Source organism: Agromyces sp. NPDC127015 (assembly GCF_042725165.1).
Taxonomy (GTDB): domain Bacteria; phylum Actinomycetota; class Actinomycetes; order Actinomycetales; family Microbacteriaceae; genus Agromyces; species Agromyces chromiiresistens.
In genome coordinates this window covers 1-57671 of sequence record NZ_JBHXDI010000006.1, presented here as the reverse complement: position 1 = coordinate 57671, position 57671 = coordinate 1, and the positions used below count along the sequence as shown (strand labels likewise).

The 57671-nt window shown below is 71.3% G+C and carries 46 protein-coding genes and 1 tRNA gene (1 of these 47 running past the window's edge); 10 read left to right on the top strand and 37 right to left on the bottom strand.

Translation table 11 applies throughout. The features are described from left to right. A protein-coding gene (gene smc, locus ACFWGP_RS17675) for a chromosome segregation protein SMC (protein WP_376931484.1) crosses the window boundary here: on the bottom strand, positions 1–2036 show its 5' portion. Its footprint begins 1483 nt before the window's first position; only the first 2036 of its 3519 coding nucleotides appear in the window; it begins with the start codon at positions 2034–2036; its stop codon lies off the left edge, out of view. Positions 2037–2218: 182 nt separating this feature from the next. Here smc and ACFWGP_RS17670 point away from each other — a divergent pair, with 182 nt between their 5' ends. Beyond that, positions 2219–3286 carry a GNAT family N-acetyltransferase gene (locus tag ACFWGP_RS17670; RefSeq protein ID WP_376931483.1) on the top strand — a complete coding sequence of 356 codons (1068 nt, stop codon included), beginning with the start codon at positions 2219–2221 and terminating at the stop codon, positions 3284–3286. A 31-nt stretch (positions 3287–3317) separates the two neighbouring features. Here the strand turns inward: ACFWGP_RS17670 and mutM are convergent, their stop codons facing one another. The 10 genes from mutM to ACFWGP_RS17620 form a co-directional block, all read right to left on the bottom strand. Further along, positions 3318–4253 carry a bifunctional DNA-formamidopyrimidine glycosylase/DNA-(apurinic or apyrimidinic site) lyase gene (gene mutM / locus ACFWGP_RS17665; RefSeq protein ID WP_376931482.1) on the bottom strand — a complete coding sequence of 312 codons (936 nt, stop codon included), beginning with the start codon at positions 4251–4253 and terminating at the stop codon, positions 3318–3320. Position 4254: 1 nt separating this feature from the next. Beyond that, complete coding sequence (gene rnc / locus ACFWGP_RS17660; RefSeq protein ID WP_376931531.1) at positions 4255–4920, bottom strand: ribonuclease III; 666 nt, start codon at positions 4918–4920, stop codon at positions 4255–4257. Positions 4921–4996: 76 nt separating this feature from the next. Then, positions 4997–5200, bottom strand: a complete 204-nt coding sequence (gene rpmF / locus ACFWGP_RS17655; RefSeq protein WP_106564619.1) for a 50S ribosomal protein L32 — start codon at positions 5198–5200, stop codon at positions 4997–4999. A 2-nt stretch (positions 5201–5202) separates the two neighbouring features. Continuing rightward, positions 5203–5772: a DUF177 domain-containing protein gene (locus ACFWGP_RS17650; protein ID WP_231430725.1), complete on the bottom strand. Its 570-nt coding sequence runs from the start codon at positions 5770–5772 to the stop codon at positions 5203–5205. An 11-nt stretch (positions 5773–5783) separates the two neighbouring features. Then, positions 5784–8114, bottom strand: a complete 2331-nt coding sequence (locus ACFWGP_RS17645) for a transglutaminaseTgpA domain-containing protein (RefSeq protein ID WP_376931481.1) — start codon at positions 8112–8114, stop codon at positions 5784–5786. After that, the gene (locus ACFWGP_RS17640; protein WP_231430723.1) at positions 8101–9465 is read right to left on the bottom strand and encodes a DUF58 domain-containing protein; all 1365 of its coding nucleotides are present in this window, start codon (positions 9463–9465) and stop codon (positions 8101–8103) included. Before ACFWGP_RS17640 ends, ACFWGP_RS17645 begins: the two co-directional genes overlap by 14 nt. 1 nt (position 9466) lies before the next feature. After that, positions 9467–10441 (bottom strand): MoxR family ATPase, encoded by a 975-nt coding sequence (locus ACFWGP_RS17635; protein ID WP_231432311.1) that lies wholly within the window; start codon positions 10439–10441, stop codon positions 9467–9469. A gap of 47 nt (positions 10442–10488) precedes the next feature. Beyond that, entirely contained in the window at positions 10489–10980 is a 492-nt protein-coding gene (gene coaD, locus ACFWGP_RS17630) for a pantetheine-phosphate adenylyltransferase (protein ID WP_231430722.1), read from the bottom strand. A gap of 51 nt (positions 10981–11031) precedes the next feature. Further along, positions 11032–13251, bottom strand: coding sequence for an ATP-dependent DNA helicase RecG (locus ACFWGP_RS17625; RefSeq protein WP_231430721.1), 2220 nt, complete (start codon positions 13249–13251; stop codon positions 11032–11034). Next, the gene (locus tag ACFWGP_RS17620; protein WP_231430720.1) at positions 13248–14078 is read right to left on the bottom strand and encodes a tetratricopeptide repeat protein; all 831 of its coding nucleotides are present in this window, start codon (positions 14076–14078) and stop codon (positions 13248–13250) included. Before ACFWGP_RS17620 ends, ACFWGP_RS17625 begins: the two co-directional genes overlap by 4 nt. A 102-nt stretch (positions 14079–14180) precedes the next feature. Here ACFWGP_RS17620 and rsmD point away from each other — a divergent pair, with 102 nt between their 5' ends. Further along, a complete protein-coding gene (gene rsmD / locus ACFWGP_RS17615; protein WP_376931480.1) occupies positions 14181–14771 on the top strand; it encodes a 16S rRNA (guanine(966)-N(2))-methyltransferase RsmD in 591 nt (196 codons plus the stop codon). On the opposite strand, the gene thiL is transcribed toward rsmD, so the two are convergent. After that, on the bottom strand, positions 14741–15748 hold the full coding sequence (gene thiL / locus ACFWGP_RS17610; RefSeq protein ID WP_231430718.1) for a thiamine-phosphate kinase: 1008 nt from the start codon (positions 15746–15748) through the stop codon (positions 14741–14743). The two genes, rsmD and thiL, sit on opposite strands and share 31 nt — an antisense overlap. Positions 15749–15948: 200 nt before the next feature. On the opposite strand from thiL, the gene ACFWGP_RS17605 reads away from it, so the two are divergent. Both ACFWGP_RS17605 and ACFWGP_RS17600 read left to right on the top strand, forming a co-directional pair. Then, on the top strand, positions 15949–17625 hold the full coding sequence (locus ACFWGP_RS17605; RefSeq protein ID WP_376931479.1) for a substrate-binding domain-containing protein: 1677 nt from the start codon (positions 15949–15951) through the stop codon (positions 17623–17625). Positions 17626–17802: 177 nt separating this feature from the next. Next, complete coding sequence (locus ACFWGP_RS17600; protein ID WP_376931478.1) at positions 17803–18330, top strand: DUF3515 domain-containing protein; 528 nt, start codon at positions 17803–17805, stop codon at positions 18328–18330. 28 nt (positions 18331–18358) lie between these two features. Here ACFWGP_RS17600 and ACFWGP_RS17595 read toward each other — a convergent pair whose 3' ends face one another. From ACFWGP_RS17595 to ACFWGP_RS17520, 16 genes are all read right to left on the bottom strand, one after another. Next, entirely contained in the window at positions 18359–19447 is a 1089-nt protein-coding gene (locus tag ACFWGP_RS17595) for a D-alanine--D-alanine ligase family protein (protein WP_231430715.1), read from the bottom strand. Next, positions 19347–20480: an NAD(P)H-dependent glycerol-3-phosphate dehydrogenase gene (locus ACFWGP_RS17590; RefSeq protein WP_231430714.1), complete on the bottom strand. Its 1134-nt coding sequence runs from the start codon at positions 20478–20480 to the stop codon at positions 19347–19349. The genes ACFWGP_RS17595 and ACFWGP_RS17590 overlap by 101 nt, the downstream gene beginning before the upstream one ends. After that, positions 20470–21246: a lysophospholipid acyltransferase family protein gene (locus tag ACFWGP_RS17585; RefSeq protein ID WP_376931477.1), complete on the bottom strand. Its 777-nt coding sequence runs from the start codon at positions 21244–21246 to the stop codon at positions 20470–20472. Before ACFWGP_RS17585 ends, ACFWGP_RS17590 begins: the two co-directional genes overlap by 11 nt. Before the next feature lie 7 nt (positions 21247–21253). Then, complete coding sequence (murA, locus tag ACFWGP_RS17580) at positions 21254–22624, bottom strand: UDP-N-acetylglucosamine 1-carboxyvinyltransferase (RefSeq protein ID WP_231430712.1); 1371 nt, start codon at positions 22622–22624, stop codon at positions 21254–21256. Continuing rightward, a complete protein-coding gene (gene leuD, locus ACFWGP_RS17575; protein WP_376931476.1) occupies positions 22621–23241 on the bottom strand; it encodes a 3-isopropylmalate dehydratase small subunit in 621 nt (206 codons plus the stop codon). Before leuD ends, murA begins: the two co-directional genes overlap by 4 nt. After that, positions 23241–24689 carry a 3-isopropylmalate dehydratase large subunit gene (leuC, locus tag ACFWGP_RS17570; RefSeq protein ID WP_376931475.1) on the bottom strand — a complete coding sequence of 483 codons (1449 nt, stop codon included), beginning with the start codon at positions 24687–24689 and terminating at the stop codon, positions 23241–23243. The genes leuD and leuC overlap by 1 nt, the downstream gene beginning before the upstream one ends. A gap of 199 nt (positions 24690–24888) precedes the next feature. Beyond that, a complete protein-coding gene (locus ACFWGP_RS17565; RefSeq protein ID WP_231430709.1) occupies positions 24889–25452 on the bottom strand; it encodes an FHA domain-containing protein in 564 nt (187 codons plus the stop codon). A 9-nt stretch (positions 25453–25461) separates the two neighbouring features. Continuing rightward, entirely contained in the window at positions 25462–27768 is a 2307-nt protein-coding gene (locus tag ACFWGP_RS17560; RefSeq protein WP_376931474.1) for a transglutaminase domain-containing protein, read from the bottom strand. Next, a complete protein-coding gene (locus ACFWGP_RS17555; protein ID WP_231430707.1) occupies positions 27765–29075 on the bottom strand; it encodes a DUF58 domain-containing protein in 1311 nt (436 codons plus the stop codon). The genes ACFWGP_RS17560 and ACFWGP_RS17555 overlap by 4 nt, the downstream gene beginning before the upstream one ends. Next, positions 29072–30040 carry a MoxR family ATPase gene (locus tag ACFWGP_RS17550; RefSeq protein ID WP_231430706.1) on the bottom strand — a complete coding sequence of 323 codons (969 nt, stop codon included), beginning with the start codon at positions 30038–30040 and terminating at the stop codon, positions 29072–29074. The genes ACFWGP_RS17555 and ACFWGP_RS17550 overlap by 4 nt, the downstream gene beginning before the upstream one ends. A 46-nt stretch (positions 30041–30086) precedes the next feature. Next, positions 30087–35441: an Ig-like domain-containing protein gene (locus ACFWGP_RS17545; protein ID WP_376931473.1), complete on the bottom strand. Its 5355-nt coding sequence runs from the start codon at positions 35439–35441 to the stop codon at positions 30087–30089. Between the two features lie 168 nt (positions 35442–35609). Continuing rightward, a complete protein-coding gene (locus ACFWGP_RS17540; RefSeq protein WP_231430704.1) occupies positions 35610–36329 on the bottom strand; it encodes a hypothetical protein in 720 nt (239 codons plus the stop codon). Then, complete coding sequence (locus ACFWGP_RS17535) at positions 36326–37987, bottom strand: serine/threonine-protein kinase (protein WP_376931472.1); 1662 nt, start codon at positions 37985–37987, stop codon at positions 36326–36328. The genes ACFWGP_RS17540 and ACFWGP_RS17535 overlap by 4 nt, the downstream gene beginning before the upstream one ends. After that, positions 37987–39210 (bottom strand): FHA domain-containing protein, encoded by a 1224-nt coding sequence (locus ACFWGP_RS17530; RefSeq protein WP_231430702.1) that lies wholly within the window; start codon positions 39208–39210, stop codon positions 37987–37989. Before ACFWGP_RS17530 ends, ACFWGP_RS17535 begins: the two co-directional genes overlap by 1 nt. Then, positions 39203–40078, bottom strand: coding sequence for a PP2C family serine/threonine-protein phosphatase (locus ACFWGP_RS17525; protein WP_231430701.1), 876 nt, complete (start codon positions 40076–40078; stop codon positions 39203–39205). The genes ACFWGP_RS17530 and ACFWGP_RS17525 overlap by 8 nt, the downstream gene beginning before the upstream one ends. A gap of 135 nt (positions 40079–40213) precedes the next feature. Continuing rightward, entirely contained in the window at positions 40214–41251 is a 1038-nt protein-coding gene (locus tag ACFWGP_RS17520; RefSeq protein WP_231430700.1) for a TerC family protein, read from the bottom strand. 210 nt (positions 41252–41461) lie between these two features. On the opposite strand from ACFWGP_RS17520, the gene ACFWGP_RS17515 reads away from it, so the two are divergent. Beyond that, a complete protein-coding gene (locus ACFWGP_RS17515) occupies positions 41462–42172 on the top strand; it encodes a TIGR00645 family protein (protein WP_231430699.1) in 711 nt (236 codons plus the stop codon). 141 nt (positions 42173–42313) lie between these two features. Here ACFWGP_RS17515 and ACFWGP_RS17510 read toward each other — a convergent pair. Then, positions 42314–42389: transfer RNA gene (locus ACFWGP_RS17510), tRNA-Glu, on the bottom strand. Between the two features lie 217 nt (positions 42390–42606). Here ACFWGP_RS17510 and ACFWGP_RS17505 point away from each other — a divergent pair. Next, positions 42607–43245 carry an MBL fold metallo-hydrolase gene (locus ACFWGP_RS17505; protein WP_275506822.1) on the top strand — a complete coding sequence of 213 codons (639 nt, stop codon included), beginning with the start codon at positions 42607–42609 and terminating at the stop codon, positions 43243–43245. Between the two features lie 3 nt (positions 43246–43248). On the opposite strand, the gene ACFWGP_RS17500 is transcribed toward ACFWGP_RS17505, so the two are convergent. The 7 genes from ACFWGP_RS17500 to ACFWGP_RS17470 form a co-directional block, all read right to left on the bottom strand. Next, positions 43249–45555, bottom strand: coding sequence for a transglycosylase domain-containing protein (locus ACFWGP_RS17500; RefSeq protein ID WP_275506821.1), 2307 nt, complete (start codon positions 45553–45555; stop codon positions 43249–43251). A gap of 141 nt (positions 45556–45696) precedes the next feature. After that, a complete protein-coding gene (locus ACFWGP_RS17495; protein ID WP_275506820.1) occupies positions 45697–46527 on the bottom strand; it encodes an ATP-binding cassette domain-containing protein in 831 nt (276 codons plus the stop codon). Beyond that, a complete protein-coding gene (locus ACFWGP_RS17490; RefSeq protein WP_275506819.1) occupies positions 46524–47375 on the bottom strand; it encodes an ABC transporter ATP-binding protein in 852 nt (283 codons plus the stop codon). Before ACFWGP_RS17490 ends, ACFWGP_RS17495 begins: the two co-directional genes overlap by 4 nt. After that, positions 47372–48262: an ABC transporter permease gene (locus ACFWGP_RS17485; protein ID WP_231430694.1), complete on the bottom strand. Its 891-nt coding sequence runs from the start codon at positions 48260–48262 to the stop codon at positions 47372–47374. Before ACFWGP_RS17485 ends, ACFWGP_RS17490 begins: the two co-directional genes overlap by 4 nt. After that, positions 48259–49209, bottom strand: coding sequence for an ABC transporter permease (locus ACFWGP_RS17480; RefSeq protein ID WP_376931471.1), 951 nt, complete (start codon positions 49207–49209; stop codon positions 48259–48261). Before ACFWGP_RS17480 ends, ACFWGP_RS17485 begins: the two co-directional genes overlap by 4 nt. A gap of 2 nt (positions 49210–49211) precedes the next feature. Then, complete coding sequence (locus ACFWGP_RS17475) at positions 49212–50840, bottom strand: ABC transporter substrate-binding protein (RefSeq protein ID WP_376931470.1); 1629 nt, start codon at positions 50838–50840, stop codon at positions 49212–49214. 98 nt (positions 50841–50938) lie between these two features. After that, entirely contained in the window at positions 50939–52036 is a 1098-nt protein-coding gene (locus ACFWGP_RS17470) for an amidohydrolase family protein (RefSeq protein ID WP_376931469.1), read from the bottom strand. A gap of 114 nt (positions 52037–52150) precedes the next feature. Here ACFWGP_RS17470 and ACFWGP_RS17465 point away from each other — a divergent pair, with 114 nt between their 5' ends. After that, a complete protein-coding gene (locus tag ACFWGP_RS17465; protein WP_231430690.1) occupies positions 52151–52828 on the top strand; it encodes a FadR/GntR family transcriptional regulator in 678 nt (225 codons plus the stop codon). Beyond that, entirely contained in the window at positions 52821–53588 is a 768-nt protein-coding gene (locus tag ACFWGP_RS17460) for an ankyrin repeat domain-containing protein (RefSeq protein ID WP_376931468.1), read from the top strand. The genes ACFWGP_RS17465 and ACFWGP_RS17460 overlap by 8 nt, the downstream gene beginning before the upstream one ends. Positions 53589–53703: 115 nt before the next feature. Here ACFWGP_RS17460 and ACFWGP_RS17455 read toward each other — a convergent pair whose 3' ends face one another. Beyond that, the gene (locus tag ACFWGP_RS17455) at positions 53704–54636 is read right to left on the bottom strand and encodes a cytochrome b/b6 domain-containing protein (protein ID WP_376931467.1); all 933 of its coding nucleotides are present in this window, start codon (positions 54634–54636) and stop codon (positions 53704–53706) included. A 169-nt stretch (positions 54637–54805) separates the two neighbouring features. On the opposite strand from ACFWGP_RS17455, the gene glsA reads away from it, so the two are divergent. After that, the gene (gene glsA, locus ACFWGP_RS17450) at positions 54806–55843 is read left to right on the top strand and encodes a glutaminase A (protein WP_231430687.1); all 1038 of its coding nucleotides are present in this window, start codon (positions 54806–54808) and stop codon (positions 55841–55843) included. Continuing rightward, complete coding sequence (locus ACFWGP_RS17445) at positions 55840–57516, top strand: MFS transporter (RefSeq protein ID WP_275506813.1); 1677 nt, start codon at positions 55840–55842, stop codon at positions 57514–57516. Before glsA ends, ACFWGP_RS17445 begins: the two co-directional genes overlap by 4 nt. Positions 57517–57671: the final 155 nt, after the last annotated feature.

Genomic DNA, 57671 nt, shown 5'->3' with positions numbered 1-57671 from the left:
TGCTCGGCGAGTTCGGTGCGGCTGCGCTCGATCTCGCCGCGCACCTCCTCGAGGCGGGCGGCGGCGCGGTCGCGCTCGGCGATGAGTTCGATGCGGCTCTGCTTGCGCCCGGAGCCGCCGCGCACGACGTATCGGCCGATGACGGTGCCCTCGCGCGTGATCACGGTCGCGGGCCGGTCGAGCCCCCCGAGCGCGGGTTCGGCGGCGCGAGCCGAGTCGCGGTCGTCGGCGATGAACACCTCGGCGAGGAGGCCGCGCACGCCGGCGGGCGCGGTGACGACCGACGCGGCCGGCGTGAGCCCGGCGAGGGCCGGCGTCGCCGCGGCCTCGACCCCGGGCTCGGCGACGGCGAGCGCCACCCGGCCGAGTTCGCCCGCCTCGGCGCGGTCGAGCGCCCGGTACGCGGCATCACGGTCGTCGACGAGCACGGCGTCGGCGAGCGACCCGAGCGCGGCGGCGATCGCTGCCTCGAAGCCGGGCTCGACCTGCATCGACTCGGCGAGGAGTCCGCGCACGCCGTCGACGCCCGCGGCGACGAGCGCGGCCGAGCCGTCCTTCTGGTCGAGGGCGAGCGAGAGCGCCTGGGTGCGGGCGCTGAGCGCCCCCTGCTCGCGCTCGCGGCCGTGCAGCTCCTCGCGGATGCGCTCGATCTCGGCCTCCGCCTCGAAGACCGCGGCCTGGGCCAGCTCGTAGGCCTCGTCGAGGTCGGTCTCGGCCGACTCCTCGACACTCGCAGCAGCCTCGGCCTCGGCGAGCGCGGTGGCCGCCGCCGCACGTCGGCCGGCCGACGCCTCGAGCGCATTCGCGTGCCGCAGCACCTCGCCGCGCACGGCGGCGAGTTTCGAGGCGGCCGAGTCGGCCTGCCCCGACAGCTTCGAGAGTTCGAGGTCGTAGGCCGACACCTCGGCCGACTGCCGGGCGATCTCCTGGTCGACGGCGTCGAGCTCGGCGCGGGTGCGCATGGTCGTCTCGTGCGCCTCGTCGAGGGCGGATGCCGCGGCGCCGATGCCGTCGCGCAGGCCCTCGAGCTCGGCGACGGCGGCGTCGATCATCTCGCGGGTCACGCTCGGCGAGGCATCCGCCTCTTCCGAGGCGCCCTCGAGGAGCGCGATGCGCTGACGGGCGAGCGAATCGAGCGAGCGGAGCCTCGCCTGGGCCTGCTCGAGGGCGAAGCTCGTCGAACGGGCACGGTCGACGGAGTCGCCGCCCTGCGCCTGCTCGAGCGCCGTCACCTTCGCCTGATGCTGCTCGAGCCGTTCCTGCAGCACGAGTCGCTCGGCGTGCCGCTCGTGCTCGCTCTTGCCGTGCTCCTCGAGTGCGCGTCGCAGCCCGACGACCTCATCGGCGAGCAGGCGCGCCTTCGCGTCGCGCACGACCGCGGCGATCGTGGCCGCCTCGCGGGCGACCTCGGCCTGCCGGCCGAGCGGCTTCAGCTGCCGACGGATCTCGCCCGCGAGATCGGAGAGGCGAGTGAGGTTCGTCTGCATCGCGTCGAGCTTGCGGAGGGTCTTCTCCTTGCGACGACGGTGCTTGAGGATGCCGGCGGCCTCCTCGATGAAGCCGCGGCGGTCCTCGGGAGTGGCGCGCAGCACCTGGTCGAGCTGTCCCTGGCCGACGATGACGTGCATCTCGCGACCGAGGCCCGAGTCGCTGAGGAGCTCCTGCACATCGAGCAACCGGCACTGGTCGCCGTTGATGGCGTACTCGCTCGTGCCGTTGCGGAACAGGGTGCGCGAGATCGTCACCTCGGTGTACTCGATCGGCAGCGCACCGTCGGTGTTGTCGATCGTGAGGCTCACTTCGGCGCGTCCGAGCGGTCCACGGGTCGAGGTGCCGGCGAAGATGACGTCCTCCATCTTGCCGCCGCGGAGGGTCTTCGCGCCCTGCTCGCCCATGACCCAGGCGAGCGCGTCGACGACGTTCGACTTTCCCGATCCGTTCGGGCCGACGATGCAGGTGACGCCGGGTTCGAAGGCGAAGGTCGTCGGCTGTGCGAAGGACTTGAAGCCCTTGAGCGTCAGACTCTTCAGGTACACGCTCCACCCTCTCCTCGCCGCACGAACGCTGCCGACTACGGTATCCGAGGTTCGGGGCCGATCCGCGCACGCGCGCCGCGCTTCGGTGATCGGCCCTTGCCGCCGCCGGGCGGGGTCGATAGTCTGGGCGGCTGCCCGGTCGGCGGCCCGATGCGTCGGAACCCGCACGAGAGGAGCAGCCGATGCCGGTCGAGATCCGCGAGGTGGCCCTCCCCGCGACGCTCGGCGCACCAGAGGCCATCGAGTTCGAACGCGTCGTCGAGTTCATGACCGCCATCGAGGTCGAACGCTGGGGCGACGACCGGTTCGCATTCACCGCCCCGGAGCTCCTCGCCATGTACCGCGACGAGTACCTGCCGCGACGGCTCTTCGCCGCGTGGGACGGCGAGCGTTGCGTGGGTCGCGTGGTGACGTTCTGGGAGGCCGACCCGGCCGCGACGGTGGGCAATCTCATCGTCGAGGTGCACCCGGCGTACCGACGGGCCGGCATCGGTTCGCAGCTGATCGAACGCGCGGAGGCCGTGATCCGCGGGCTTGGACGCCAGGCGTTCGCCGGCTTCGACGACTTCCCGATCGCCGTGACCCAGCGAGCCGGCGAGCGGTTGCGAGCCCCCCAGGGCGATGCCTCGATCCCGGCCGACCTGCCGAGCGTGCGGTTCGCGACCCGGCACGGGTACACGCTGCGACAGCTCGAGCGGCAGAGCGGACTCACGGTCGCGGGGCGTCTCGAGGAGTTCCGCGCCGCGTCCGAGGAGCGCGAGGCCGAGGCATCCGGCTATCGGCTCGTCGGCTGGGTCGACCGAACGCCCGACGAACTCGTCGAGAGCTATGCGGCCGCCCGCGCGCGCATGGCGCTGGACGTGCCTGCGGGCGGCCTGACGATCGACGAGGAGGAGTGGGACGCGGCCCGCGTTCGCGCCCACGAGGATCGCTCGCTCGACGGCGGGCGCTCCCTGCTCGTGCAGGCGGCGGTCGCCCCCGACGGCACCGTCGCCGGGTACACCGAGCTGCTGCTGCCGCCCGGGAAGACGGTCGCCTATCAATCGGACACGCTGGTCGTCGCGGCGCACCGCGGTCACGGGCTGGGCATGCGCGTGAAACTCGCGAACCTCGTGCTGCTCGGCGAGTTCGCCCCCGAACGCACCGATGTCTACACGTGGAACGCCGACGAGAACGAGCACATGCTCGCGATCAACATCGCGCTGGGCTTCGGACTCCGCGGGATCTCCGCCGAGTGGCAGCGCGGCTGAGCGGGGCAGGGGCGGTCAGCCGCGCCGGACGTCATCGCCGCCGCTGGCACCGCGGGCACCGGTGCGACGACCGGTTCATGAACGGCTCGCGCACGATCGGCGTGCCGCAGCGCGAGCACGGTTCGCCCGCGCGCCCGTAAGCGTTGAGCGAGTGCGCGAAGTAGCCCGATGCGCCGTTGACGTTCACGTACTGCGCGTCGAAGCTCGTGCCGCCCTCGACGAGGGCGCGCCCGAACACGTCGCGCACGGCGGCGAGCAGCTCGGTCGTGCGGCGCCGGCTGAGCGACGAGGCGAGCTGCTCGGGGTGCAGTCGCACCGCCCAGAGCGACTCGTCGGCGTAGATGTTGCCGATGCCGCTGACGACACCCTGGTCGAGGAGCACGCGTTTGATGCCGCTGCCGCGACGTGCGAGCCGTGCGGCGAACAGGTCGTCGGAGAACGCCGGGTCGAGCGGGTCGCGGGCGATGTGCGACACCTGGCTCGGGATCGAGCGCGCCCACTCCCCCGTGACCGACGCCGAGAACCCGGCGATCTCGCCGTCGTCGGTCGGCCCCATACGGTCGACGGCGAGCGAGCCGAAGATGCGCTGGTCGACGAAGTCGATTCGGAGTTCGCCGTGCTCGGGGTGCTCGACGTTCAGTCGTACGCGGGCGTGCCGGTCGTCGCCAGGGTGATCGGGCGTGCGCAGCAGCATCTGCCCGCTCATGCCGAGGTGGCCGACGATCGCGCGGGCACCCGCCCGGTCGCTCGCGACGGTCCCGTCGTCGAGCGGCAGCCACAGGAACTTGCCGCGACGCACGGCCGCGCTCACCCGTGCACCCGCCAGCAGGCGCTCGAAGTCGCCGACGGCCGGATCGTGGCGCTTCAGCGAACGCCGGTCGAGCACCTCTACGGCGGTGATGACGGCGCCGGTCACCGCGGGCGCGAGCCCTGCGCGGACGACCTCGACCTCGGGAAGCTCGGGCAATTCAGTTCGCGCCGTTGAGCAGGGTCCACGCCTCGAGCGCCGCGGCCATCTCGGCCTGCTTCTTGCTCGATCCCTCGCCCGACGCCTGCACGAGCTCGCCGACCGTCACGGTCGCGACGAAGTGCTTGTTGTGGTCGGGGCCGGATTCGGCCACCGAGTACGCGGGTGCAGGGGCGCTGCGCCGCGCCGCGATCTCCTGCAGGCTCGTCTTCGGGTCCATCGCCGCGCCGAATCGCTCGGGGTCCTGCATGAGCGGCGTGATGAGGCGCAGCACGAGACCGGTCGCGATGTCGCCGCCGGCGTCGAGGTAGACGGCGCCGATGATCGCCTCGACCGTGTCGGCGAGGATCGACGGCTTGTCGGCTCCCCCGGTGAGGGTCTCGCCGCGGCCGAGCCGGATGTACCGACCGACGCCGATCGCACGACCGACCTCGGCCAGTGCGACACTCGACACCAGGCTGGCGCGGCGCTTCGCGAGCTCGCCCTCGTCGAGGTCGGGATGGTCGCGGAAGAGCTTGACCGTGACGGCCTGCCCGAGGATCGAGTCACCGAGGAACTCGAGGCGCTCGTTCGTCGGGATGCCGCCGTTCTCGTACGCGAACGACCGGTGCGTGAGCGCGAGTTGGAGCAGGGCGGGATCGATCTCGATCTGCAGCGTCTGCTGCAGTTCGTCGAGCGTGCGATTCTCGCTACCCGTGCGCTCCGTTCGCGTCACGACCGGTCGTCGGTGCGTCTCGGGCCGACTAGACGTCGGCGACCTTGCGGCCCTTGTACTCGAGGAAGAGCGGGGTGCCCGCCGAGTCCTCGACGACCTTCGCGCGGTGCGGAAGGCTGTAGGTGACCTTGCCGTTCTCGACGGTCTTGACGAGCGTGGGGACCTCGGCCTTCCACTGCGAACGGCGCGCGTGGGTGTTGGCGCGTGACTGCTTCCGCTTGGGAACCGCCATGACTATCTCTCTTCTCTCTGCTGATCGGCGCCGGATGACGCATCCGGACCGTTGTCTTCGGAAGCCTGGAACCCCGCGAGCGCGGCCCAGCGAGGATCGCTGTGCTCAGGGGTGACGAGTTCCGGATGATCGGCCAGTCGGAGCCCGGTCTCTGGGTCGAGACCCGGGCAATCCGGTCGGCACACCGGCTGGAACGGCAGTGCCAGCACCACCGCATCTCGGATGAGTGGTTCAAGATCCACGTGGTCGTCTTGAACCTCATACTCGATTGCTTCCCCGCCATGATACCCGAAGAGTTCTTGGAACTCGACTCGGACGGGCAGCGCGATGTCGGTCAGGCAGCGACCGCACTCGCCCTCGGCGGTCGCGTCGACCTCGGCGGTGACGAGGATGCCCTCGTGCACCGACTCCAGCCGGACGTCGAGCTCGACCTCCGAACCGGCGGCGACGGCGACGAGCCCCTCGCCGAACTGCTCGGGCGCGGGCACGGTGATGAACGCTTCGCGCATCTCGCCGGGACGGTTGACGAGGTCGCGCACGTTCACGCTGAAAGGGGACTGCTTGATGGCCACGATCGACGATTCTACGCGCCGGTGGCAGTGCGTTCGCCGAACGCCGGGCGGACCCGGTCGACGAGCGAACGCGGCACGAGCACCGCGCGGTAACGTCCCGCGAGCGGTTCGCCGACCGCGAGCGCGGCACGCGCCGTCGACAGCGCCCCTGCCAGACGTGCGACGGATGCCTCGTCGGCGTGCCGCCCGGGACCGTATCGCTCGAGTTCGACGGCGTCGCGCAGCACGAGGAGCGCCGCGGCCGCCGCGGGCTCACGGAAGCCCTCGCGCTCGGCGAGCGCCACTGCGGCGCCGCGCGGGGTGGCGGTCGCATCGAGTCGCACCCCCAGGTCGCGTGCGCTCGCGACGAGCTCGTCCCACGCGGCATCCGCGGGTCGTTCGCCGCGCCGGATCCGGCGCAACCGGCCTGAGCGCTGAGCGGCGCGCAGCACGGCCGGTGCGATGAGGACCACGACCGCGAGGAGCACGACGATGCCGCCGCGCCACCACCACCCGTCGACGCCGACCGAACCGCCGGCCGACGCACCGAGGCCGCGGTCGGGATCGAGCTCGGGTCGCCCGCTCGGCGCGCCGCTCGACGCACCCGGCGTCGGGGTGGGGGTCTCCGCCGCTTCGCCTGCACCGGGGCGCGAGTAGTCCGGCACGCTGCCCCGGCCGGGCGTGGGTTCGAACGGCACCCAGCCGACGCCCTCGAAGTACAGCTCGGGCCAGGCGTGCAGGTCGTGCGAGTCGACCTCGATGCGCTGCACACCGCCCACCCGCTCCTGGGTCGCGGTGCCCTGCGTGTAGCCGACCGAGATGCGCGACGGGATCCCCGCCTCGCGGGCGAGCACCGCCATCGTCGAGGCGAAGTGCACGCAGTACCCCGACTTGTTCTCCAGGAACTTCGCGATCACCTCGAATCCGCCGCCGTCGTAGCCCTCTTCGACCGGCGCCTCGGTCGAGTACTCGAACCGGTCGGAGCGCAGGTACGACTGGATCGCGACGGCGGCGTCGTACGGGGTCGCCTCGGCGGCCGTCACCGTGTCGGCGGTCTCGGAGATGATCGACGGCACATCGTCGGGCAGTGCGAGGTACGGGGCGAGGTCGTCGCCCCCGGTGGGGCGGGCCGAGCGCAACTGCGCGGGCGTGGGCTGCCGGTCGAGCCAGGTCGCCCGGTACCGCTGACCGCCGGTGTCCGTGTCGACGCTGCGCACGGTGAGCGCGCCCGGATCCCAGAACCAGGAGCCGCTCAGCCCCTCGACGCTGCGCGTCGGGTACGGCAGCGGGAGCCAGGTGGTGCGCACCTCGTCGACGACGATGTCGATCGGGTGCTCCTTCGCCTCCACCTCGCCGTCGAGGCCATCGGGCAACGGCAGCGCGTCCACCGTGTTGTCGGCATCGACGGGCGACTCGGTGACGCCCCACGCGGCGCCCTCGAACCGGTCGAGCGTGAGCAGGGTGAAGTAGGGGCGGTCGTTGTCGCGGGCGAAGTAGTGGAAGGCGGGTCGCGGCTCGGGCCTGCGCAGGTCGCGCCCGAGATCGATGAACGGGGTCACCCCGCGACCGAAGATCGCGCCCTGGGATCCGGTGCCGAGCAGCAGGCTCGTCGAGATGCTCGGCGTGGAGGCGGCGAGGACGGTCGCGACGAGGATGCCGACGGTCGTCAGGCCGAGCGTCGTGGCGAGGCCCGAGGCGGCGGGCACGCGCGCCGGCGGCACCACCGTCGCGGCTCGCTCGTCGTCGTCGCCGCCCGCGAGGTTCGCGCGCCGACGGACCCGCACGTCGACGCGGAGCAGCAGCAGGTAGGCCGCCGCCGAGAAGACGAGTGCCCACACCTCGGCGCCGGACTCGATGATGAAGCCGGGGATGAGGATGGGCACCAGTGCGGGCGCCGCGGCGAGCGCCGGCATGCGCACGGTCTGCACGAGCACGTCGACGCAGATGGCGAGCACCCCGACGCCGAGCGCGAGGACGAACGACAGGGCGGGCACGGCGATCGCCGGCACCGCCTGCTGCTGGATCGTGCGCTGCGCGCCGTCGAAGAGGTCGCCGAACAGCGGGAAGGTGTCGGCGGTCGGCACGATGAGCGCGAAGCTCGTCCCCCCGCCGAAGACGAGGGTGAGCAGCAGCAGCAGGATCACGAGTTCGCCGAGCGGTACGAGCGAGCCGGGCACGCGGAGGGCGCGCAGCCCGGAACCGCCGAACATCGTGCCGGCCGCGATGAAGGCGCCGAGCCACCACCAGCCGCTGCCGGAGATGAGGGGGCCGAGCGCCATCGAGGCGACCGCGACGAGCAGGAACGATGCTGCCGTCAGCGCGAGGCGCTGCGCGCGGCTCAGCGGGCGGTCATCGGGATGCATCGCGCTCGCCCCCGTCTCCCGGCGCCCCGACGTCGGCACGCAGTGCGATGCCCGCCCACGCGTCGCCGATCGAGGCGGGCCGACGCACTCGGACGACGCGCCAGTCGGCCTCCTCGAGCGCCTCGACGACGCGATGCGACACCGTCTCCGCGACGAAGGCGATCGCGGGCTCGATCGTCTGCCGGAGCCCCACGAGCCCCGCGGCGTCGCGCTCGTCGGGCTCGACGAGCACCGCGAACCCCGGCATCCTGGCCTCCCGGGCGCGCGCTTCGCCGCGGTCTCCCCCACCTCGCGGCGCACGGTCGGCTGCGTCGTCGCGATTCGCGACCTCGAGGCGCGCGAGGTCTTCGAGCAGCAGCCGGTCGCCGCCGGGCATGTGGTACGGGCCGCTCGAGTTCGCCGTCGCGATCGACCCGCGCGCCGGGTCGGCGACCGGATCGCAGCGCACTCGGAATCCCCGCTCGAGCAGGTGGACGCCGATCGAGGCCACGACCTCGACGCCGAGTTCGAAGCCGGCGTGCCCGTGCTCTGCGTTCCCGTGGGCGAACGCGCCGGTGCGCGGCCGGCCGGCGAGGGTGGTGTCGACCAGGATGCGGACCTCGGGATCCCCCCGCTGCTCCTCCTCGCGCACCATGAGCTCGCCGCGACGGGCGGTCGCCGCCCAGTTGACGCGGCGCATCGGATCGCCGTAGCGGTACTCCCGTGCGATGAGCTCGTCGGAGTTCGGGTGCGTGCGCCGCTGCAGGCCGTGCAGCACCCCGTCGACACTGGCGGCCGAACCGAGCGCCCGTTCGAGCGGCGTCACCCGGGGGGTGACGACGACCTCGTGGCGTGCTCCGGCGTCGCGATCGATGCGCGCGAGGGCGAACGGGTCGAAGACGCCGACGCGGAGCGGGCCGATGCCGTACACGCCACGCCGCGGGAGGCGGAGCCGGTACTCCAGGTGCACCGTGTCGTCGCCCGACGGCAGCACGCCCTCGTACGGACCGATCGCGGGCAGCACCGCCTCGGGCGGCGCATCGAGCCCCTCGGGAACGCGATCGCGCCAGTGGGCGCCGTCGAAGGTGCGCCGTGCACGGTTCCGCACCGTGATCGCCACGCTCGCGCCCGACCCGGCGCTGACCACGGGCGGGGTGAACGTGCGCGTGACGCCGAGCTTCGGCGCGCGCAGCGCCACGAAGAGGGCCGCGACGCCGGGCATTGCGATGCCGACGAACGCGAGCAGCATGATGTCGCGCAGGTCGAACCACAGCGAGACCGCGAGCAGCACGACGCCGACGAAGAGCAGCGCACCGCCACGCCGGGTCAGCCGCGGCCAGGCGGCGAAGCGAGGAGGGCGCAGGCGCTGCATCTCAGTTCCTTCGTGCGCTGCCGACCGGAACCGGCGTCTCCCCCACGATGCGTCGGACGATGGCGTCGATGAGCGGACCCGCGTCGCGGTCGTGCGCGCCGAGGGCGCGACTCGTCGGCACCAGCCGGTGCGCGAGCACCGGAACGGCGAGCGCGTCGATGTCGTCGGGCAGCACGAAGTCGCGGCCGTGCATCGCGGCATGCGCCTTCGCCGCCCGCACGAGCTGCAGCGTTGCGCGCGGGCTGGCACCCAGCCGGAGCTGACGATCGTCACGGGTCGCACGGGCGAGATCGACCGCGTACTCCTTGACCGGCTGCGACGTGAAGACGTGCTGCACCGCCTCGATCATCGATCGCAGCTCCTCGAGCGAGACGACGGCGGAGAGGTCGTCGAGCGGGCTCTTCGTCTCGCGCGTCGAGAGCATCGCGAGCTCGTCGGCCGATGCCGGGTAGCCCATCGAGATGCGGGCCATGAAGCGGTCGCGCTGGGCCTCGGGCAGCGGATACGTGCCCTCCATCTCGACCGGGTTCTGCGTGGCGACGACGGTGAACGGCGCATCGAGCCGATACGTCGTGCCGTCGGCCGTGACCTGGCGCTCCTCCATGCACTCGAGCAGCGCCGACTGCGTCTTCGGGCTCGCGCGGTTGATCTCGTCGCCGATGACGAGGTTCGCGAACACCGGCCCCCGCTTGAACTCGAACCGACGGCTCGACTGGTCGAACACCGAGACCCCGGTCACGTCGCTCGGCAGCAGGTCGGGAGTGAACTGGATGCGGCTGACGGTCGCGTCGACCGAGCGGGCGAGCGCCTTGGCGAGCATGGTCTTGCCGACGCCGGGCACGTCTTCGATGAGGAGGTGCCCTTCGGCCAGCAGCACGGTGAGCGACGCGGTCACGGCGTCGCGCTTGCCGGCGATCACGGTCTCGACGTTCGCGACGATCCCGGCGGCGAGTGCGCCCACCTCGTCGATGCCCATGATCGAGGAGCCGGCCCCGGGCCCGCCCGTCACCGCGACCGCCTCGCTCATGGCGTCATCGCCGTCTCGAGGTAGTCGGCGACGACCGTCGGCACGTAGGGCGCGACATCGCCCCCGAGCGCCGCCACCTGCCTGACGAGCGAGCTCGACACGTGCGCATTCGCCGGGTCGGGCAGCAGGAACACGGTCTCGACGCCGGCGAGGTGCCGGTTCACGATCGCCATCGGCGTCTCGTAGGCCACGTCGACCTGCGAGCGGATGCCCTTCACGAGCACGGTCGCGCCGACGTCGGTGCAGTAGTCGACGAGCAGCCCCATGCTCCACGAGGCGACGACGATGCGCCCCTGGATGCCCGCGTCGGCGATCGACTGCTCGATGAGCGAGACGCGCTGGGCGATGGGCAGCAGCGCCGACTTGTCGGGGTTGTGCACCACGACCACGTGCAGCTCGTCGTAGAGGCCCGCCGCCCGGGCGATCACGTCGAGGTGGCCGCGCGTGACGGGGTCGAACGATCCTGGGACGACGGCGATCCGCTGCATACGCAACAGCGTAGTGTCTCTGCGGAGCCCCGCGGCGTCGGGCCGAGAGTCTCAGCCCTTGCTCAGGTACCCGCTCGCCTCGTCGTCGAGCCGGCGCCGCACGGCGGCCGCGAGCGCCCGATGGTCGGCGAGCCCGGGGTCGGACCCGAGCAGCAGCTCGGCCTCGGCGCGGGCGTCGGCGATGACGTCGCCGTCGCGCACGACGCGGAGGAGCTTCAGCGACGAGCGACCGCCCGACTGCGTGGCGCCCAGCACGTCGCCCTCGCGTCGCAGCTCGAGGTCGACGCGGGCGAGTTCGAAGCCGTCGAGCGTCGCGGCGACCGCCTCGACGCGCTGCAGGGCGAGCGAGCCGGGCACCGCCTGCGTGACGAGCAGGCAGAGCCCCGGGACCGCCCCGCGGCCGACCCGGCCGCGGAGCTGGTGGAGCTGGGAGACGCCGAAGCGGTCGGCGTCGACGACGACCATGACACTCGCGTTCGGCACGTCGACGCCGACCTCGATGACGGTGGTCGAGACGAGCACGTCGAGCTCGCCCGCCGCGAAGGCGCGCATCGTGCGGTCTTTCTCGTCGGCGCTCATCCGCCCGTGCAGCGGGGCGACCCGCAGGTCGGCGAAGCGCGGGTTCGCCTCGAGCTCCGCGAGGACCGAGGCGACGGATGCGACCGGTCCGGCGGTCTCGCCCTCGCCGTCCGCCTCGACGGGCTCGCCGTCGTCTTCGGCGACGCGAGCCTCGATGGCCGGGCACACGACGAATCCCTGGCGCCCGAGGGCGACCTCCTCGGCGAGCCGCTCCCATACCCGCGGCCGCCAGGCGGGACGGATCGCGAGCGGCACCACCTGCGATTCGATGCCGGCGCGGCCCGCGGGCAGCTCGGCGATCGTCGAGACGTCGAGGTCGCCGAACACCGTCATCGCCACCGTGCGCGGGATCGGCGTCGCGGTGAGCACGAGCACGTGCGGCGGTTCGGCGCCCTTGAGGCGCAGCGCCTCGCGCTGCTCGACGCCGAAGCGGTGCTGCTCGTCGACGACGACGAGCCCGAGGTCGGCGAACGACACCCGATCGCCGATGAGCGCGTGCGTGCCGACGACGAGTCGCGACTGGCCGGCGGCGGCCCGCAGCAGCGCCCGCTTGCGTTCGGCGGCCGGCAGCTGCCCGGTGATCAGGGTCGGGATCAGCTCCGCGGCGAGCTCGGGGCCCAGCATCTTCACGATCGAACGCAGATGCTGCGCGGCGAGCACCTCCGTCGGCGCGAGCAGTGCCGACTGCCCGCCCGAATCGGCGACGGCGAGCATCGCCCGCAACGCGACGAGCGTCTTGCCCGAGCCGACCTCGCCCTGCACGAGTCGGTTCATCGGCACGGGTTCGCCGAGGTCGCGCGCGATCTCGTCGCCGACCTGCACCTGGTCGCCCGTGAGCGCGAACGGCAGCGCAGCGTCGAATCGCTCGAGCAGTCCGCCGGCGGTCGGGCGCCGGGCCAGGGCCCGCGTCGTGCGGAGCGCGGCACGCCGTTCGAGGAGCGCCGTCTGCAGCACGAAGGCCTCGGTGAACCGGAGCGTGCGCCGGGCGGCCTTCCACTCCGACTCGTGCTCGGGCCGGTGCACGCGTTCGAGCGCCTCGCGGTGCGCGAGGAGCCCCCGCCCCTCGCGCACCGACGACGGGAGGGGATCGTCGACGGCGCCCAGCCCGTCGAGCAGCACGCCGATCGCCTTGGCGAGCTGCCAGCTCGCGAGCGTCGAGGTCGCGGGATAGATCGGGATTGGCGACTCGGCCCAGCGCTTCGCGGCCGCGTCGCCGACGTCGACGGGTGCGAGGTCGTCGAAGAGCTCGTAGTCGGGATGCGCGAGCTGCCGGTTGCCCTTGTAGTCGCCCACCTTGCCCGCGAAGATGCCCCGCCGGCCCGGACGCAGGTCGTTCTCGCGCCAGCGCTGGTTGAAGAAGGTGAGCGTCAGCACCCCGGTGCCGTCGGAGATCTTCGCCTCGACGATCGAGCCGCGACGCTGGCGCATCTCGCGCACGCGCACCTCGAGCACCTCGGCGACGATCGTCACGTTCTCGTCGAGCGGGAGCGAGGCGAGCGCCGTGAGCTCACCGCGGAGCGCGTAGCGCCGCGGGTAGTGGGCGAGCATCTCGCCGACCGTCGTGTAGCCGAAGGCGCGCTCGACCGCCTGTGCCGTGCGACCGCCGAGGGCGCCCGACAGCTTCGAGTCGAGGGTGAGGCTGCCGGGCACGGCCGGAGCCCCGCCCTCGGTCTCAGCAGGTCGCGCCGTCATGCCTCGATCGTAGGCTCCGCCTCCGTCAGCGCCGCGAGCTCGGCCTTGACGTAGGGATCGTCGGGCCGCTCCGCCGCGAGCGCGCGCTGCAGCTCGAGCGCCTCGTCGTGCCGGCCGAGGCTGCGCAGGCAGCGACCGACCGACCAGCGCGCGACATGGCGCTGCTCGGGGGTGCCGTACGCGTCGGCGGCCTCGACGGCCTGCTCGAAGTGCATGAGCGCACCGGTCAGCCGACCCGAGTCGTGCAGGGTCCAGCCGAGGTTGTTGTGGAGCGCGACGCCCCAGCGCAGCACCCGCGGGTCGCGCGAGCCGTCGAGCACGTCGAAGCCCTCCGTCGCCCACTCCTCCTCGTGACCGGCGTCGTTCAGGGCGAGCATGTGCAGCGCGTCGAGCACGAGGAACGGCGATCCGGCGACGGCGGCCTCGCGGACGCCGCGGGTCAGGTCGGGCACGGCGTCGGCAGGGCGATGATGGGATGCCGCGAGCCGGCCCCGCTCGATCGCCACCCTCGCTCGCAGCTCGGCCGCGTACGCCTCGGGTTCACCGGCCACGGGGCCGAGGGCGGCGACCTCGTCGAGCAGGGCGAGCGCCTCGTCGCCGCGGCCGAGAATGCCGAGCGCTCGGGCGAGCTGCGTGGTCATGACCGCGCGGGTGTGCGCCGGGCTCCCCTCGTCGGCCGCGGCCGCGCGGAAGCGCTCGGCACTCGCCTCGGGATCGGAGAAGTCCCAGAGGCGGTCGAGCAGCTGCTGCTCGCCCCCTCGATGCCGGGACGGTTCGGCGGGTACGCGGTCGGTCGAGCCGGTCTCTTCATCAATCGGGGCAGGCACACTCCCATCATGGCAGTGCCGGGCCGACATCGCCGTGCCGGAAGGTCATGCGTCGCCGGCCTCGTGGCACCGCCGCGCCGCCGCCGATAGGCTGCCGGAGTCATGACCCGAATCATCGCCGGATCCGCCGGTTCGCTCACGTTGCAGGTGCCCCGCTCGGGCACCCGCCCGACGAGCGACCGCGTGCGCGAGGCGATCTTCTCGGCGCTCGAATCGCGCGACGCGATCGACGGCGCGCGCGTGCTCGACCTGTACGCCGGATCCGGAGCCCTCGGGCTCGAGTCGGCGAGCCGCGGCGCGGGCGAGGTCGTGCTCGTCGAGCGCGCGTCGGCCGCGGCCGAGATCTGCCGGCGCAATGCCGACGCGGTGCGTCGCGCGGCCCGGGGCGCCGGCGCCCGCGTGCGGGTGGTGCAACGAGCCGTCGCCGCCTACCTCGAGGGCGCGGCGGCGGGATTCGATCTCGTCTTCATCGACCCCCCGTACGACCTCGGCGAACCCGCCTTGGCGAGAGACTTGGAACTGCTCGCGCCGTTGCTCGCAGAGGACGCGATCGTGGTGGTCGAGCGCAGCAGCCGCTCGCCCGAGCCGACCTGGCCCACGGGCATCGAAGCCTCCCGCCGGCGCGATTACGGCGAGACGACCCTGTGGTGGGCCGACGCCGTTCAGCCCGCCGCGCCGTCCCAGCCCGAGTAGGGGTCCCAGCCGTCGGCGTCGACCGGGCCGCCGTCGAGCAGGATGGCACCGGGGGCGTCGACCACCCGACCGATCGCCTGGAACGGCGCCGGCAGTGCGGCGCCCGGCGGGAAGGTCGCGAGCAGGCCGTGGTCCTCCGCGCCCGCGAGCGCGAGGCGCACGTCGGGGCCGAGCGCCTTCCGCTCGAAGTCGAGACCCACCCCGCTCGCCTCGGCGAGCCGGCGGGCGTCCCGCGCGAGCCCGTCGGAGACGTCGAGCATCGCGGTCGCGCCGGCGATGGCCGCGTCGCGGCCCGCCCCGACGGGTGGGCTCGGAGCAAGCTGCGCCGCGATGAGCTCCCCGTGCCGGTCGCGCAGCGCGGCGGTGCGCCCGGGGTCGGGCCGGCCCGAGGCATCCACCCCCTCGGCGAAGAGCAGTGCGAGCCCGCGTGCCGCGGCACCGCGCGCGCCTGCGTGCGCGACGACGTCGCCGACCCGCGCGCCCGAGCGTGTGACCGGCGCGCGGCCCTCGAGGTCGCCGAACGCCGTCACGGAGATCGTGAGCACCTTCGAGGCCGACAGATCGCCGCCGACGACCCCGCAGCCCGGGGCGAGCGTCGCGAGGCCCTCCCGCAGTCCGTCGGCGATGCCTTCGAGCACGCTCACCGACAGGTCGTTCGGGGCGGCGATCGCGACGACGAGCGCCGTGGGCCGGGCGCCCATCGCGGCGATGTCGGTGAGGTTCGTCGCAGCGGCCTTCCAGCCGAGCTCGAAGGGCCTCGACCACGCGAGCCTGAAGTCGGGGCCGTGCACCATGAGGTCGCACGTGACGACGAACCGCCCGTCGGCCGCGGCGACGACCGCCGCATCGTCGCCGGCGCCGAGGAGCGCCGAGTCGCCGGGGTCGAGCCGCGGAAGGATCCGCGCCAGCACGGCCTGTTCGCCGAGTTCGCCGATCGGGCGGTCGTCGTTGGTCGCGGAGGCGGTCGAGTCGGGCATCCGTCCAGCGTAACGAGCGCCGGACTCGCGAATGGTGTGTAATGGGTCCTTACGAACCCCGCCTCGCTGACGTACGGTGGGTACGGTACGAGACCCGAATGCGGTGAGTCCACCCCGCTCACCGCCCCTGCAATGGAGCACGCGTGAGCCGTCGGAGCGAGAGAGCAGCACGAACAGCGGGCCGCCGCCGTCGCCGCCGGGTGATCATCGGACTGTCCGCCGCCGCGACCGTCGTCGCGCTCGTCGGCGGCGCCGGCGTCGCCTGGGCCGGCGGCCAGTTCGATCGTTGGCTGCACCCCGAGATCCCCTGCACCGAGCCGGTGGAGCTGACCGTCGCGGCGGACCCGGCGATCGCATCGACCGTCAAGGCGATCGCGGCCGACTACGACGCAGCCGAGGACTCGTGCTCGCGCACCGAGGTGGTCGCGCAGGCTTCGGCCGACACGGCCGCCATGCTCGCCTCGGGCAACGCCTCCGACGTCGACGCCTGGATCCCCGACTCCCCCGTCTGGCTCGTGCGGATGTCGAGCACCGCCCGGTCGCTCGGCCGCCCGGTGCCGGATCTCGCCCTCGAGCGATCGATCGCTTCGAGCCCGGTCGTGTTCGCCGCACGCGCGGACCGGCCCGACGCGGTCGACGGGGAGGACCTCAGCTGGAACGGCCTGCTCAACGACGCGTTCTCGGCGCTGCTGCCCGACCCCGAGGCCTCGTCGGCCAGCCTCAGCGCACTGCAGGCGATGGAACGCCGGGTCGACATCGGGACGACCCGCCAGTTCCAGCAGGCGATGATCGAGCTCAACGACACGATGCCGTCCTCGATCGACGACGCGTTCGCCGCCCTCGACGGCGCCGCCGACGGCACCGTCGTGATCGCGAGCGAGCAGCAGATCGCCCGCCACAACCGGGAGGGCGGCTCGACCCCGCTCGTCGCCCTCTACCCCGCCGACGGCACGCTCGCGCTCAGCTACCCGTTCCTCCGGGTGCTCGACGAATCGGAGCTCGCGAAGAACCTGCCCGCCGCCGACGCCGAGACCGACGAGAGCGCCGACGCCAGAGCCCGGGCGTTGCACGCGCGCGAGCTCGACGCGCTGAAGCTCGCCCTCTGGTCGGCGAAGGACGCGTTCGCCGCCGACGGGTTCCGCGACGGTACCGGCTCGGGCGAGCTCGAACAGGAGGGCGTGCTCGTCGACGCCGTGCCGGTCGACTCGGCCGCCGCCGGCGCGCAGGTCGCGATCCTGCGCACCTGGGGCGTGCTGAGCCTTCGCTCCCGCATCCTCGGCGTCATCGACGTCTCCGGTTCGATGGAGGAGCCGACGGTCACGGGCCTCCGCCGCATCGACCTGCTCACCCAGGCCGCCGCCAAGACGCTCTCGCAGTTCTCGGGCGACGTCGACCTCGGGATGTGGATCTTCTCGACCGCGCGCGCGGGCGATCGCGACTGGGAGCCGCTCGTCCCGATCGACAGTCTCGGCACCGACGACCATCGGGCGCGCATCAACAGCGCGATCGCGTCCCTCCCGGGCCGGCTCGGCGGGGCGACCGGGCTCTACGACACGGTGCTCGCGGCCGTCGCGCAGGTGCGCTCGACCTACGACGCCGATCGCGTGAACTCCGTGCTGCTGCTCACCGACGGCCGCAACGAGGACGAGCACGGCATCTCGCTCGAGACGCTGCTCGAGAAGCTGAAGCAGCTCGACGACCCGTCGAAGCCCGTGCCCGTGGTCATGGTCGGCATCGGGCCCGACACCGACGTGAAGGCCATGCGAGCGATCGCGAAGGCGACGGGCGGCGCCGCCTATTCGGCCGCGAAGCCGCAGGACCTGAGCACCGTGCTCACCGACGCCCTCTCGCAGCGGGCCTGCCGTCCGAACTGCTGAGTCACGCACGTCGAACCCATCGAATGTTGCCGTTCCGACCGGGTGTTGCCGTGCGATGGGCGACGCTCGGCTCGAACGGCCACGCTCGCGACCGTCGTCGGGCGCCCGGCGACGGGCGACGGGCGACGGGCGACCGCCGTCGGGCGCGGTGGGCCGCGCGCGGCTAACCTGAAGGGGATGGACCACCCGAACGCGCGTCTGCGTCGCGCCCGCCTGCCCCTCGTCGCCGCCTGCTCCGCCGCGCTCGCGATCTCGCTCACCGCCTGCAGCCAGCCCGTGCCGATCGACCCCGCCGACGAGGCGAGCTCGCCCGACTGCGCGGCCGTCGTCGTACGCCTGCCCGACGTGCTCGCGAAAGGCACCGGCGAGGAGCAGGCCGAGCGCGAGACGAACGCCCAGGGCACGGGCGCTTGGGGCTCCCCCGCCTCGGTGCTGCTGCGCTGCGGCGTCGAGCCTCCCGGGCCGACGACCGACCGTTGCGTCACCGTCAACGGCGTCGACTGGATCATCGACGAGACCGACGCCCCGAACTACCGCTTCACCACCTACGGGCGCACCCCGGCGGTCGAGGTGCTCGTGGACAACGACGTCGTCTCGGGCACCACGGCCATCACCGAACTCTCATCCGCCGTCTCGGTCATCCCCTCGGAGACCGAGTGCACGTCGGTTGACGACGCGACCACCGCGCCCGGCACCGACGGCTGAGCCGGAACCGGGGGCCGCACTTCGCGTGCTACCGGGCACCGGTCGCGTGCCCGACCTCGATGAGCTCGGTGATGAGCTCGGGATAGCTGAGGCCCGAGTTCAGCCAGCACGTCGGGAACATCGAGATCGGCGTGAACCCCGGCATGGTGTTGATCTCGTTGACGACGAACCCCTCGCCGGTGAGGAAGACGTCGACGCGGGCGAGGCCCTGGCCGCCGATCGCCTCGAAGGCGCGACGCGCGACGCGCTGCAGCTCGAACAGCTCGCCGTCGCCGAGGTCGGCCGGGCAGACGAGTTCGACGCCCGGCGCGTCCAGGTACTTCGCCTCGAAGTCGTAGAACTCCCGCCCGGTCACGACGATCTCGCCGGCGACGCTGACCTGCGGCGTTCCGTCGCGCCCCTCGAGGACGGCGCACTCGATCTCACGGCCGACGACGCCCGACTCGACGAGCACGGTGCCGTCCTCGGCGAACGCCACGTCCAGGGCCTCGTGCAGCTTCGCCCAGTCGTCGACCTTCGTGACACCGACCGACGAGCCGGCCCGGGCCGGCTTCACGAACACCGGGAGGCCGAGGCTGTGCACCCGGCGATGCCACAGCTCGGGGTCGCGGTCGATCGCCGCGCGCGTCACGGTCACCCACGGCGCGACGGGGATGCCGGCACCCTCGAGCACCGTCTTCGTGAAGTGCTTGTCCATGCCGAGCGACGAGGCGAGCACGCCGTTGCCGACGTAGGGCAGGCCGACGAGCTCGAGGAGGCCCTGGACGGTGCCGTCCTCGCCGAACCGGCCGTGCAGGATCGGGAAGACCACGTCGACGTCGCCGAGCGAGCGCGTGCCCGAGGCATCCGACACGGTGAGCTCGCGCGACGAGGCCGACTCGGGCCAACGCACCCGGGTGCCGTTGTCGACGACCTCGGGCAGGTGGGCCGGATCGAGCGCGAATCGCGCCGGGTCGTCGGCCTCGAGCACGTAGGCGCCGTCGCGCGTGATCCCGACGGGGATCACCTCGAACCGGCTACGGTCGATCGCCCCCAGCACCCCGCCCGCCGTGGCGCAGCTGATCGAATGCTCGCTTGAGCGCCCGCCGAACAGCAGAACCACCGTGAGCTTGTCCATCTTTCGTCCTTTCGCCCTGCGGCTCGTCGTCGGTCGTGAGGTGCGGCGCGATGTCCTTGGGGTCGAGGGTGCCCGCGAGCACCTGTCGCACCTGCTCGACGATGGGCATCTCCACGCCCTTCGCCCGCGCGAGTTCGAGGATCGGCCCGACCGAGGCGAGGCCCTCGGTCGTCTGCTGCATGCGGTTGACCACGTCGTTGAGGTGGTAGCCCTGGCCGAGCAACCGCCCGGCCGTGTTGTTGCGCGAGAGGGGCGACTGGCTCGTCGCGATGAGGTCGCCGAGTCCGGCGAGGCCCGACAGCGTCTCGGGGTGGGCGCCGAAGGCGACGGCGAAGTCGCTCATCTCGACGAGGCCGCGCGTGATGATCGACGCTTTCGTGTTGTCGCCGTAGCCGGCGCCGTCGACGATGCCGATCGCCACGGCGATGAGGTTCTTCAGCACGCCGCCGAACTCGGTGCCGATGACGTCGGTGTTGACGAACGAGTGGAAGTAGCGGTTGCGCGCGACGCTGGCGACGGCCTGCGCGGTCTCGAGGCTCGTCGACGACACGACGGCGGCCGTCGGCTGCTCCTTCGCGATCTCGAGCGCGAGGTTGGGGCCCGAGATGACGGCGATCTGCGATTCGTCGATGTGCAGCACCTCGGCGATGACCTCGCTCATGCGAAGGCCCGTCGACTTCTCGACGCCCTTCATGAGCGAGACGACCTTCGCCTCGGCGTGCAGGTGCGGCGCGATCGTCTTCAGGTTGTCGCGCAGCGACTGGCTGGGCACCGACACGAACACCTGCTCGGCCCCGGCGAGGGCGAGGTCGAGCCGGCTCGTCGCACGGAGGTTCAGCGGCAGATTGACACCCGGGAGGTAGTCGCTGTTGCGCTTCGCCTCCTGGATCTCGCGGGCCATCTCGGGCCGCCGGGCCCACAGGACGACGTCGGCACCGCCGTCGGCGAGGATCTTCGCGAAGGTCGTGCCCCAGCTGCCGGCGCCCAGCACGGCCACACGAGTGCCGTGCGGCGGCTTCTGTCTACTCTTCAAGGCGCCCCGTCTCCTTCTGGCCGTGGGCGGCCGGGTTCCAGCGCTCGGCGGGTGCGGGCTCGCCGCGCACCTCGGCGAGGAGCTCGGCGATCGCGTCCATGAGCTCGCCGGTCGCCTTCACGAGCATCGCCTGGTCGATGGGCTTGTCGCGGTAGGCGCTGAGGTCGAAGGGCTCGCCGATGATGACGTCGATCGTCTTGCGAGGGAACAGGCTGATCCTCTTGCCGTAGCGGGGCAGCACGGCCTGGGTGCCCCAGTGGGCGGCCGGCACGATCGGGATGCCTCGCTCGAGTGCGATGCGCACCGCGCCGGTCTTGCCGCGCATGGGCCAGAGGTCGGGGTCGCGGGTGAGCGAGCCCTCGGGGTAGACGATGACCATCCGGCCCTTCTCGACGAGCTCCTCGGCGGCACGCAGCGCCTGGTGGCCGTTGCTTCCGGTTCGTTCGACCGGGATCTGGCCCGAGGTGCGCAGGAACCAGCCGAGCACGGGGTTCTTGAAGAGCGACGCCTTCGCGAGGAACCGCGGCGCGCGACCGAGCTTCCAGCTCGCGGCGCCCATCACGACGGGGTCGATCTCGCTGTAGTGGTTCGGCGCGAGCACGAACGCACCCGAAGCGGGCATGCGCTCTCGATGGTGGAACCGGAAGCGCATGCCGAGGTTGATGATCGGCAGGATGAGGACGGCGAGCACCCAGAAGAACGACGGTCGACGGGTCTCGGACCGCGGTTTGGCAGGGGTGATCGCCTCGGAGGTGTCGTGTGGCACGCCCCTATTATCCTTCGAGTTCGAAATCCGCCCCGAGCAGCTCGAGCTTCGTGATGAAGTCCTCGTACCCGCGGGCGATGATGCCGACGTTCGAGACCGTCGAACGCCCTTCGGCCGTGAGTGCCGCGATCAGGTGGCTGAAACCGCCGCGCAGGTCGGGCACCTCGATGTCGGCGCCGGTGAGGGTCGCCGGGCCGGAGATGACCGCGGAGTGCTTGAAGTTGCGCTGGCCGAAGCGGCAGGGCCGACCGCCGAGGCACTCCTTGTGCACCTCGATCGACGCGCCCATCTCGACGAGGGCGTCGACGAAGCCGAAACGCTGCTCGTAGACCGTCTCGTGCACGATCGAGACGCCCTTGGCCTTCGCGAGGGCGACGACGAGCGGCTGCTGCCAGTCGGTCATGAAGCCGGGGTGCACGTCGGTCTCGATGATCACGGGCTTCAGCTCGCCACCGGGGTGGTAGAAGCGGATGCCCTCCTCCTCGATCTCGAAGGCGCCGCCGACCTTGCGGAAGACGTTGAGGAACGTGAGCATCTCGGCCTGTCGGGCACCGCCGACGAAGATGTCGCCGTCGGTCGCGAGTGCCGCGGCCGCCCAGCTCGCGGCCTCGTTGCGGTCGAAGAGCGCGCGGTGCGTGTAGCCGTCGAGCTTGTCGACGCCCTCGATGCGGATGACGCGGTCGGTGTCGACCGTGATGATCGCGCCCATCTTCTGCAGGATGTTGATGAGATCCATGATCTCGGGCTCGATCGCGGCACCCGAGAGTTCGGTGATGCCGTCGGCGAGGACGGCGGTGAGCAGGACCTGCTCGGTCGCGCCGACGCTCGGGTACGGCAGCGACACCTTGGCGCCGTGGAGGCCGCCGGGCGCCGACATGCGGATGCCGCTCGGCAGCTTCTCGACGATGGCACCGAAGTTGCGCAGCACCTCGAGGTGGTAGTCGATCGGCCGGTCGCCGATGCGGCAGCCGCCGAGATCGGGGATGAACGCCTCGCCGAGGCGATGCAGGAGCGGTCCGCAGAACAGGATCGGGATCCGGCTCGAGCCCGCGTGGGCATCGATGTCGGCCATGTGCGCGGTGGCGACGCCCGACGGGTCGAGGATGAGCTCGCCCTCCTCGATGCCGTGCGTGACGCTCACGCCGTGCACCTCGAGCAGCCCCCGCACGATGCGCACGTCGCTGATGTTCGGCACGTTCTTCAACACGCTCGGGGTGTCGCCGAGGATCGCCGCCACCATCGCCTTCGTGACGAGGTTCTTGGCGCCCTTCAGCTCGATCCTGCCGCGGAGCGGCTTGCCTCCGTTGATCGTGATCTTGTCGACGTTCAACCCGACTGCCGTTCCATGGTTCTTGGCATCCTGCCCGAGTGTGTTCACAGACTCCCTGATTCCGCCGGCTCCCTGATGGGGAGCGTCTTGGGCCGCCATGCCGCTCGATGTGTCTCGAACTCGGCGATGGCCGCTTCGTCCCGGAGGGTGAGGCCGATGTCGTCCAGGCCCTCCAGAAGCCTCCACCGAGTGTAGTCGTCGATGTCGAACGGCACGGTGAGCGCGCCCGCGCTCACCGTTCGTGCAACGAGATCGACGGTCACCGCTATTCCCGGGTCGGCTTCGACGACCGCCCACAGGCGCTCGATGTCCTCGTAGGCGACCTGTGCGGCGAGCAGGCCCTGCTTGCCCGAGTTGCCGCGGAAGATGTCACCGAACCGCGAGCTGATCACGACGTCGAAACCGTAGTCGCGCAACGCCCAGACGGCGTGCTCTCGGCTCGATCCGGTGCCGAAGTCGGGGCCGGCGATGAGCACCTTCGCGCCCGCGTACTCGGGCCGGTTGAGGATGAACTCGGGGTCCTGGCGCCAGGCGTGGAACAGCGCGTCGTCGAAGCCGGTCTTCGTGACCCGCTTGAGGAAGACCGCGGGGATGATCTGGTCGGTGTCGACGTTCGAGCGGCGCAGCGGCACGGCGACGCCGGTGACGGTCGTGAGCTTCTGCATCAGCGGGCCTCCCCTTCGGTCTGCAGATCCCAGGGGCTCGAGAGCGTGCCCCTGATGGCGGTCGCGGCCGCGACGAGCGGCGAGACGAGGTGCGTGCGGCCGCCCTTGCCCTGCCGGCCCTCGAAGTTGCGGTTCGAGGTCGAGGCGCAACGTTCGCCCGGGGCGAGCTGGTCGGGGTTCATGCCGAGGCACATCGAGCAGCCGGCGAAGCGCCATTCGGCGCCGAACGCCTCGAACACCTTGTCGAGCCCCTCGGCCTCGGCCTCGAGGCGCACGCGTGCTGAGCCGGGCACGACCATCACCCGCACGCCGTCGGCCTTCTGCTTGCCCTCGATGACCGACGCGAACGCGCGCAGGTCTTCGATGCGGCTGTTCGTGCACGAGCCCATGAACACCGCATCGACCTTGATGTCCTTGAGCGGCGTGCCCGGCTCGAGGTCCATGTACTCGAGCGCGCGCTCGGCGGCCGCCCGCTCGTGCTGGTCCGCGATGGCGGCGGGATCGGGCACCGACTCGGAGAGCGACACGCCCTGGCCCGGGTTCGTGCCCCAGGTGACGAACGGCTCGAGCGCGTCGGCGTCGATGAACACCTCGGCGTCGAACTCGGCGCCCTCGTCGGTCGGCAGCGTCGTCCAGTACTCCACGGCCGCATCCCACTCGGCCCCCTCGGGCGCGTGCGCGCGACCCTTCAGGTACGCGAAGGTGGTCTCGTCGGGGGCGACCATGCCGGCGCGCGCGCCGGCCTCGATCGACATGTTGCAGATCGTCATGCGACCGTCCATCGACAGCTCGCGGATCGCCGAGCCGCGGTACTCGAGCACGTAGCCCTGGCCGCCGCCCGTGCCGATCTTCGCGATGACGGCGAGGATGATGTCCTTCGCGGTCACGCCCGGCCGCAGGGCGCCGTCGACGTTGATCGCCATGGTCTTGAACGGCTTCAGCGGCAGCGTCTGCGTGGCGAGCACGTGCTCGACCTCGCTCGTGCCGATGCCGAACGCCATCGCGCCGAAGGCGCCGTGGGTCGACGTGTGCGAGTCGCCGCAGACGACCGTGATGCCGGGCATCGTGAGGCCGAGCTGGGGCCCCACGACGTGGACGATGCCCTGCTCCTTGTCACCGAGGGAGTGCAGGCGGATGCCGAACTCCTTCGCGTTCCTGCGGAGGGTCTCGATCTGCGTGCGGCTCGTCGGGTCGGCGATGGGCCGGTCGATCTGGAGCGTCGGCGTGTTGTGGTCTTCGGTCGCGATCGTGAGGTCGGGGCGGCGCACCGGGCGCCCGGCCATCCGCAGGCCGTCGAACGCCTGGGGGCTCGTGACCTCGTGCACGAGGTGCAGGTCGATGTAGATGAGGTCGGGGGTGCCGTCTTCGCCCTGCTTGACCAAGTGGTCGGTCCAGACCTTCTCGGCCAGGGTGCGGGGACGTGCGACAGCGTCGTGCGCAGCGTTCATTCGTTCGTCTTCCTTCGAGGATCGGTTTCGGCCGACGACGGACTCCGCGACGGGGACGGCCTCAGATCGAAGCCCCGTCGCGGCGACGAAGGAGAAGTCGTGGCGCGCGCATGCCCATCAGGCTAACACCTCGCCGCCGGCGCTTCGGCCGCGAGCGGACATGTGGCGGTCATCGGGCGTCACGCCGAGGGATCCGCGATCAGCGGTGCGTCCCGGCGCCGTCGACCCGCAGCCCGAACTCGCCGAGGTACAGCGCCGACCCGAGGGGCACCACCGTCGCCTCGCCCGGTGGCAGCTCGCGCACCGGTGCGCCCGGCACCTCGACTCGCACCCCGTTCGTCGACCGGAGATCGGTGACGCGCACGCCCGCCTCGACGGGCTCGACGTACGCATGCGTCTTCGAGACGGTACGGGCGGGATCGTCGACCGCGACGGTGCGAGCGCCGGGCACCGCGGACGGCGCCGGGTCGCGGCCGAGCACGACCGGTTGGTCGATGACGGCTTCGAACCCGGATGCCGCGACGAGACGCCGTGCGGGAGCACCGGGCCGCGGAGGCGGAGCCGCCGGCCCCGCCGCCACCACTGGTGCGGGATGCTGCGGCGGCGCCGGAAGCGGTGTTCCGGGCGCGCCGATGACCGGCCCGCCCGGGGCGAAGGTCGGCAGCGTCCTCGGGACGGCCCGAACCGTGCGATCGGGCGCATGCGGCTGCGGCGCCGAGGGCACGATCCCCGGCGGGGGAACGATGAAGTCCGATTCACCCACCGTCCCAGCCTACCGACGACGACGGATCCGATAGCGACTGATGAATCGCCGGGCTCTGCCGACGGCCGCGGTCACCGCAGCCGTCGCCGCCTCGGCCTCGGTCCAGCGACGGGCGACGACCTCGTCGGACACGGGGCGGCCGTCGAAGACGTCCCGGTCGATCGTGGAGGCGAGCGTCGACAACGGCACGCCTTCGGCCGCGGCATCCGCGCCCTGCATCGCATCGCCGAGCCCCTGCTCGACGACCTGCTGCTCGAGGGCCCTCGCGGACTGCAGGCGCGTCGCTCGCGTCGGCGGCTCGAAGCCGAGCTCTGCGTAGCGGTCGACGAGCTCGTCCCAGGCGGCCGCGGCCTGCCGGTCGTTGGGACCGGAGCGACGCCGCCGACGCCGTGCCGCCTTGATCAGCGCCGCGGCGAGCATCGGCAGGAAGACGAGCGCCGCGGGGATCGCGATCGACCCGAGTGCGATCCACACCCATCCCGGAATCTGGAATGGCCGATCCTTGTCGTCGTCGTCCGTGTCGTCGATCTCGACGGTGGCGAGCAGCTCGTCCTCGGTCTGCTCGGCGCGCGGCGGCTGGCGCACCTGCGGCTGCGGCTCCGACTTCGGCTTCGGGGTCTCCTCCTTCGGCACGTCGACCTGGTCGGGCGTGGGGTGGAAGCTCACCCAGCCGATGCCGTCGAACGCGACCTCGACCCACGCGGTGACGTCGTCGCCGACGACCTCCACCTCGTCCTGTCCTTCCGCGACGTCGGGTGCGAACCCCATCACGACGCGCGCCGGATAGCCCAGATCGCGGGCCATGAGCGCCATCGCGGCGGCGTACTGCTCGGCGTCGCCGACCATCTGCGATCGCGTGAAGAGCTCGGTGATGCGATCGGCGCCGTGCCCCGCGCGCGACGCCACCTCGTCGGAGGCGAGGCCGTGGCTCAGGAATCCGTTCGTCTTGAGCGCCTTCTCGATCGCGCGCAGCTGCTCGATCGGGCTCGCGGCGTCGCCGGCGAGCTCGCTCGCCTTGGCCTCGGCCACGTCGGGCGAGTTCTCGACGATCGGCAGGGTGAGGTCGGCGACGGGCACGTCGAGCATGTCGTCGGTGTCGGGCTCGCGCTGCACGTTCGCCGTGAGCTCGTACCGGGTGCCCTCGCCGATGCCGCTCGTGAGCACGGCGGTGCCCGCGTCGGGGTTGTAGCGCAGGTCGCCCGCGCGGGCGGCGCTGGCGGCATCCTGCAAGTGCAGGCTGCTGCCGTAACCGACGGTCGGGAGCCAGACGTCGGAGTAGGCGCCGACCTCGATCTCGACGTCGCGCTTCGAGCCGAGGTCGGCGAGTCCGGGCTCGGGCAGCGACTCGCCCACGATGCCGTACCCCGCGTCGGACCCGGCGTCCTCGGGACCGGCGACGTTCCAGAGGCGGCCGGTGTAGGAGTCCATCGTGGCCAGCCGCAGGGTGTCGCCCGGTTGGAGGCCGCGCACCGTGAACAGCGTCTCCTCGGCGAGGTCCTTCGTGTACTTGCGGAATCCCGACAGCGGGCTCGGGAACTCGAGCGGGTCGAAGGGCGGCACGACCTCGTCGCGCAGCACGAAGCGCTCGGGACTCACCGGTGCGAACGCGACGCCCGCAATCGCGCCGATGGCGACGGCTCCGGCGACGACCGCGCTCGTGCCGGTGATCTTCTGCCGGCGCAGGCGCTTCGCCCCCTCTCCCGTCGCCTCGACGGTCGTCCCGCGGTGCCACGCGATCCAGACCAGGGCGATGACCGCGAAGGCGACGCCGCGGACACCCGCGAAGTACGGCTCGTCGGTGCCGAGCAGGATGCCGGAGAGGTAGAGGAGGGCTGGGCCGATGACGAGCACGCTCGCACGCAGTGCGGTTCGACGCTTGGGCAGCCATCGGGTCGCGAGCATCGTGCCGACGAGCGAGACGAGCCAGGCGGCGAAGTAGGGCAGCGCCGCGATGTAGTACGGCGCCTCGACCGGTGTGCCGATCGTGACGATGTCGGCCCAGCCGAAGACGGCCCCGTAGGCGAGCCCGGCGAGCGACGTGAGCGAGGGCAGCACGGCGACGAGTCCGGTCTCGGGCATCGTGAACGGCGTGCCGAGGAGGAAGTAGGCGGCGACGGCGACGAGCACGGTCGTGAGCACGCCGAGCCGCCAGACCGCGCCGGCGACGGCCGCGAGGGTGCCGACGACGAGCCCGGCGATCGCCGCGACGAGGAAGTTGAGGTCGCCGAAGCTCGTCTCGTAGCCGACGATGCCGAGCAGCGACAGGAGGCTCAGGACGAGCAGGTCGCTGACGACGTTGCGGGGCAGGCGTCTCATGGGCGCACCCTCCGCATCAGCCGAGGAAGGTCGGCGAGCTCGCCGATGGTCGCGACGGTCATGCCCGCGATCTTCGTGAGCGAGCTCGGCGCGCCGAGGTCGATGCGCACGGCGACCGTCTGGGTGTCGTTGCCGAACACCGTCTCGACGGCGCGGAACTCGGCGAGCGGGAGCTGCGAACCGCCGACCGCGATCACGACGCTCGGGGCCGGCAGGCGCTTCGTCGCCTCGCGCACGAAGTCACGCATCGTCGGGTAGGCGCGGTCGACCGGATCGATGCGGCACGAGTCATCCAGCAAGGTCGTCGGCGTCGCCGTGCGCAGGGAGACCCGTTCGGTCGCGACCGAGAGCCGCGTCTTGTCGCGGATGACCTGCACGCCGATCGAGGCGAGCACCGACACCCCGAGCTCGAACTCGTCCTCGGATGCGTAGTGCGCCCGCTCGGTCGACTGCAGGAGCGCGAGCTGCGAACGACGCGTCTCCTCGTACTGGCGGACCATGAGCTGCCCGGTGCGGGCCGACGTGCGCCAGTGCACGTTGCGCAGCGGGTCGCCCGGCTCGTAGGCGCGCAGGGCGTGGAACGAGATGTCGTTGTTCGTGATGACCTTCGTGATCTCGCCCTCGAGGTCGCGGACGAGACCCGCGGCCGACGGCAGCAGGCGCGCGGTCACCGGGTGCACGAAGAGTTCGACCGGGTCGGTCCAGCGCACCGTCCGGCGCAGCATGCCGAGCTGGTCGCCGCGGACGGAGACCGCAGGGCCGGCGACGATCACGGCGCGGCGGTTCGTCGGCACGGCGAAGAGCTCCTCGTGCTCCTCGCCCGGTGCCAGCTGCGGCACGACGAACTCGGCGAGCCCGGCGCCGACCGGGAGCTCGATGCGCGCGGGCGCCGACGGCGCGCCGCCCGCGTTGCGGACGGCGAGCCGTCCGAGTGCGCGTTCACCGGCGACGACTCGGGCGGGCTGCAGCTCGATGCCGACGTCGAAGTGCATCCGACCGAACACGAACGCGATCGAGACGAGCACCGCCGCGAGCAGGGTGAACCCGAGGAACGCGAACTCGATCCAGCCGAAGGCCCACGCGAGCACGAGCGAGACGACGGCGGCGGCGAGCACGAGCCATCCCGTCGTCGAGATCACGCCCGTGACCGGCTCGCAGAAGGCGGCCACCGCGCGCGCCGCGCGCACGACGGCGCGCCGAGCCGCCGTCAGCGACGTCCCGAGCGAACGCGAGACCGTCCTGAGTGCGATGCGTGTCTGCGAGGGCGCCTGCGCCTGGGCCTCCCGCGTGCCGGCCGGTACGCTCATGCCGCCCGGTACGCCGGCGGAGCGACCTCGACCAGGACCCTGTTCACGATGTCCGTCGCGGTCACGCCCGCGAACTCCGACTCGGGATCCACGATGATGCGATGGGCCAGCACCGGCACGGCCAGGTCGCGCACGTCATCGGGCGTGGCGAACGTGCGGCCACGCGAGATCGCTCGCGTCTTCACCGCCCGTGCGAGGGCCAGTGCGCCGCGCATGCTCACGCCCAAGGCCGAATCCCGGTCGTCCCGGGTCGCCGCGACGAGCTCGTTCAGGTACGACAGCACGGCCGCGTCGACGTACACGTCGCTCGCGAGCGCGGACATCGTGGTGATCGACTCGGGGGCGATGATCGGCGACACCTTCGACGCCCGCGCACGGTTCGCCGAGTCGAGCAGCAACGTCACGGCGGTGTCGTGGTCGGGGTACCCGAGCGAGGTCTTGATCAGGAACCGGTCGAGCTGCGCCTCGGGCAGCGAGTACGTGCCGGCCTGCTCGACCGGGTTCTGCGTCGCGATCACCATGAAGGGCGACCCCACCTCGTACGAGACGCCGTCGACCGTGACCCGGCCCTCCTCCATCACCTCGAGGAGGGACGACTGCGTCTTCGGGCTCGCCCGGTTGATCTCGTCGGCCAGCACGATCGAGGCGAAGATGGGGCCACGATGGAACTCGAACTGCCCCTTGCCCTGGTCGTAGATCGTGACGCCGGTGACGTCCGACGGCAGCAGGTCGGGCGTGAACTGGATGCGCGAGTTCGTGCCGTCGAGAGTGTTCGCGAGGGCCTTCGCGAGCACCGTCTTGCCCGTGCCGGGGAAGTCCTCGAGCAGGACGTGCCCGTCGGAGAGCAGTGCCGTCACGACGAGCTCGATGACCTCGCGCTTGCCGAGGATGGCGCGGTCGACGTTGTCGACGAGCTTCGAGAACGCGTCCTGGAACCACAGGGCCTGTTCTTGGGTCACTGACATGCGGGTTTCGTCTCTCTCTTGCTTCGTTGCCGTCGGGTCACACGCGTCACCACGTGTTGTAAGGGATGCTGTTCCACTGGCTGCCGCTGATCGCGCCGAGGGTCTTCGAGGTGCCGCCGCTGACGTTCTCGAAGCGCACCGCGATCGTCTCGCCCGCGGCACGCCGGCCGAGGTGGTTCTGCAGCTCGAGTCGGCCGTCCGCGCCGACGTCGTAGGTCCCCTTGTAGTTGTCCCACGAGCCGTTGACGGTCACGTACACCTGGTAGCGGCCCGGGTCCATGTTGCTCCAGCTGATGCGCACGTTCGCGCAACCGCTGCCGCCGCTGTCGCAGGCGCGGCTCCCGCCCTTGCCGATCGAGCCCGAAGGCTGGGGCGGCGGACGGTTCTCGACGCTGAACCTGATGGAGTTCGCGGGGCCCTCCTTGCCGCTGCCGTTGTTCCTCGCCTTGACGTCGACCGTGTGGCTGCCGGCGCCGAGGTTGCCGAACGTGCGCGACTGGGCCGTGCCCCAGCCCGACCAACCGCCACCGTCGATCTGTGTGGAGTACTGCACGCCTCCGCCACCCGTGTCGGCGGGCGGATCCCACGCGACCGTGACGTCGGCGGGCGCGTAGCCGATGCCGCCCGTGCGCAGGTTCGTGGGCTGGGTCGGCGTGCCGTACGGCGTCTGGGTCATGCTGTTCGACACTTCGGACGTGCCCTTCGCGTTGACCGCGCGCACGGTGAACGTGTACGCCGCACCGTTGCGGAGGCCGTCGATCGTCTGCGGCGTGCCGGCTGCGGCTTCGCCGAACTCCCTCGAGCCGCCGTCGTAGCTCACGATGTAGCCCGTGATCGGCGAGTTGTTCGTGGCGTTGGCGCGCCATGTCACCTGGATGTTGCCGTCTCCGCTCGTCGCGGCGGTGAGCGTCGGCGGGTCGGGCCGATCCCTGACGATCACGGTGACGCGTCCCTGCACCTCGCGCGCCGGGTCCATCGTGGCGTCGCCGATGCGGTAGATGACGCTGAGCTCGCCCGTGAACGATGCACCGGTGCGCACCGTGATGTCGGATTCGGTGTGGCTCACCGACGCGTTCGAGCCCACGCTCGCCGAGTCGATCTCGGCTGCGACGACGCGCAGCTTCTCGCCCTCCGCGTTGAACGGGTTGAAGTCGTTCTCGAGGACGTCGACGAGCTTCGAGTCGCTGCGCACCATCTCGATCGGACCGTCGTCCTTGGCGATGGGCTTCGCGCGCGTCGAGGAGACGACCTTCACGTCGACATAGCCCGGAACCGTGAACGACTCGAACTTGAGGTCGAACGTCAGGCGGGTCGAGGTGCCCGGCTGCACGCCGAGCTCCGACGAGACCTTCAGCGTTCCGCCGTCGATCGACGCCTGGATCTCGTCCGTCGTCCCGGACAGGTTCGTGTACTCGACGCGCTCGATGTTGTCGGGATTCGGCTGGTAGGTCGACGAGCGCAGGTCGACGTCGAGCGGCGCCTCACCGGCCTCGATCGTCTCGGTGCGCGGCGTGAACGTCGGCGGGGTGTCGTTGAAGCTCGGATCGCCGACCGTGATGGGAATGGTGAGGATCGCGACGCGGCCGATGGGGTCGGTCGCGCTCTTGCCGTCGGTCACCTGGAACGTCACGGCGGCAGAGCCCCGGTAATCCTGCTCGGGCACGTACTGCAGCGTCTGGCCGTCGACCATGGGCGCCTCGCCCGCGTTCGTCGCCGACGCCGTGAGGATGAGCGGCGGCTGGCCGGAGGGCACCACGACGATGTCGTCGACGTCCCAGGTGATGCTGCCGTTCATCGGCACGACGACCGGCTCCATGTCGGCGAGGTGCGGTGCGGGGAACTTCGCCTTCTCTTCGGCGGCGAGCTCTTCGGGGGTCTTCGGCCGCTGGGTCTCCTCGACGACGGGCTCCTCGTCTCCGCCGGGGATCGGCGGCACGATGACGAACGCCATCGCATCGAGTTCGTCGAGCTCGTTGGTCAGTCGATAGGCGACCGCGAACCGATCGCGGCCCGGCTTCACGTCGATGCTGCCGTCGGAGAGCACCTCGGCGCGATCGGCGTTGGGGCCCTCGACGCTCACCTTGAGGTCCTCGACGAGTCCTCCGGGGTTCGTCGCATCGTTGAGCGGGCGAACGTTGACCTTGTCGACGTCGACGACCTCTTCGGGTTCGATGACCTGGTCCTCGGCGGTGGGCGGCGGGATCACGGCGTCCTTCGAGACCGCGATCTGCAGGAAGGCGGCATCGGCGCCGCCGTGACCGTTCGAGATCTCGTACCGCACGGTGTAGGCGCCCTCGGTCTCGGGGGCCGTCACGACGACGCGCCGCCGGTCGCGGACCTCGGCCTCGATGCCCTCGTCGACGTCGGGGAGCCCCGCGACGCGCAGCTGGTAGCCGGACGGGTCGGAGTCGTTGAGCAGCACCTCGACGCCGACGGTGCGGCCGGGCTTCATCTCGATCGTGTCGTCGACCGCCTTCGGCGGCAGCTGCACCGCCGGCCGCGGGATGACGCCGATGCGCACGGTGCCCTTCGATTTCGCGCCCTGCGTGTCTTCGACCTCGTACTGGAAGGTGTCGGTGCCCGCGGATCCGGTCAACGCCTCGTAGGTGATCGACGTGCTCGTGCGCTCGAGGATGCGTCCGAGCGACGGCGCCGAGGCGATGCCCGTCAGCGTCACCGAATCGCCGTCGGGGTCGATGCCGTCGAGCGGGACGTCGATCTTGACCGCCGAACCCTCGAAGGTGCGCGAGGTGAGCGGCGTCGGAAGCGGCGCACGGTTGTTCGCGGGGTCGGGACCGACCACCGTGAAGTGCACCGTCGCGCGCGCGGTCTGCTCGAAGTCGTCTCCGACCGTGTAGACCGCGCTGTAGACGCCCGGCGTCTTCGGAGCCTGGAACCGCACCTCGTCGCCGTTGACGAACGCGAGGCCGCCCTCGGCGTCGACCTTCGACAGCTCGGGCAGCACGTGGATCGCCGCGGCGTCGGGGTGGTAGTCGTTGCGCAGCACGGGGACGGTGACGATGTCGCCCGCGCGCACGTTCACGCTGTCGTCGGCCGCGACGGGCGGTTGGTGCTTGACGAGCGGCGGCACGGGCACGACGGCGACGCTCGCGGTCGCGGTGTTCACGCCGTCGGAGATCGTGTACTCGAACTCGAGCTGGCGGTCGATCGCCTCGGAGGCCGTGACGCGTGCGACCGTGTTCGTCAGGATCTCGACGGAGACGAGGTCGTCGGTCGCCGAGTCGTCGACGGACTGCACGGCGAGCACCCGGCCCGACGGCGAGACGTCGTTCGCCAGGAGCGGCACCGTGGTCGGCTCGCCCGGCCGGAGGTAGGCCGTGTCCTTCACGGCGATGGGCTTCGGCTCGTCGTCGGGCGTCTCGGCGACCTGCACGCGGATGAGGCCGACGCTCACGGCGGTGTCGGCGGCGAGGTCGTAGAGGAAGACGTACTCGCCCGGCTCGTCGGCCGAGAACGTGATGGTGCCGCGTTCGAGGTTCGGGGTCACCGTCGCACCGTCGGGCACCTCCTCGACGCCGGCGAGCGACAGCGGGGCGCCCGAGGGCGTCAGGTCGTTCGCGAGCGGCTCGATCGCGACCGCCTCGCCGACGAAGACCTGCGCGAAGTCGGGCGTGCCGACCGGGTTGAGGGTGCCGGTGGGCTTCACTTCGACCTCGAGGGTGCCGGCGGACTCGGTCTGCCCGTCGGAGACGACGTACTGCACCTCCTTCGTGCCGAGCTCGCCCGAGCGGTGCCCGAAGGTGACCTGGCCGTCGGGGCTGAACCGCACGGAGTCGCCGCTCGTCGGCGACGCGTTCACGAGGTACACGTCGTCGCCGTCGGGGTCGTTCCAGTCGGCCAGCACGTTGTACGAGATCTGCCGGTTCTGCTCGACGCTCGTCGCCGCGGTGCGCATCGACACGGGCGCCTCGTTCTCGCTCTCGGGCGTGATGCGCACGTTCACGGATGCCTCGGCGACGCCCCCGCGTCCGTCGTCGACGGAGTACCGGAACGAGGCGGTGCCAGCCGCACCGTCATCGGGGGTGAACTGGAGCGCTCGCCCGCCGTCGATGAGTTCCAGTCGGCCCTGCGCACCGCTCACGGCCGGCAGTTCGGCCACGGTGAGCACGTCGCCGTCGGGGTCGGTGTCGTTCTCGAGCACCTCGAGGATCGTCGTGCGTTCTGGCCGTACGCCGAACTCGTCGTCGCGCGCGACCGGGGGACGGTTGACGGGCCCCCGTTCCGCGAGCGTGTCCTCGAAGTTCTGGCGGGAGCTCTTCTCCTCGCCCTCCTCGTCGTCCGACTCCTCGGGCGGGGTGACCTCCTCCCAGTTGTCGACGAGTCGGAGGTCGGAGTCGACCAGCCAGGCGTTGCCGTTCGAGAGGTTGTTGAGCACGATGACGTTGCGGTTGACGCGGAACTCGAGCCGCCCGCCCGCCGTCTTCTGCTCGATCTCCTGCGACCGGGGGTCCTCGCCGTCGCAGGCGGCGAGGTAGCTCGCCGAATTCGCCCAGGCGCCGTGCGCGCAGCCGTTGAGCCAGACCGGTGCCGCGACCTGCGACGCCTTCTCGGCTTCGACTTCGCCGCCGCTCGGGATGACGCGGACCTCTCCCCCGGCGAGCGGTGCCTCGAGCAGTGCACCCGCGCTCGCGACGAGGGCGACGTCGTGCTCGGCGCCGGACTGCTGCAGTCGCAGGCCCTGCTCGGGCAGGTCGACGGCGACGTCGCCCGAGATCAGGCGGTTCTGGTCTTCGTCGAGGATGACGGCGCGCTCGCCCACGGCGGCGAGCTGGTGCTCGCCGAGCTTCGGCGTGCTGCGCTTCTGCGGGTCGGCGCCCACGGCGATCGTGTACAGCGCCTTCTTGCCCGGTCGGGTCGCGAAGACGGTGCCTTCGCTCGAGACGGCGACCCTGGCCCCCTCGCCGAGCTTCAGGAGCGGGTCGGTGCCGGCGGCGTCGAAGGAGAGCGCGGACCCGGCCTGCACCGTCCACAGCTCGCCCTTCGGCGAGAGCACCGCGATGACCTCGCCGCCGTAGGCGACCTGCGAGCCCGGGGGCACGTCGATGCGTTCGGTGAGCGTGGTGAACGAGGGATCGATGCGCTCGATCGAGCCGATGCTGCGGTCGTAGAGGAACGCGTCGTCGCCGTTCTGCAGGACGTCGAACTCGTTCGTTGCCGTGTTGACGGCCGCGTCGAGCTCGCCGATCGGCCGGTTGAGGCGGCCGGCGAGCAGATCGTGCTCGTTGAGGACCCAGACGTCTCGCGCGTCGAGGTCGGGGTCGGTCACGGGGAACCCCTGGTGCAGCACTGCGAAGGTCAGCGGTACCCCCGCGATGAGCGTGAGTGCGAGCGTCGTCGCCGTCGCCTTGCGCGTGCGCACCCAGGACGTGAAGGATCCCACCACTTCTCCCCTGATGCACCACGAATCGGATCGGGCCGATCGGCCCCCACAACGGGGTACACGGTAACACGGGGATCCGACGCGGTCACATGGGGAGTCGTCCCCATGCGCAACAGTCGCTGATCGTCGCGGTGCGATCGTGCCGCGTCGTCGGCACAGCGGCGGACGTCACGCCCGCGCAGCGTCGTCGGCGTCGGGGGCCGGCCGATCGAGGAGCGGCAGGTCGTCGGCACTCACGAGCCGGGTCGCCACCGCGTACTCGACGAGCCGGGCCCGTCGATTGGTGGCGAGCTTGCCGCGACCGCCGCGGAGGCCGTCGACGCCGATGCGATCGAGCTTCTCGCAGACGTTGTCGAGCTTGCGGTTGAAGGTCGTCATGCTCCAGCCGAGGCGGGCCGCGGCCTCCGCCGAAGTCGGGACCGCGGCGCGACCGGCCGCCGGCTGCGCGAGCACGTGCTCGGCGAGCGCGACGACCAGCAACCGCTGGCTCGTCGTCAGCGTCACCGGCATCACCGTCGTGCCGCCGTCGACCGGCGTCGCGGTGAGGGACGTGTTGTAGAAGTCCTCTTCGGCATGGACGGTGAAGTCGTAGGTCGTCGCTCCCGCGCTGAACATGACGTGCACCGTCTGGAAGACGAGCGGCAGCTTGGCGCCGGGCGCCACCCAGGCCTGCACGCTGCCGGTGGCGTCGGAGACGGTCGCCGCGAGAAGCTGGCCCACGTTCGACAGCCACCACAGCCCGTACTCGCTCGAGAGCGTGAGGAAGGTTCGGTGCAGGTAGGGGTTCTCGTCGATCGTGAGGTCGGAGTCCCGTCCGATCGTGAACGGATCGCCTCCAGCCTCGACCGTGTACCACTCCCCGCAGTATTCGACGCGCAACGGCCTCATTCCGAGCATCCCCTCACCGGCTCCGATGTCTTGCTGCCGCGCTGCACCTCGACGTCGATGCAGACGACTCCCCCAGCAGTGTTCTCGACCATGATCGTCGACTCGTCGGTGACCTCCGTCTTGCCTGAACCGTCGGCGCGCTCCCACCGATAGCGGTCGCCCTCCTCGGCGCGGGGATGCGAGACCTCGAACACGGCGGAGGACCCCTCCGCCCCGGTGAACTCGACCTCCGGCGCTGGAACGGCGACCTCGAGCAGCGCGTCCTCGCCGTTCGCATCGCTCGTCGGCTCGGGCCCGGCATTCACGAACGTGCCCGACATGGCGATCGCGATGCCCACGACGGCGACGATCACGACACCCGCGCAGGCCGCGACGATCGCACCGACGCGGCTGCGCCGCGGTGCGCGGGTCTCGGTCGGCGCAGCACCGGGCGCCTCCGGCACGTTCCTGCGCGGACGGACGATCGTCTCGTCGACTGCCGCGGCCGAGGCTTCGCGCATCACCGTGGCGTCGTCGACGACCGGTGCGGTGCGGTGCGGTTGCGCGTCGACCTGCTGCGGCGTTCGTGCACGGGTCCGGTCGTCGTCGATCGGCGCTGGGGCCGACGCGGCTGCGGCGACCGGCGGCGCTCCGATCGCCGCGCCGGGGGCTCGGGGCGCCTGCGCCTCGACCGTCTGCACCGTGCGCGCGCGGGTCGCGTCGGCCCCGTCGTCGGGAGCCGGCTCCCGCTCGGCGCCGAGGTTCGGGACCTCGATCGTCGTGGCCGCGTAACCGAGCTCGAGTTCGACGCGCTGCAGGGCGCGCGCGAACTCCACAGCGCTCGGATAGCGGTCGGCGCGATGCGCCGCCATGCCCTTGGCGAGGACGGCGACAAGGCTCGCGGGCACGTCGGCGCGCCCGATCGGCGTGATCGCGCCCCGCTCGATGCGGCCCATGAGGTCGAGCGACCCGTTCGGCCGGCCGGGGATCTCGAACGGCGTGCGGCCCGCAAGCAGCGTGTGGACGGTCGCGGCGAGCGAGAAGACGTCGCTTCGGGTGTCGGGCTTCGGGTCGTCCTCGAACATCTCGGGCGGCGACCACGGCACGCTCAGGCCGACGGCCGACTGGCCCGAGCCGGATCCCGTCGCGCCGAGTTCGGCGACGGTGACCGTGTGCACGGGCAGCTCGCCCTCGAGGTTCGACGAGATGCCGAAGTCGGTGAGCGCGGGCCAGCCGTAGTCGTTCGTGAGCACGTTCGCCGGCTTGATGTCGCGGTGCAGGATGCCTGCGGCGTGGGCGGTCGCGATCGCCCCCGCCAGTCGCACGCCGGTGCGCAGCGCGTCCTCCACGGAGAAGGGCTCCCGCTTGTAGCGCTCGGCGAGACTCGGGCCGGAGCAGTACTCCATGACGAAGTACGGGCGGCCGTCGGCCGACACGTCGGCATGGAAGATCGTGACGATGAACGGGTGCGCCGAGAGCTGCGCCATGAGGTTCGCCTCGGCGACGAACTGCGCGCGGGTGTCTCGGCCGAGCTCCTCGGTGAGCAGCACCTTCACCGCGACCTTGCGCCGCGGCAGCCGCTGCTCGTAGAGGAAGACGTCGGCGAACCCGCCCGAGCCGAGCAGGCCGAGCGACGCGTAGCCGGGCAGTTCCGGCGGGCTGGACGGGGCTCGACGCATCAGTCCCCGACCACCTGGATGGTCCATCCGCCGCCGAGGTCGACGACGGTGCCGATGAGCACGGGCGTGGGCTCGCCGGCGCGAAGCTTCACCGGGGCCTTCCCGGGCGCGACGACGAGGGTGCCGTTGCGAGAGTGCAGGTCGGTGACGACGACGGTGCCGCCCTCGAGCGCGAGCCGGACGTGGCTGCGCGAGATGTCGGCGTCGCCCTGCCCGATCGTGACGATCCGAGGCAACCGGCCGCCGGCCACCTTGCTGACGCTCGGGGCTCGCCCGAGCACGATCTCGTGCACGAGCGGCTCGAAGCTGCCGTCGGGCATGCGCAGGCGCACCTCGGGCACGGGCGCGGGCGCGGCGCCTTCGGCGGGCGTGTCGGACGGGCGGGCGGCGTCGCGCTCGGCGCGGAGGCGCCGGATGTCGGCACTCGCGACGGTCATGCCGTCGTGGTCGCCGTCGCCGGGCGGCGGAGAGGCGATCTCGCCCGCGGGCCGGGCGATCGTCTCGTCGAGATCGAGCTCGGGCGGGCGCACCAGCTCGGAGACGCCCACGATCGTCTCCTCGATCGGCGCCATCGTGTGCTCCGATACCGGCACGGCCGGGGCTGGCGGCGCCGGCGGCGCGACCGGTGCCGGTGCGTCGTCGACCCGACCGGCCTCGACGCGCGGCGGGCCCGCGAGCACGGTCGGCGCCGTACGAGGACCGCGCGGACCGGATGCCGGGGCGTCTTCGCCGCCGGAGACGGCCGCCGTCACGGCGACGGGCTTCGCAGGCGACTCGCCGGCGCCCGACGCGCTCGGCACCGCGATCGCCGCGGTCGGCACGACGCCGTCGAGGATGGGCAGCCACGAGGCATCCGCCCCGGCGCCCGCGGCCGACATCTCGACCCGCTCGACACCGTCGACGACCCGCTCGGCCCAGGTCGACACCGTGGCGCCCGAGACGGTCGTGTCGCCCGCGACGACCTCGAATGCGCCGCGCACGATGATGCGCACGGACCCCAGCGTGTCGCCGTCGCCCGCCCACGTGACCAGGGCGAAGTCGGGGGTGCGGCCGAGGCCGGCGGCGGTGAGCCGCTCGATCACCTCGGTCGAGGATTCGGGTGCCAGCGCCGGCCACAGCTCGGTCGCGATCGCCGGGGCCGTCGGCCCCGACACCATGAGCGCGGCCCCGCTCCGCACCGCGGCGACCGCATCGCCCTGCTCGTCTGCGCGATACTCAGGCATCGCGACCCCCCTCGTCTCGTGGTCTCGTCTCTTCGACCGCCTCGTGCACCCGATCGCGCGTCGCGTCGCCGTCGTCGTCGACCTCGCCCCCGATCGTGGACTCGACGACGACGACGCTCACGTTGTCGCGGCCCCCGTGGGCGAGCGCCGCCTCGACGAGTTCACCGGCCATTCCGGCCGGGTGGGCGGCGTCGCCCGCGAGGATCGCGGCGATGCGATCGTCGGGAAGCTCCTTCGTGAGGCCGTCGGAGCAGATCAGGAACGCCTGGCGGCCGGCAGCGGGGACGAGCCAGACGTCGGGCTCGACGAGGTCGTCGGCCCCGAGCGCCCGGGTGATCACGTTCCGCTCGGGATGCCGCTCGGCCTCTTCAGGGCGGATGAGCCCCGCGTCCACCAGTTCTTGCACGGCCGAGTGGTCGATGCTCATCTGCTCGAGCGAGCGGCCGTCCCACGAGTAGATGCGCGAGTCGCCGATGTTGAATGCCATCCAGTGGAAGCCGCCCGAGTCGCCGGCGTCGACCAGCGCGACCCCCGCGAGCGTCGTGCCCGCCACAGCGGTGCCCTCGTCGCCGTCGCCGCTCAGCGCGCGGACCGCGTCGTTGGAGCTGTGGATCGCATCGAGCACCTGCTCGGGCGACGGCGGAGTGCCCGGCTCGATGTGCCGGCGGAAGGTCTCGACGACCGCCGTGCTCGCCGCGTCACCGCGGGCGTGACCGCCCATGCCGTCGGCGACGAGGTACACGGGCGCCTCGGCGAACACGGCGTCTTCGTTCACGCTGCGCACGAGCCCGATGTCGGTGCGCGCCGAGTGCGCGACGAGCGCGGAGCCGCGAGTCAGGGCGACGACGCCCTCGGCATCACCTGGCACGGAACTCCTCGGTAGGGCGGGATGGTCGGGACGGCAGCCCGAGCGACGCCGCCCGGGCGTCGCCCGTCAACGGTAGCAAGTCCGCGGACCGATCGCCCGCGCCTGTGGAGAACGCGGGCGATCCGTCGACGCGGTTCAGCGGCCGGTGTGCTCGGGGTCCTCGGTGAAGTGCGGCACCTCGTCGAGCAGCCGGTGGCCGCGGCGCTTCGCGTCGACCCGCGCCTTCACGAGGCTCGCGACGGTCGCGACGAGCATCGCGAGCACGATGACGCCGAGCGACATCCACGTCGAGATCTCGGGCGCCCACTCGATCGGCTCGCCGCCGTTGAGGAACGGCAGCTCGTTCACGTGCATCGCATGGAGCACGAGCTTCACGCCGATGAAGGCGAGGATGAACGCGATGCCGTACTTCAGGTACTCGAGGCGCTCGAGCAGGCCGCCCAGCATGAAGTACAGCTGGCGCAGCCCCATGAGCGCGAAGACGTTCGCGGTGAAGACGATGAACGCCGACTGGGTGATGCCGAAGATCGCGGGGATCGAGTCGAGCGCGAAGAGCAGGTCGGTCGTACCGATCGCGATGAACACGATGAGCATGGGCGTGAAGAAGCGCTTGCCGTCGATCGTGGTGCGCAGCTTCACCCCGTCGTAGTCGTCGGTGAGGCGCACGCGCTTGCGAAGCATGCGCACGACGAAGGTCTCGGAATCGTCGTCGTCGTGGTCGCCGCGCACCTGTTGGATGGCCGTCCAGACGAGCCAGGCGCCGAAGATGTAGAAGATCCAGCTGAAGTTCTCGATGAGCGAGGCGCCGAGCAGGATGAAGATGCCGCGCAGCACGAGCGCGATGATGATGCCCACCATCAGCACCTCCTGCTGCAGCTTCCGCGGTACCGCGAACTTCGCCATGATGATGACGAACACGAAGAGGTTGTCGATCGAGAGGCTGTACTCGGTCAACCATCCGGCGAGGAACTGCCCCGCGAACTCGCCGCCGGCGAACAGGTACATGAGCCCGGCGAAGACGAGGGCGAGCACGACGTAGAAGACGACCCACAGGGTCGACTCCCGCATGGAGGGCACGTGCGGGCGCTTGAGCACGAGCAGCAGGTCACCGACGAGGATGAGCGTCAGGACGACGAGCGAACCGACTTCGAACCAGATGGGGAGTTCGAGCACGTTGGGCCTTTCGGGGATCAGGGTACGACGGAACCCGAAAGTCTCTCCCTCGTGGCGCTGCCACTCCCAGGACCGGAGCGGCGACGACGGCGCTCGTACTGACGATCATGGGCCGAGGCCGTTGCCTCGCGGGATACTCCCCTTCGCTCAGGCGAGTCTAGCGGACGGCGGGCCCACGTAGACTCGAACCCCGCGAACCGAGGAGAGAGCTTGAGCGCCCGAACGACGCCCACCCCCGCCCGCCCGTACCGCCGCGCCCCCGGCACCTCGTTGATCGGCTATTCGATCTTCGCGAGCCGCTGGCTCCAGGCTCCCCTCTACCTGGGACTCATCGTCGCCCAGGCGATCTACGTGTGGGTGTTCCTCAAAGAACTGTGGCACCTCGTCGACGGCGTCTTCATCGACCAGGAGCACGCGTTCACCGAGGCCGACATCATGCTGCTCGTGCTCGGCCTGATCGACGTGGTCATGATCGCGAACCTGCTGATCATGGTCATCATCGGCGGCTATGAGACGTTCGTCTCGCGGATCAGGGTCGACGATCACCCCGACCAGCCCGAGTGGCTCTCGCACGTCAATGCGAACGTGCTCAAGGTCAAGCTCGCCATGGCGATCATCGGCATCTCCTCGATCCACCTGCTCAAGACCTTCATCGAGGTCGGCGACCTCGGCAGCCCGAACGCCGAGAACACGACCGGCAACGACTACACCGGCGAGGGCGTCATGTGGCAGGTGATCATCCACTGCGTGTTCATCCTGTCGGCGCTCGCGCTCGCGCTCATCGACCGCATGTCGTACCACAGGGTCACCGCGGGCGAGATCCACGACGGCGTCGTCGTTCCGGTCCCGGCGGCACCGGGGCCCGATGCGGCCTCGGAGGGCGTGCAATCCCCCGATCCGAGGCTCGAGCCCGTGCGGTGAGCGGTCCGGCCTCCGGCCCGACACGGATGCCTCGGAGCGGCCCGCTCCGAGGCATCCGCCGTCGGCGCCGCGCCCGGCCCGGCGCGCCCCGGAAACGACGAACGCCCTCGCTTTCGCGAGGGCGTTCTGCCGTGTTGCCGTTGGTGACCCCAGCGGGATTTGAACCCGCGCTACCGCCGTGAGAGGGCGGCGTCCTAGGCCGCTAAACGATGGGGCCGTGTCGTGGATCGGACTCCCTCTCGGGAACCTCGCTCCGTTCTGGCAACTCGAAGAGTATGACACACGTTTCGGGCGGTTTCCAAATCGAGGCGCCGGCGGGCGCGCGGGGTCACGCGAACGCCGCGACGGCGGCCGGAACGACGCGGATCCCGGCCGGCATCGCATCGGCTCGCTCAGGCTTGCGCACGCCGGCCGCACGGGTGTTGGCTCGAGGCATGCGCCTCACGAAACTCGAGCACGCGGCCCTCCTCATCGAGGACTCGGGCGACAAGCTGTACATCGACCCGGGCAAGTTCACGACGCCCATCACCGAGTCGGCGGGCACCGTCGCCGTCGTGATCACGCACGAGCACGACGACCACTGGGCCCCCGACCAGCTCGACCGCATCATCGAGATGAATCCCGATGTGCGGATCTTCGGGCCGGCGGGGGTCGCCGCCGACGCCGAGCACTACCCGGTCGAGGTCGTCGCCGCGGGCGACGCCGTCGAGGTCGGCCCCTTCCACTTGCGGTTCTTCGGCGGCGAGCACGCGCTCATCCACCGGTCGATCCCGATCATCGACAACGTGGGCGTCCTCGTGAACGACGCGCTCTACTACGCCGGGGACTCGTTCGCCGTGCCCGAGGGGGTCGCGGTCGATGTGCTCGCCGCCCCGGCGGGTGCACCGTGGATGAAGCTGTCGGACTCGATGGACTACGTCGAGGCGGTCGCGCCTCGCCGCGCCTTCGCGACGCACGAGATGCTGCTCTCGCGCGCCGGCAAGGCTCTCGCGAACACCCGCCTGGCATGGGCGACCGAACAGCACGGCGGCGAGTTCCTGCCGCTCGAGCCGGGCGACACACTCGACTTCTGAGGCTCAGTCCCCCGTATTGCCGTTGCCGTTGCCGTTGTTGCCGTTCCCGTTATTGCCGTTGCCGTTGCCGTTGCCCTGATCGCCGCTGCCCTCGTCGCCGGCGCTCTCGTCGTCCCGCTCGCCGACACCGGGTGGCGGCTCGACCACGGGGCCCGGTCCGGCCTCGGTGAAGGGCCCTCCCCCGTACTTCGCGGCGGCGACCGACATCACGACGGGCCACATGCGGTGCCGCGCCTCGGCGGCCCGCCCGCTGTCGAACCAGATGCCGCGCTGGTTGGCGTCGCCGTTCACGCTCACGACCGCCGCGACCGTCGCGACCTCCGTGCTCGCACCGGCCATCCAGGTGTCCTTCGCGCCGTCGGTCGTTCCGGTCTTGCCGATGAACGGCACGTGCGGCACGGTGTTCTGATCCGACTCCCACGCCGTGCCGTTCATCACCCGGGTCATGCCGTAGTGCATACCGGCAGCCACCTCGGGCGGCACCGACTGCGTGCAGGTCGACGCGGGCGGCGGCAACTCCTCGCCGTCCCGACCGACGATTCGGTCGATCGCGATGGGGCTGCAGGTGCGCCCGTTGTTCGCGATGCCGGCGAAGGCCACGGCGACGCTCAACGGCGCGACCTCGTTCGTGCCGATCACGGTCGAGGGGCTCTCCAGCAGCGGGTCGCCGTCGGCCCGGTGCATCCCGAACGCCTCGGCCGTCTTCCGGATGCCGCAGAGGTCGAGTTCCTTCGCCATGCCGAGGAAGCCCGTGTTGATCGACTGGACGGTCGACTCGAGCGCCGTGTAGGCACCGCCGGACTCGCCCGCGTCGTTCTTCGGGTTCCAGTTCTCGCCCGAGACGTCGTAGTCGCCGAGGCAGCTGTCGTGGAAGACGCCCCAGTTCGATCTCGGGCGCGAGTCGACGCGCTCGCTGAGCCCGTGCCCCTCCTTCAGCCACTGCGCGAGCGTGAAGACCTTGTACGTCGATCCGGGCTGGAACCCGCGCGAGCCACCCTGGTCGAAATCGGTGTTGTAGTTGATGCTCGTGTACTCGGGGCCCGAGGCGAGCACGGTCGGATCCTGGCTGTACCGCTTGTTCTGCGCCATCGCGAGCACGCGCCCCGTGCCGACCTCCACGCTCACGACGACCCCGCCGAGGTCCCACCCGGGGTACGTCATCGGCACGTTCTCCGCGATCGCCCGGACGGCCGCGCCCTGCAGGTCGACGTCGAGCGTCGTGTACACGTCGTAGCCTCCGCGGCGGAAGTTGAGCATGCGCGTCTCGGCGTCCTCCCCGAAGCTCGGATCGGTCTGCAGGATGTTCTTCACGTAGTCGCAGAAGTAGGCACTCGCCCCGGCGGTCTGGCAACCGGTGCTCGGTTCCGTGATCTTCGGCTCGACCGGCGTCGCGATCGCCTCGTCGTAGCGGTCGCGCGTGATCTTCCCGAGGGTGAGCATGCGCTTCAGGATGTAGTCGCGGCGCGTGTGGTTCGCGGCATAGCCGTTCGCGGCCCCGTTGGCCTCGCTGTCGGGCTCGTCCAGCCGGAACTTCTCCGGATTGTTCACGATCGCGACGAGCGACGCAGCCTGCGGAAGAGTGAGGTCCGACGCCTTCGTGCCGAAGTAGTAGTTGGCCGCGGCCTCGATGCCGTACACGGTGCCGCCGAACCCCGCGATGTTGAGGTACCCGAGCAGGATCTCGTCCTTGCTGTAGCGCTTCTCGACTCCGATCGCGAGCCGCATCTCCTTCACCTTGCGGTCGATCGTGGTCTCGGTGACCGCGTCGTAGCAGTCGTCTCGCGCGGCCTCGTCCGTCTCGAGCTCGCACTGCTGCACCCGCACGTTCTTGACGTACTGCTGGGCGATCGACGACCCGCCCTGCGTCTCGCGGCCGCTCGCCGTCGTGACCGCCGCGCGCAGCGTGCCCTGCAGGTCGATGCCGCCGTGGTCGTAGAAGCGCGGATCCTCGCTCGCCACGGTGGCGTCCTTCACATCCTGATCGATGGCGCTCCAGCCCACTTCGACGCGGTTCTGGTCGTAGAACGACGCCATCAGGCTCGGTGCGCCGGTCGCGCCGATCACGTAGATGTTGCTCTTCTCGCTGAGCTCGTCGATCTTGAGATACCCGGGCAGGCTGTCGAACATGCCGATCGTGCCGCTCGCGGCCATGCCGACCATGGCGATCGCCGGCGTCGCCGCCGCCACGACGAGTGCGGCGACGGCGGCACTCGCGGCGATGAGCCCGACGAACCCGCCGAGCACCCCCAGCGGCGTGCGCGTCTCGGCGAAGTCTCGATTGCGCTTGTTGCGCGGTTCCGACGACTTCACCCCGACGCACCCCCAGCCACAAGCAGTACGCGGCGGATGCGAGCGGAATCGATCCGCGCTGTCATTCCATGACACCGCAGCCGGCCGGACTTGTAAAGCGTCCGGCCGGCCGGTTGCGGAATCGAAGCGGCGCCCGGCCCTTCAGGAGGCGAGCCGGTCGCGTCGCACCGGCCGCCATCCCGGGCGAGGCACGGCCGCGCGCAGCGAGCGCGTGTACGGGTGCACCGGGTTCGCGAGGAGGCCCGCGGTCTCGCCCGAGTCGACGACGATGCCGTGCTCCATCACGATCATGCGATCGGAGATCTGGTTGACGACGGCCAGGTCGTGCGAAATGAAGAGGTAGCTGATCTCCCGCTCGGCCCGGATGTCGGCGAGCAGGTTGAGGATCTGCGCCTGGATCGACACGTCGAGCGCCGCGACCGCCTCGTCGAGGACGATGACGGCGGGGTCGGCCGCGAGCGCGCGCGCGATCGCGACGCGCTGGCGCTGCCCGCCCGACAGCTGATGCGGGTACTTCGACGCGAACTGCTCGCCGAGGCCGACGCTCTCGAGGATCTCGAGCGCCGCCGTCCTGGCTGAGCCTCGGCGCCCGGAGCGGTTGGCGTGCAGGACCACGCTCGTCTCGACGATGTCGCCGACACGCTGCCGTCCGTTGAGCGACGAGTACGGGTCCTGGAACACGTACTGCACCTCCCGCGCCCAGCGACGGCGGTCGGCGAGCCGCTTCACCCCGCCGGCGCGAGACTCCCCGCGAACGGTGAGTTCGCCGCCGGTCAGGGTCTCGAGGCCGACGAGCATGCGCGCGACCGTCGTCTTGCCGGAGCCCGACTCGCCGACGATCGCGAGGCACTCGTCGGGATGCAGCTCGAACGACACCTCGTCGACGGCGACGATCGGCTCGTCCTTCGCTCGCCCCGGGAACACCTTGCGCAGCCCGCGCGCGACGACGATGGGCTCGGTCCTGTCGGTCATGCTTCCGCCTTCATCAGTTCGTGGGTCTCACGGTTGTAGCGCAGCACCGGCAGCCGGTCGGCTCGTTCGTCGATGCTCGGTCGAGCGCCCAGCAGCTCGACCGTGTAGGGGTGGCTCGGCGCGTCGTAGACGTGCGCGCCCTGCTCGACGATCTCGCCGGCGTACATGACGGCCAGTCGGTCGCAGCACGCTGCGGCGAGTTCGAGGTCGTGAGTGATGAACAGCAGCGCGAGCCCGCGGGCACGCCGCTGCTCGTCGAGGATCGCCATGACGTCGGACTGCGCGGTCACGTCGAGCGCGGTCGTCGGCTCGTCGGCGAGGATGAGCCTCGGCTCGGTGAGCAGCACGCTCGCGATCATCACGCGCTGCAGCAGCCCGCCGGAGAGCTCGTGCGGGTACTGGCGCAGCCGGTGCTCGGGATTGCGCACGCCGACCTCGTCGAGCAGCACGACCGCCCGGCGCTCGGCCTCGCGGCGATCGACGCCCCGATTCTGCACGAGCGCCTCGGTGAGGAAGTCGCCGACGCGGTGCACCGGATTCACGTGGGCGCGCGGGTCCTGGAAGATCATGCCGACGTCCTGCGAACGGTAGCGCCGCAGCTTCGCGGCGTTCATGCCGAGCACGGACGCCCCGCCGAACTCGATCTCGCCGGTGACGGCGAACTCGGGTCCGAGCATGCGGGTGATCGCGCGAGTGGTGAGCGACTTGCCCGACCCCGACTCGCCGACGAGTCCGAGGGCCTCGCCCTCGCCGATCTCGAGCGAGACGCCGTTGAGCAGGGTCTGCTCGCCGCCCTTGAGCCGCAGGGTCGCCCGTACGTCGTCGAGGCGCAGCAGTGGTGCGGTCATCGGAGGCTCCTTGCGCTGGAGGTGAGTCGGTCGCCGATGACGGTGACGCACCAGACGATCACGACGATGAGCGTGCCGGCCGCGATCGCCTCGATCGGGTGGCCGCGCAGCATCGAGTCGAAGCCGCTCTTGACCATGAGGCCGAGGTCGGCCGTCGGCGGCTGCACGCCGAGCCCGAGGAACGACACGGCGGCGAGGTCGATCACGGCGAAGCCGAGCGACGAGACCGCCTGCGCGACCACGATCGGCTGCACGTTCGGCAGGACCTGCGTGAACGTGATGCCCGTGCCCGACTGCCCCTGCAGCCACGCGGCCGAGACGTACGGCATGTTCCGCTCGCGGAGCGCGGCACCGCGGACGACCCGGGCCACGTAGGGGATGTAGGCGATCGAGAGCCCGGCGACGACGGTGCCGAGGCCCGGGCCCCAGATGGCGACGGCGATGAGCCCGAACACGATGCCAGGCACCGCGAACAGCACGTCGAGGAGCCAGGTGATGACCGTGTCGGTGCGGCCGCCGCGCCACGCGGCGAGGAGCGCGAGCAGGACGCCCACGACGGTCGCGATCAGGATCACGAGACCTGGGCCGGCGAGCGTGATGCGCGCGCCCCAGATGAGCCGCGAGAGGATGTCGCGGCCGAGTGCGTCGGTGCCGAGCAGGTGCGCCGGCGAGGGCCCCGACAGCGCCGCCAGCAGGTCGGGGAAGTCGGGATCGTAGGGTGCGACGATCGGCGCGAACAGCGCGGCGACGACGATCACGAGGAGCACGGCCGCCGCGGTGCAGCCGAGGACGCCGAGCCGGTCTCGCGTCGCGGTGACGACGCCCGCTCGGCGTCGCTCCCGCGTCACGCGCGCGACGGCGAGGCTCGTGGTGGATGGGGTGGTCATTGCCGGCTCCCGAGCGCGATGCGCGGATCGATGAACGTGTAGAGGAAGTCGACGACCGCGTTCACGACGACGAACGCGACGACGAGGACGAGGATGACGGCCTGGACGACCGCGAAGTCGCGCTGCAGGATCGCCCGCACGAGCAGCGATCCGAGCCCGTCGAGCGCGAACACGTTCTCGACGACGACGGCGCCCGCGATGAGCGTCGCGATCGTGAGGCCGAGCACCGTGACGATCGGCACGAGCGAGTTGCGCAGCACGTGGTGCCGGACGATGTACCGTGGCGCGAGACCCCGCACCGTCGCGGTCTGCACGTGCTCGCGCCCGCTCTCCTCGAGCACCGCCGCACGCGTGATGCGTGCGAGATAGGCGGCGCTCGCGACCGAGAGGGCGATCGCCGGCAGGGTGAGGTGGTACAGCGTGTCGATCCCGCCGGTTCCCGACCCGAAGGTCGGGAACCAGCCGAGGGTGACGGCGAAGATGCTGATCAGCGCCACGCCGACCACGAACGACGGCGTCGAGAGCCCGACCGCCGCGAGCGTCGACGTGAGCTGGTCGCTCCAGCCGCGCCGGAGCGCGGCGTACGTCCCCGCCAGGATGCCGACCACCGCGATGATCACGGCCGCCATCGACACGAGCACGAGCGTCGTGGGGACGCGACCCGAGATCAGCGTCGAGACGTCCTGCCGGTAGACGATCGAGTAGCCCAGGTCGCCGTGGAGGATGTCGCCGAGCCAGGCCACGTAGCGCACGAGGAAGGGGTCGTTGAGGTGGTACTGCTCGGTGACCGCGGCGATCTGCTCGGGTGTGCCGCCGCGCGGCCCGAGGATGAACGCAAGGGGGCTTCCCGGGGCGAGGTACAGCAGTCCGAAGACGAGGAAGGAGGTCACGAGCAGGACGAGCAGGAGCCCGCCCACGCGTCGCAACAGGTAGGAGCCGGCCGACATGGTTACTCCACGCCGCCGAGCGTCGCCGCCCACGGCGTGTAGAGGTAGGCGAACGAGGCAGTCGCACCCGAGATGCGGTCGTTCTGCACGAGGGTCACCGGCTCGTAGGCGAGCGGGAGCCAGGGCAGTTCGTCGGTGATGGTCTGCTGCGCGTCGATCACGTGGTCGGCACGAGCGGCCTCGTCGGTCTCGGCGCGCGCCGCGAAGATCGCGTCGTCTGCGTGGTCCCAGCCCGCGTAGTTGTGGCTGTCGGTGCTCGCGAACATCTGGTACACGTCGGTCGGGTCGGCGAAGCTGCCGTACTGCGTCGTGAAGAAGCCGTCGATGCCCTCACGCGCCGCCGGGTCGAAGTAGAGGTTGCCGAACTGCTCGACCGGGATCACCTTGGTCTGGATGTCGAGGCCGATCGCCTGGCCGGCGGCCTGGATGACGTTCGCGGTCTGCTCGTGCACGGCCGAGCTGCCCTGCACGGCGAGCACGATCGGGGCGACCGTGCCGGCCTCGGCCACGAGCTGCTTCGCCTCCTCGATGTCGGGGTCGGCCGAGAACCCGTCGAACGCCTTCGCGAACTTCTCCTCCTCGTAGCCCCAGTACGCGGGGCCGGCGAGGGTGGTGGCGGGGATTCCGGCGCCCTGGAAGACGACCTTCGTGAGCGCCTCGCGGTCGATCGCGAGCGAGAGCGCCTGGCGGATGCGGTCGTCGCCGAGGCCGCCGTCGAAGTTCGTCGTCATCATCGTCCAGAACACGAGCGAGTCGCCGAACGTCACGGTCACCTCGTCGCTGTCGGTGAGCTGGCTGAGGCCGGCGGGCGGAAGGTAGAAGTACTGGCCGTCGACCTCGCCCGTGCGGAGGGCGTTGACCGCCGTCGACTCGTCGGCGATGAAGCTGAAGCTGAGTTTCGACGCGAGCGGCGCGCCGTCCCAGTAGGCGGGGTTCGCCGCGAGCTCGATGCTCTTGCCCGAGTTCCACGCCTCGAGCGAGAACGGGCCCGTGCACTGGAGACCGCCGTCGGGCGTGCCGAACGCCTCGCCCTGCGCCTCGGCCGCGGCCTTCTGCACGATCGCGCCGGCCGCGGTGGCCATGGCCTGGGTGAACAGCACGTCGGGCTGGGTGAGCTTCACCGTGACTTCGTTCGGGCCGGTCGCCTCGACCGACTCGACGTTCTGGAAGTAGCTCGAGAAGTAGCTCGTGGCCGTCTCGCCGACCTGGCGGTCGAGCGAGTAGACCACGTCGTCGACCGTCAGCGGTGTGCCGTCCCAGAACGTGACGCCGTCGCGGATGGTGTAGACGACGGTCGTGTCGTCGGGCTGGGTGACCCCCGACGCGAGGCCCGGCTCGACCGAGAAGTCGGGCTTCATGCGCAGCAGGCTCTCGCAGAGGTTCGCGGTGGCCGTGTTCTCCGCGTAGTTGTAGCCGAACTGCGGGTCGAGCGACATCGGCTCGTACGGCAGGTTCCACGTCACCTCGTCGACCGGCGCGGTGCCGGACTCCGTGGTGGTGATGAGGTTGTCGAAGTCGACGGCGAGCGCCGCCTCAGCGTTCTGGTCGGTCGACTGCGCGGTGCAGCCGGCGAGGGCGAGGCTCGCGGCAGCCAGGGCGGCTGCAGTGAGCGTGATACGGCGTCGGAACACGGGGGAACTCCTTTGTCGTCGTGTCTCTGGATGAGGGGTGGTGGGGGTGTTTCGGATGGGTGGGTGGGTGGAGATCGGAAGGGGTGCGGCGGGCCGGCTCAGCGCCGGTCGAACACGAGCCCGTCGCGGATCACGCTGACGGGGCCGGGACGGTCGACCACGATCTGCGCGATCGACTCGCCGGCGAACTCGACCCGGGTCGGGTGCTCCGGGCCCGAGAACTCGGCGAGGTCGGGTACGCCGATCAGGCTCGCCCCCTCGGTCGAGCAGATGCGGTAGCAGCGCTCGAGCTCGTCGTCGGTCATGGCGCCCGTGCGATACGCGAGCAGGTGCGCGCGATCGACCATGCTGCCCGAGCCGAACGGCGTCCAGGAGTCGCGGACGCCGTCGCTGCCGGCCACCAGGCGGACGCCGTGACGCCCGAGCTGGTCGAGATCGGGCACGGGGTCGTCGCCGAGGGCGCAGTTCGCGATCCACACCCCGGCATCGGCCACAGTGTCGAGCGTCGCGCCGAGCGTCGGGAGCGAGGCATCCCCGAGCGCGAACGCGTGGCTCACGGTGACCCGCCCCTGCAGGCCGGCTGCTCGCGTGCGCCGGGCGATCTCGCGGATCTGCGCGAGGCCCGGCTCGCCGCCGTCGTGCAGGTGGATGTCGATCTCGCGTCCTGCGCGCTCGGCGAGCCCGAAGACGGCGTCGAGGTGGCCGTCGACGTCGCCCTCGAGGCCGAGCGGGTCGATGCCGCCGACGAGGTCGGCACCACTGTCGAGCGCGGCGGCCATCGCCTCGACGGTTCCCGGATTCGTGAGCAGGCCGAACTGCGGGAACGCGACGATCTGCACCGTGAGCCACGGTGCGAGGCGCTCTGCGGCAGCTCGCACGCCCTCGACGTTCCTCGTGCCGAGTTCGCTGGAGACGTCGACGTGCGCGCGCATCGCGAGCGTGCCCTGCGCGAGCGCGGTCGAGAGCAGCGCGTGGGCGCGCTCTTCGACGCTGCGGGTGTAGGCGCGCTGCGTCGCGAGGTCGTTCGCGATGAACTCCGGCAGTGAGCCGGCACGACGGCGAGACATCCACGGACCGCCCCAGCTCGACTTGTCGGGGTGGATGTGGGCGTCGACGAGCCCCGGAGCGGCGACGATGCCCGTCGCCGAGCGGTGGTCGCCGGCCAGCTCGGCCGTCGTGGCGGTCGTGTCGGTCATGCGAACGAACTCCTTTGTCCGTGAGGGTCGGCCGGGGTCTGCCGGCGCGAGATTTGTAAGATGTATGATAACCATACATTCCCCCGGGAGCGGAAGATCGAGAGAATGGAAATCGTGAAGCCCATCCAGCGAAGGTCGATCGTCGACTCGGTCGTCGACCGCCTGCAGTCCGAGATCGCGACGGGCGCCTGGCCCGTCGGCACGCGGATCCCCACCGAGGCCGAACTCACCGAGACATTCGGCGTGAGCCGCCCGTCGGTGCGCGAGGCGGTGCGCTCGGTCGCGCAGCTCGGGCTGCTCGAGACACGACAGGGCGACGGCACCTACGTGATCGCGAGCGACGCCACCGAGGTCGCCCTCCGACGCGCGCTCGGCGTCGCCGACGCGCGCGAGGTGCTCGCCGTGCGCCGCGCGCTCGACGTGCTCGCGGCGCGCGAGGCGGCGACGCACCGCGACGACGACGACGTCGCGGCCCTCCGGGAGGAGCTGCAGCATCGCCGCACGGCGATCGACCGCAACGACGTCGACGCCTTCGCCGACCACGACGTCGCGTTCCACGTCGGCGTGGCGGCCGCCTCGCACAACCGGCTGCTCGTGGGCATCTACGCGAGCTTCGATTCGTCGCTGCGGCATTCGGTCGCGCAGAACTCGTGCCTCTCGAACAATGCCGATCCCAGTGCGGTCGACCTGCACGAGCAGCTGCTGCGCGCGATCGAGGCCGCCGACCCCGAGGCCGCGACCGCCGCGGCGCTCGGCGTGCTCGACCAGACCGAGCGCTCGCTCGATGCCTGACCGCCGGCCGCAGCCGATCCTCGCGGTGACGGCGCTCGTCGCCGTCGGGCTGCTCGCCGGATGCACTGCCCGGCCCGGACCGACGGGGGTCCCGACGGCATCGGCCCAGCCCGCCACGACCGCCCCGACCGCAGAGGAGACCGCCGTGCCCACCCCCGAGATGACGCCCGACCGGGCCACCGCCCTCATCGTCTCCGCGACCGCCGCGGGCGACCTCGCCGGCGTCGAGCGCGCGATCGCGAACTCGGCCGATGTCGACGCGCGAGACGGCGAGGGCCGGCCCGTGCTCGTGACGGCGACCCGCGCGAACGACGTCGCCGTCGCCCGAGCCCTCCTCGAGGCGGGCGCCGACCCGAACGCGAAGGACGGCATCGAGGACTCGGCGTTCCTCTACGCCGGGGCGGAGGGCCTGAACGACATCCTGCGCCTCACGATCGCGCACGGCGCCGACCCGAAGAGCACCAACCGCTACGGCGGCACCGCGCTCATCCCCGCGAGCGAGCACGCGCACGTCGAGACCGTCGGCATCCTCATCGAGGCGGGGGTCCCCGTCGACCACGTCAACAACCTCGCCTGGACGGCGCTGCACGAGGCGATCGTGCTGGGCGACGGCGACGACGCGCACGTCGAGACGGTCCGACTGCTGCTCGCGGCCGGCGCCGACCCGTCCATCCCCGACGGCGACGGGGTGCTCCCCCGCCGGCTCGCCGCACAGCGCGGCTACGACGCCATCGTCGCCGAGATCGACGCGGCGAGCTGACTCGAGGCGGATGCCTCGTGGCGCGCGCTCGCCGCGCATGCGTTCGACTCCCCGCAGCGGGCCACGACCGCACCCTCGGCGGGGTCATCCCGCACGAGCAGCGGCGAGCCGCGCCTCAGCTGCGAGCGGCGCTGCGCGCCGGAGCGGCAGGAGCCGGAGGCATCCTTCTCACCTGGCCGAAGCGCTCGGCCACGGGAGCCAGCAGGAGCGGCCGGGCGAGCACCCAGCCGGCGACCATGACGGCGAGCGACACCGCGAACACCGCGAACCCGACCCAGTCGTCGCTCTCGCGGGCCGCGTACATGTGGTTGAGGTTGTGCAGGGCGCCGGTCGCGAGCACGAGCACGACGTGCACGGCGGTGAAGAGCAGGAAGAACAGCATCACCGGATAGTGCAGCGCCCGCGCGAACCGCTCGGGCGGCGCCGAGGCGAGCGCCCCCCGCATCGGCCACACCGGCGACAGCCGCAGTCCCGTGAGGATCGCCAGCGGCGAGGCGATGAACACGATCGCGAAGTACGCGAGCACCTGCGCGTCGTTGTACGAGACCCACGAGTTCTCGACGGGCCACTCGAGCGAGAGGTACTGCAGCACGACCGAGATCGAGTTCGGCACGACGTCCCAGCTGGTCGGCACGATGCGCAGCCACTGCCCCGTCGCGAACAGCAGCACGACGTAGACGACGCCGTTGAGCACCCAGAACGCGTCGACGACGAGATGCAGCCACACCGAGATCCCGAGCCGGCGCGGCGCCCCGTTCGTGCGCGGCCAGCGGGTGTTGTCCCGCGTCCAGAAGGCCGGCGGCCGCGCCTTCGACCTGATGATCAGCCCCGTCCGCACGAGCATCACCAGGAAGAAGGCGTTGAAGAAGTGCTGCCACGCGAGCCATGCCGGGATGCCCACCGGCGCCCCCTCGGGCAGCGGGCTGTGGCCCGGGTACTCCGCGATGAAGTCCTGCACGGCCGGCGCGGTGCGAAGGAACCGGGCGACGACCACGGCGACGACGAGCAGGATGACGGCGCCGCAGGCGAGGAGCAGGGCTCGCTTCACGGAGAGTCCCCGTGACCCGGGGCGCGAGGTTGAGGGCACGTCACTCAGCGTGACAAAGGCCCGCGAACGGCGCAACTCCGCGCCGTCACGTGACGCGGGCGCGCCGGGGATTCGGCGACGGACGGGGCAGATGCTCGCGCGATCGGGCTCGGCGCGCCAGAGTGGGGGCATGTTCGAATCGGACGCTCGCGACGTCGCCCAGCGCAGTTCGACCGGGTCGTTGCCGTTGAAGGACCACGTCGACGAACTCGTCGCGGCCGCCCATGCGCGCTATGCGGACCTCCACGAGGGCACCGTGGCCGACTACATCCCGGTCCTCGCCGAGGCCGATCCCGCCTGGTTCGGTCTCGCCGTGGTGGGCGCGGACGGCGGCGAGCATCTCGCAGGCGACATCGGGCTCGCCTTCTCCGTCCAGTCGATCTCGAAGGCGTTCGTCTTCGCGCTCGTGTGCGACGCGATCGGTCACGAAGCCGTGCACGAGGTCATCGGGGTGAACAACACGGGGCTCGCGTTCAACTCGGTCGTCGCGGTCGAGCTCAACGGCGGCAGCCCGATGAACCCCATGGTGAACGCGGGCGCGATCGCGACGACCGCGCTCGTGCCGGCCGGCCACGCCGACGAGCGCTGGCAGCTGATCCGCGACGGGCTCAGCCGCTTCGCCGGCCGGCCGCTCGCACTCGACGGCGAGGTGTACCGCTCGGAGTCGTTCACGAACCACCGCAACCAGGCGCTCGCCCGGCTCCTGCAGAGCTACGACCGGCTCGCCATCGACCCGGAGGAGGCGGTCGACGTCTACACGCGGCAGTGCTCGCTCGCGGTCACCGCGCGCGATCTCGCGGTCATGGGCGCGACGCTCGCCGACGGCGGGGTGAACCCCGTCACGGGTGAGCGCGTCGTCTCGGCGGAGACCGCACGGGACACCCTCGCACTGCTCGCCTCGTGCGGCATGTACGAACGTTCGGGCGAATGGCTCTTCGAGATCGGACTGCCCGCGAAGTCGGGCGTCTCGGGCGGCATCGTCGCCGTCGCACCGGGCAAGGGGGCGGTCGGCGTCTTCTCACCGCCGCTCGACGAGGCCGGCAACAGCGTGCGCGGCCAGCGCGCCTGCGCCTACCTGTCACGCGCCCTCGGACTCAACCTGTTCGCCTCCGACCCACAGCCGCTCGTGGCGCGAACCGCGCCCACCGACGAAGGAGACCTGCGATGACCACACCCGCACCGACCACGAACGGCGCGAACGGGGCGGATGCCTCGGGGCCGGCACCGCACGCAGTCGAACGCCGCTCGTGGGCGCCGATGGTGGGGCTCTTCCTCGCCCAGGTGCTCATGTCGTTCAACGTCGCCGCGCTGCCGATCTCGCTCGGCGGCATGGTCGAGGACTTCGGCGTGCCGCCGACGGTCGCATCGACGACGATCGTCGTCTACGGCCTCGCGGTCGCGGCCCTCGTGATGACGGGCGCGAAGCTCGGCCAGCGCATCGGGTGGGTGCTCATCTTCCGCGTCGTCGTCGCGGTGTTCGCCGTGTCGTCGGTCATGATGATCCTCTCGACGACGATCGGCTGGGCGATCGCGGGCCAGGTGCTCGCCGGCGCCTCCGCCGCGATCATCGTGCCCGCACTCGTGGCGCTGATCGCCGAGAACTACCGCGGCGACCAGCAGGCCACCGCCGTCGGCTCGCTCGGCTCGGCGCGCGCGTTCTCGGGCATCAGCGCCTTCCTCATCGGCGGTACGCTCGGCACGCTCGTCGGCTGGCGTCCGGTGTTCTTCATCACGCTGGGGCTCGCCGTCGCCGTATTCGCACTGAGCTTCAGGCTGCGGGGCGACCGGGGCGACCGGAGCATCCGCATCGACCTCGTCGCGTCTGCGCTCATCGGCGCCGCGATCGTGCTGCTCACGCTCGGCTTCAACAACCTGAACGCGTGGGGCATCCTGCTCGCCGAGCCCGGGGCGCCGTTCTCCGTGCTCGGCCTCTCCCCCGCGCCCGTGTTCGTCGTCGTCGGGCTGATCCTCGGACAGGCCTTCTTCATGTGGACGAAGCGCCGCATGCGGCTCGGCCGGGTTCCGCTCGTCGATCTCGGCGTGCTGAGCGAGCCGACCGAGCGGGCGGCCGTCTACGCCATGTTCATCATCGTCGCGATGGAGGCAGCCGTGAACTTCACGGTGCCGACGTACATCCAGGTGGTGCAGGGGCGCACCCCCTTCGACACCTCGCTCGCGATGATGCCGTTCAACCTCACGGTGTTCGTCACGGCGACGCTCATCGTGCGCTTCTATCGTCGGCACAGCCCGCGCACGATCGCGCTGTTCGCGTTCGGGCTGACGACGGCCGCGCTGATCTGGCTCGCGTTCGTGGTCACGAACAACTGGGAGACGGTGCCGACGATCGTCGGGCTCATCGTGTTCGGGATCGGCCAGGGCGCGCTCGTGACCCTCGTGTTCAACGTGCTCGTGACCGCGGCTCCCAAGGAACTCGCCGGCGACGTCGGCTCCATCCGCGGCACGACGCAGAACCTCGCGAGCGCGGTGGGCACCGCGCTCATGGGGGCCCTGCTCGTCACGATGCTCACGCTCAACTTCACGCAGGCAGCGGTCGAGCACCCCGAGATCCCCGAGGAGCTGAAGGCCGAGGTCGGCCTCGGCCAGGTGAACTTCGTCAGCAACGACGACCTGCGCGCGAAGTTCGAGGAGACGAGCGCGACACCCGAGCAGATCGACGCCGCCGTCGCCATCAACGAGGAGGAGCGGCTGAACACGCTGCGCCTCGGGTTCCTCGTGCTCGCCGGTCTCAGCGCGCTCGCGGCACTGCCCGCGTCGCGCCTGCCGAAGTACAAGCCCGAGGAGATCCCCGACCCGATGGCCGCGGGCGGCGACGACGTCTGATGCGCTGGTCCGGGGCGCGAGTGCCGGGGTGCCGCGACGGAGGCGTCCCGGCGCCCGCTCCCGCCATCGTCAGTGGGTGGGTGGGGTGAGGGTGTCGGTGTAGTCGATGAGCCAGGAGCGCAGGTCGGCGCCGAGGTCCTCGCGATCGACCGCGA

What these genes read in the sequence shown, in the direction of transcription:
- ACFWGP_RS17670 (WP_376931483.1), top strand. Translation starts at nt 2,219, where the DNA reads ATGCCGGTCGAGATCCGCGAGGTGGCCCTCCCCGCGACGCTCGGCGCA.
- rpmF (WP_106564619.1), bottom strand. Translation starts at nt 5,200, where the DNA reads ATGGCGGTTCCCAAGCGGAAGCAGTCACGCGCCAACACCCACGCGCGC.
- ACFWGP_RS17645 (WP_376931481.1), bottom strand. Translation starts at nt 8,114, where the DNA reads ATGCATCCCGATGACCGCCCGCTGAGCCGCGCGCAGCGCCTCGCGCTG.
- ACFWGP_RS17640 (WP_231430723.1), bottom strand. Translation starts at nt 9,465, where the DNA reads ATGCAGCGCCTGCGCCCTCCTCGCTTCGCCGCCTGGCCGCGGCTGACC.
- ACFWGP_RS17635 (WP_231432311.1), bottom strand. Translation starts at nt 10,441, where the DNA reads ATGGGCATCGACGAGGTGGGCGCACTCGCCGCCGGGATCGTCGCGAAC.
- coaD (WP_231430722.1), bottom strand. Translation starts at nt 10,980, where the DNA reads ATGCAGCGGATCGCCGTCGTCCCAGGATCGTTCGACCCCGTCACGCGC.
- ACFWGP_RS17625 (WP_231430721.1), bottom strand. Translation starts at nt 13,251, where the DNA reads ATGACGGCGCGACCTGCTGAGACCGAGGGCGGGGCTCCGGCCGTGCCC.
- rsmD (WP_376931480.1), top strand. Translation starts at nt 14,181, where the DNA reads ATGACCCGAATCATCGCCGGATCCGCCGGTTCGCTCACGTTGCAGGTG.
- thiL (WP_231430718.1), bottom strand. Translation starts at nt 15,748, where the DNA reads ATGCCCGACTCGACCGCCTCCGCGACCAACGACGACCGCCCGATCGGC.
- ACFWGP_RS17600 (WP_376931478.1), top strand. Translation starts at nt 17,803, where the DNA reads ATGGACCACCCGAACGCGCGTCTGCGTCGCGCCCGCCTGCCCCTCGTC.
- ACFWGP_RS17595 (WP_231430715.1), bottom strand. Translation starts at nt 19,447, where the DNA reads ATGGACAAGCTCACGGTGGTTCTGCTGTTCGGCGGGCGCTCAAGCGAG.
- leuD (WP_376931476.1), bottom strand. Translation starts at nt 23,241, where the DNA reads ATGCAGAAGCTCACGACCGTCACCGGCGTCGCCGTGCCGCTGCGCCGC.
- leuC (WP_376931475.1), bottom strand. Translation starts at nt 24,689, where the DNA reads ATGAACGCTGCGCACGACGCTGTCGCACGTCCCCGCACCCTGGCCGAG.
- ACFWGP_RS17560 (WP_376931474.1), bottom strand. Translation starts at nt 27,768, where the DNA reads ATGAGACGCCTGCCCCGCAACGTCGTCAGCGACCTGCTCGTCCTGAGC.
- ACFWGP_RS17555 (WP_231430707.1), bottom strand. Translation starts at nt 29,075, where the DNA reads ATGAGCGTACCGGCCGGCACGCGGGAGGCCCAGGCGCAGGCGCCCTCG.
- ACFWGP_RS17550 (WP_231430706.1), bottom strand. Translation starts at nt 30,040, where the DNA reads ATGTCAGTGACCCAAGAACAGGCCCTGTGGTTCCAGGACGCGTTCTCG.
- ACFWGP_RS17540 (WP_231430704.1), bottom strand. Translation starts at nt 36,329, where the DNA reads ATGAGGCCGTTGCGCGTCGAATACTGCGGGGAGTGGTACACGGTCGAG.
- ACFWGP_RS17535 (WP_376931472.1), bottom strand. Translation starts at nt 37,987, where the DNA reads ATGCGTCGAGCCCCGTCCAGCCCGCCGGAACTGCCCGGCTACGCGTCG.
- ACFWGP_RS17530 (WP_231430702.1), bottom strand. Translation starts at nt 39,210, where the DNA reads ATGCCTGAGTATCGCGCAGACGAGCAGGGCGATGCGGTCGCCGCGGTG.
- ACFWGP_RS17505 (WP_275506822.1), top strand. Translation starts at nt 42,607, where the DNA reads ATGCGCCTCACGAAACTCGAGCACGCGGCCCTCCTCATCGAGGACTCG.
- ACFWGP_RS17495 (WP_275506820.1), bottom strand. Translation starts at nt 46,527, where the DNA reads ATGACCGACAGGACCGAGCCCATCGTCGTCGCGCGCGGGCTGCGCAAG.
- ACFWGP_RS17490 (WP_275506819.1), bottom strand. Translation starts at nt 47,375, where the DNA reads ATGACCGCACCACTGCTGCGCCTCGACGACGTACGGGCGACCCTGCGG.
- ACFWGP_RS17485 (WP_231430694.1), bottom strand. Translation starts at nt 48,262, where the DNA reads ATGACCACCCCATCCACCACGAGCCTCGCCGTCGCGCGCGTGACGCGG.
- ACFWGP_RS17480 (WP_376931471.1), bottom strand. Translation starts at nt 49,209, where the DNA reads ATGTCGGCCGGCTCCTACCTGTTGCGACGCGTGGGCGGGCTCCTGCTC.
- ACFWGP_RS17470 (WP_376931469.1), bottom strand. Translation starts at nt 52,036, where the DNA reads ATGACCGACACGACCGCCACGACGGCCGAGCTGGCCGGCGACCACCGC.
- ACFWGP_RS17460 (WP_376931468.1), top strand. Translation starts at nt 52,821, where the DNA reads ATGCCTGACCGCCGGCCGCAGCCGATCCTCGCGGTGACGGCGCTCGTC.
- glsA (WP_231430687.1), top strand. Translation starts at nt 54,806, where the DNA reads ATGTTCGAATCGGACGCTCGCGACGTCGCCCAGCGCAGTTCGACCGGG.
- ACFWGP_RS17445 (WP_275506813.1), top strand. Translation starts at nt 55,840, where the DNA reads ATGACCACACCCGCACCGACCACGAACGGCGCGAACGGGGCGGATGCC.